This is a genomic window from Salicola sp. Rm-C-2C1-2 (assembly GCF_040196175.1).
Lineage (GTDB): Bacteria > Pseudomonadota > Gammaproteobacteria > Pseudomonadales > Oleiphilaceae > Halospina.
This window is the reverse complement of record NZ_JBEFNF010000003.1, coordinates 56,609-113,313: the sequence shown is the minus strand read 5'-3', so window position 1 is coordinate 113,313 and position 56,705 is coordinate 56,609. Positions and strand designations below refer to the sequence as shown.

Annotated in this window: 52 protein-coding genes (2 of these 52 running past the window's edge); 26 read left to right on the top strand and 26 right to left on the bottom strand. The window is 61.0% G+C overall.

Features of this window, described 5'->3' with window-relative positions; all coding sequences use genetic code 11:
• The 9 genes from atpE to glmS all read left to right on the top strand — a co-directional run.
• Positions 1-65: the final stretch of a F0F1 ATP synthase subunit C gene (atpE, locus tag AAF659_RS07665; protein WP_077529949.1), read on the top strand. The gene continues 160 nt to the left of window position 1, outside the view; 65 of the gene's 225 nt are visible here — the last part of the coding sequence; its start codon lies off the left edge, out of view; its stop codon occupies positions 63-65.
• A gap of 79 nt (positions 66-144) precedes the next feature.
• Positions 145-615: a F0F1 ATP synthase subunit B gene (locus tag AAF659_RS07660; protein ID WP_349751137.1), complete on the top strand. Its 471-nt coding sequence runs from the start codon at positions 145-147 to the stop codon at positions 613-615.
• A gap of 12 nt (positions 616-627) precedes the next feature.
• On the top strand, positions 628-1,164 hold the full coding sequence (locus tag AAF659_RS07655; RefSeq protein WP_349751136.1) for a F0F1 ATP synthase subunit delta: 537 nt from the start codon (positions 628-630) through the stop codon (positions 1,162-1,164).
• A gap of 69 nt (positions 1,165-1,233) precedes the next feature.
• Positions 1,234-2,778 carry a F0F1 ATP synthase subunit alpha gene (atpA, locus tag AAF659_RS07650; RefSeq protein WP_349751135.1) on the top strand — a complete coding sequence of 515 codons (1,545 nt, stop codon included), beginning with the start codon at positions 1,234-1,236 and terminating at the stop codon, positions 2,776-2,778.
• 68 nt (positions 2,779-2,846) lie between these two features.
• A complete protein-coding gene (gene atpG / locus AAF659_RS07645; protein ID WP_349751134.1) occupies positions 2,847-3,707 on the top strand; it encodes a F0F1 ATP synthase subunit gamma in 861 nt (286 codons plus the stop codon).
• A 36-nt stretch (positions 3,708-3,743) separates the two neighbouring features.
• Positions 3,744-5,135, top strand: a complete 1,392-nt coding sequence (atpD, locus tag AAF659_RS07640; RefSeq protein WP_349751133.1) for a F0F1 ATP synthase subunit beta — start codon at positions 3,744-3,746, stop codon at positions 5,133-5,135.
• A 29-nt stretch (positions 5,136-5,164) separates the two neighbouring features.
• Entirely contained in the window at positions 5,165-5,587 is a 423-nt protein-coding gene (locus AAF659_RS07635; RefSeq protein WP_349751132.1) for a F0F1 ATP synthase subunit epsilon, read from the top strand.
• A 109-nt stretch (positions 5,588-5,696) separates the two neighbouring features.
• Positions 5,697-7,094, top strand: a complete 1,398-nt coding sequence (glmU, locus tag AAF659_RS07630; protein WP_349751131.1) for a bifunctional UDP-N-acetylglucosamine diphosphorylase/glucosamine-1-phosphate N-acetyltransferase GlmU — start codon at positions 5,697-5,699, stop codon at positions 7,092-7,094.
• Positions 7,095-7,096: 2 nt separating this feature from the next.
• A complete protein-coding gene (gene glmS, locus AAF659_RS07625) occupies positions 7,097-8,929 on the top strand; it encodes a glutamine--fructose-6-phosphate transaminase (isomerizing) (RefSeq protein WP_349751130.1) in 1,833 nt (610 codons plus the stop codon).
• Positions 8,930-8,950: 21 nt separating this feature from the next.
• Here glmS and AAF659_RS07620 read toward each other — a convergent pair whose 3' ends face one another.
• Positions 8,951-10,135: a lytic murein transglycosylase gene (locus tag AAF659_RS07620; protein ID WP_349751129.1), complete on the bottom strand. Its 1,185-nt coding sequence runs from the start codon at positions 10,133-10,135 to the stop codon at positions 8,951-8,953.
• A 118-nt stretch (positions 10,136-10,253) separates the two neighbouring features.
• On the opposite strand from AAF659_RS07620, the gene AAF659_RS07615 reads away from it, so the two are divergent.
• Positions 10,254-11,543: an HD-GYP domain-containing protein gene (locus tag AAF659_RS07615; RefSeq protein WP_349751128.1), complete on the top strand. Its 1,290-nt coding sequence runs from the start codon at positions 10,254-10,256 to the stop codon at positions 11,541-11,543.
• On the opposite strand, the gene AAF659_RS07610 is transcribed toward AAF659_RS07615, so the two are convergent.
• Positions 11,544-12,968, bottom strand: a complete 1,425-nt coding sequence (locus AAF659_RS07610) for a phospholipase D-like domain-containing protein (protein WP_349751127.1) — start codon at positions 12,966-12,968, stop codon at positions 11,544-11,546. It lies immediately after the preceding gene.
• A gap of 117 nt (positions 12,969-13,085) precedes the next feature.
• Between AAF659_RS07610 and AAF659_RS07605 the strand changes: the two genes are divergently transcribed.
• Positions 13,086-13,958 carry a pirin family protein gene (locus AAF659_RS07605; protein WP_349751126.1) on the top strand — a complete coding sequence of 291 codons (873 nt, stop codon included), beginning with the start codon at positions 13,086-13,088 and terminating at the stop codon, positions 13,956-13,958.
• 124 nt (positions 13,959-14,082) lie between these two features.
• On the opposite strand, the gene AAF659_RS07600 is transcribed toward AAF659_RS07605, so the two are convergent.
• Positions 14,083-16,536, bottom strand: coding sequence for an acyl-CoA dehydrogenase (locus AAF659_RS07600; protein ID WP_349751125.1), 2,454 nt, complete (start codon positions 16,534-16,536; stop codon positions 14,083-14,085).
• Between the two features lie 238 nt (positions 16,537-16,774).
• Here AAF659_RS07600 and AAF659_RS07595 point away from each other — a divergent pair, with 238 nt between their 5' ends.
• Positions 16,775-17,167, top strand: coding sequence for a hypothetical protein (locus AAF659_RS07595; protein ID WP_349751124.1), 393 nt, complete (start codon positions 16,775-16,777; stop codon positions 17,165-17,167).
• A gap of 22 nt (positions 17,168-17,189) precedes the next feature.
• Here AAF659_RS07595 and AAF659_RS07590 read toward each other — a convergent pair whose 3' ends face one another.
• A complete protein-coding gene (locus AAF659_RS07590) occupies positions 17,190-18,302 on the bottom strand; it encodes an alkene reductase (RefSeq protein ID WP_349751123.1) in 1,113 nt (370 codons plus the stop codon).
• Between the two features lie 121 nt (positions 18,303-18,423).
• Positions 18,424-21,078 (bottom strand): RNA polymerase-associated protein RapA, encoded by a 2,655-nt coding sequence (rapA, locus tag AAF659_RS07585; protein WP_349751122.1) that lies wholly within the window; start codon positions 21,076-21,078, stop codon positions 18,424-18,426.
• Positions 21,079-21,237: 159 nt separating this feature from the next.
• On the opposite strand from rapA, the gene AAF659_RS07580 reads away from it, so the two are divergent.
• Both AAF659_RS07580 and AAF659_RS07575 read left to right on the top strand, forming a co-directional pair.
• Positions 21,238-22,680, top strand: a complete 1,443-nt coding sequence (locus tag AAF659_RS07580) for a phospholipase D-like domain-containing protein (RefSeq protein WP_349751121.1) — start codon at positions 21,238-21,240, stop codon at positions 22,678-22,680.
• A 54-nt stretch (positions 22,681-22,734) separates the two neighbouring features.
• Complete coding sequence (locus AAF659_RS07575) at positions 22,735-23,244, top strand: Spy/CpxP family protein refolding chaperone (RefSeq protein WP_349751120.1); 510 nt, start codon at positions 22,735-22,737, stop codon at positions 23,242-23,244.
• Positions 23,245-23,301: 57 nt separating this feature from the next.
• Here the strand turns inward: AAF659_RS07575 and AAF659_RS07570 are convergent, their stop codons facing one another.
• A complete protein-coding gene (locus AAF659_RS07570; RefSeq protein WP_349751119.1) occupies positions 23,302-23,769 on the bottom strand; it encodes a flavodoxin family protein in 468 nt (155 codons plus the stop codon).
• 89 nt (positions 23,770-23,858) lie between these two features.
• On the opposite strand from AAF659_RS07570, the gene hemH reads away from it, so the two are divergent.
• Positions 23,859-24,953, top strand: a complete 1,095-nt coding sequence (hemH, locus tag AAF659_RS07565; protein ID WP_349751118.1) for a ferrochelatase — start codon at positions 23,859-23,861, stop codon at positions 24,951-24,953.
• A gap of 12 nt (positions 24,954-24,965) precedes the next feature.
• Here hemH and AAF659_RS07560 read toward each other — a convergent pair whose 3' ends face one another.
• The 5 genes from AAF659_RS07560 to folE form a co-directional block, all read right to left on the bottom strand.
• Positions 24,966-26,915, bottom strand: a complete 1,950-nt coding sequence (locus tag AAF659_RS07560) for a VacB/RNase II family 3'-5' exoribonuclease (RefSeq protein WP_349751117.1) — start codon at positions 26,913-26,915, stop codon at positions 24,966-24,968.
• A 54-nt stretch (positions 26,916-26,969) separates the two neighbouring features.
• Positions 26,970-27,488, bottom strand: a complete 519-nt coding sequence (locus AAF659_RS07555; RefSeq protein ID WP_349751116.1) for a DUF411 domain-containing protein — start codon at positions 27,486-27,488, stop codon at positions 26,970-26,972.
• 5 nt (positions 27,489-27,493) lie between these two features.
• Positions 27,494-29,080 carry a putative bifunctional diguanylate cyclase/phosphodiesterase gene (locus AAF659_RS07550; protein WP_349751115.1) on the bottom strand — a complete coding sequence of 529 codons (1,587 nt, stop codon included), beginning with the start codon at positions 29,078-29,080 and terminating at the stop codon, positions 27,494-27,496.
• Between the two features lie 72 nt (positions 29,081-29,152).
• On the bottom strand, positions 29,153-29,527 hold the full coding sequence (gene folX / locus AAF659_RS07545) for a dihydroneopterin triphosphate 2'-epimerase (protein ID WP_349751114.1): 375 nt from the start codon (positions 29,525-29,527) through the stop codon (positions 29,153-29,155).
• Between the two features lie 16 nt (positions 29,528-29,543).
• Positions 29,544-30,110: a GTP cyclohydrolase I FolE gene (folE, locus tag AAF659_RS07540; protein WP_349751113.1), complete on the bottom strand. Its 567-nt coding sequence runs from the start codon at positions 30,108-30,110 to the stop codon at positions 29,544-29,546.
• 232 nt (positions 30,111-30,342) lie between these two features.
• Between folE and AAF659_RS07535 the strand changes: the two genes are divergently transcribed.
• Both AAF659_RS07535 and AAF659_RS07530 read left to right on the top strand, forming a co-directional pair.
• Positions 30,343-31,272, top strand: coding sequence for an alpha/beta fold hydrolase (locus tag AAF659_RS07535; protein WP_349751112.1), 930 nt, complete (start codon positions 30,343-30,345; stop codon positions 31,270-31,272).
• Positions 31,273-31,280: 8 nt separating this feature from the next.
• On the top strand, positions 31,281-32,363 hold the full coding sequence (locus AAF659_RS07530; protein WP_349751111.1) for a patatin-like phospholipase domain-containing protein: 1,083 nt from the start codon (positions 31,281-31,283) through the stop codon (positions 32,361-32,363).
• Between the two features lie 3 nt (positions 32,364-32,366).
• Here the strand turns inward: AAF659_RS07530 and AAF659_RS07525 are convergent, their stop codons facing one another.
• From AAF659_RS07525 to pilG, 14 genes are all read right to left on the bottom strand, one after another.
• Positions 32,367-32,690 carry a chaperone modulator CbpM gene (locus AAF659_RS07525; protein WP_349751110.1) on the bottom strand — a complete coding sequence of 108 codons (324 nt, stop codon included), beginning with the start codon at positions 32,688-32,690 and terminating at the stop codon, positions 32,367-32,369.
• Between the two features lie 2 nt (positions 32,691-32,692).
• Positions 32,693-33,643: a DnaJ C-terminal domain-containing protein gene (locus AAF659_RS07520; RefSeq protein WP_349751109.1), complete on the bottom strand. Its 951-nt coding sequence runs from the start codon at positions 33,641-33,643 to the stop codon at positions 32,693-32,695.
• Positions 33,644-33,716: 73 nt separating this feature from the next.
• Positions 33,717-34,421 carry a PAS domain S-box protein gene (locus AAF659_RS07515; protein WP_349751108.1) on the bottom strand — a complete coding sequence of 235 codons (705 nt, stop codon included), beginning with the start codon at positions 34,419-34,421 and terminating at the stop codon, positions 33,717-33,719.
• A gap of 70 nt (positions 34,422-34,491) precedes the next feature.
• Positions 34,492-35,298 (bottom strand): iron chelate uptake ABC transporter family permease subunit, encoded by an 807-nt coding sequence (locus tag AAF659_RS07510; RefSeq protein WP_349751107.1) that lies wholly within the window; start codon positions 35,296-35,298, stop codon positions 34,492-34,494.
• Complete coding sequence (znuC, locus tag AAF659_RS07505; protein ID WP_349751106.1) at positions 35,295-36,029, bottom strand: zinc ABC transporter ATP-binding protein ZnuC; 735 nt, start codon at positions 36,027-36,029, stop codon at positions 35,295-35,297. The genes AAF659_RS07510 and znuC overlap by 4 nt, the downstream gene beginning before the upstream one ends.
• Positions 36,022-36,513: a Fur family transcriptional regulator gene (locus AAF659_RS07500; RefSeq protein ID WP_349751105.1), complete on the bottom strand. Its 492-nt coding sequence runs from the start codon at positions 36,511-36,513 to the stop codon at positions 36,022-36,024. Before AAF659_RS07500 ends, znuC begins: the two co-directional genes overlap by 8 nt.
• Before the next feature lie 38 nt (positions 36,514-36,551).
• A complete protein-coding gene (locus AAF659_RS07495) occupies positions 36,552-37,010 on the bottom strand; it encodes a chemotaxis protein CheW (protein ID WP_349751104.1) in 459 nt (152 codons plus the stop codon).
• 22 nt (positions 37,011-37,032) lie between these two features.
• Entirely contained in the window at positions 37,033-38,073 is a 1,041-nt protein-coding gene (locus tag AAF659_RS07490) for a chemotaxis protein CheB (RefSeq protein WP_349751103.1), read from the bottom strand.
• The gene (locus AAF659_RS07485) at positions 38,070-45,119 is read right to left on the bottom strand and encodes an Hpt domain-containing protein (protein ID WP_349751102.1); all 7,050 of its coding nucleotides are present in this window, start codon (positions 45,117-45,119) and stop codon (positions 38,070-38,072) included. The genes AAF659_RS07490 and AAF659_RS07485 overlap by 4 nt, the downstream gene beginning before the upstream one ends.
• Positions 45,103-46,026, bottom strand: coding sequence for a CheR family methyltransferase (locus AAF659_RS07480; RefSeq protein ID WP_349751101.1), 924 nt, complete (start codon positions 46,024-46,026; stop codon positions 45,103-45,105). Before AAF659_RS07480 ends, AAF659_RS07485 begins: the two co-directional genes overlap by 17 nt.
• A gap of 30 nt (positions 46,027-46,056) precedes the next feature.
• The gene (locus AAF659_RS07475; RefSeq protein WP_349751100.1) at positions 46,057-48,177 is read right to left on the bottom strand and encodes a methyl-accepting chemotaxis protein; all 2,121 of its coding nucleotides are present in this window, start codon (positions 48,175-48,177) and stop codon (positions 46,057-46,059) included.
• Between the two features lie 68 nt (positions 48,178-48,245).
• A complete protein-coding gene (locus tag AAF659_RS07470) occupies positions 48,246-48,806 on the bottom strand; it encodes a chemotaxis protein CheW (protein WP_349751099.1) in 561 nt (186 codons plus the stop codon).
• Between the two features lie 13 nt (positions 48,807-48,819).
• The gene (pilH, locus tag AAF659_RS07465; protein WP_349751098.1) at positions 48,820-49,182 is read right to left on the bottom strand and encodes a twitching motility response regulator PilH; all 363 of its coding nucleotides are present in this window, start codon (positions 49,180-49,182) and stop codon (positions 48,820-48,822) included.
• Between the two features lie 47 nt (positions 49,183-49,229).
• Positions 49,230-49,622, bottom strand: a complete 393-nt coding sequence (gene pilG / locus AAF659_RS07460) for a twitching motility response regulator PilG (protein ID WP_349751308.1) — start codon at positions 49,620-49,622, stop codon at positions 49,230-49,232.
• A gap of 338 nt (positions 49,623-49,960) precedes the next feature.
• Here pilG and gshB point away from each other — a divergent pair, with 338 nt between their 5' ends.
• The 8 genes from gshB to AAF659_RS07420 are packed head-to-tail and all read left to right on the top strand — an operon-like array spanning position 49,961 to position 55,789.
• Positions 49,961-50,923, top strand: a complete 963-nt coding sequence (gene gshB, locus AAF659_RS07455; protein ID WP_349751097.1) for a glutathione synthase — start codon at positions 49,961-49,963, stop codon at positions 50,921-50,923.
• A 7-nt stretch (positions 50,924-50,930) separates the two neighbouring features.
• A complete protein-coding gene (locus AAF659_RS07450; protein WP_349751096.1) occupies positions 50,931-51,800 on the top strand; it encodes a TonB family protein in 870 nt (289 codons plus the stop codon).
• 41 nt (positions 51,801-51,841) lie between these two features.
• A complete protein-coding gene (locus AAF659_RS07445) occupies positions 51,842-52,399 on the top strand; it encodes a YqgE/AlgH family protein (RefSeq protein ID WP_349751095.1) in 558 nt (185 codons plus the stop codon).
• Complete coding sequence (gene ruvX / locus AAF659_RS07440) at positions 52,392-52,817, top strand: Holliday junction resolvase RuvX (RefSeq protein ID WP_349751094.1); 426 nt, start codon at positions 52,392-52,394, stop codon at positions 52,815-52,817. Before AAF659_RS07445 ends, ruvX begins: the two co-directional genes overlap by 8 nt.
• A 15-nt stretch (positions 52,818-52,832) precedes the next feature.
• Positions 52,833-53,336: a bifunctional pyr operon transcriptional regulator/uracil phosphoribosyltransferase PyrR gene (pyrR, locus tag AAF659_RS07435; protein WP_349751093.1), complete on the top strand. Its 504-nt coding sequence runs from the start codon at positions 52,833-52,835 to the stop codon at positions 53,334-53,336.
• Complete coding sequence (locus AAF659_RS07430; RefSeq protein WP_349751092.1) at positions 53,329-54,336, top strand: aspartate carbamoyltransferase catalytic subunit; 1,008 nt, start codon at positions 53,329-53,331, stop codon at positions 54,334-54,336. The genes pyrR and AAF659_RS07430 overlap by 8 nt, the downstream gene beginning before the upstream one ends.
• The gene (locus tag AAF659_RS07425; RefSeq protein WP_349751091.1) at positions 54,333-55,622 is read left to right on the top strand and encodes a dihydroorotase; all 1,290 of its coding nucleotides are present in this window, start codon (positions 54,333-54,335) and stop codon (positions 55,620-55,622) included. Before AAF659_RS07430 ends, AAF659_RS07425 begins: the two co-directional genes overlap by 4 nt.
• A complete protein-coding gene (locus AAF659_RS07420; protein ID WP_349751090.1) occupies positions 55,619-55,789 on the top strand; it encodes a hypothetical protein in 171 nt (56 codons plus the stop codon). The genes AAF659_RS07425 and AAF659_RS07420 overlap by 4 nt, the downstream gene beginning before the upstream one ends.
• A 16-nt stretch (positions 55,790-55,805) precedes the next feature.
• Here AAF659_RS07420 and AAF659_RS07415 read toward each other — a convergent pair whose 3' ends face one another.
• Positions 55,806-56,078 carry an HU family DNA-binding protein gene (locus AAF659_RS07415; protein ID WP_349751089.1) on the bottom strand — a complete coding sequence of 91 codons (273 nt, stop codon included), beginning with the start codon at positions 56,076-56,078 and terminating at the stop codon, positions 55,806-55,808.
• Positions 56,079-56,328: 250 nt separating this feature from the next.
• Here AAF659_RS07415 and AAF659_RS07410 point away from each other — a divergent pair, with 250 nt between their 5' ends.
• Positions 56,329-56,705, top strand: the start of a protein-coding gene (locus tag AAF659_RS07410) for a hypothetical protein (RefSeq protein ID WP_349751088.1). Its footprint extends 682 nt past the window's final position; 377 of the gene's 1,059 nt are visible here — the first part of the coding sequence; the start codon lies at positions 56,329-56,331; its stop codon lies beyond the right edge, outside the window.

Below are 56,705 nucleotides of genomic sequence, written 5' to 3'. Positions count from 1 at the left end.
TTCTGGACGCGGTTTCCATGATCGGTGTGGGTATCGGTCTTTACCTGATCTTTGTTGTTGCATAACACCGGATGGTTGAGGGGTGGTCATGCAGTGGCTGCCCCATCGTCCCGAACGCAACGAATCGGAAAGAGGTAGAACGCCGTGAATATCAACCTCACGATGATCGGGCAGACCATTGGCTTCTTCATCTTCATTGTGTTCTGTGTGAAATATGTATGGCCGCCGATTGTTCAGGCCATGCAGGAACGCCAGAAGAAGATCGCCGATGGCCTTGCTGCCTCCGACCGGGCGAACCAGGATCTTGAACTGGCCCAGCAACGGGCAACTCAGGAACTGCGTGAAGCTCGCGACGAAGCGGCTGCAATCGTGGAAAAGGCGAACAAGCGCGCCAACCAGATTGTGGAAGAGTCCAAAACCGAAGCCCGCGAACAGGGTGACCGGCTGCTGGCTCAGGCCCGCGACGAGATCGAACAGGAGCGCCAGCAGGCGCGCGATGCGTTGCGCGCTGAAGTAGCCAGCCTTGCCATTGCCGGTGCGGAAAAGATTCTCGAATCTTCCGTCGACGCCAAGGCCCATAGCGAGATGCTGGATAAGCTCTCCGCGGAACTGTAGACGAGGTCCAACATGGCAGAGTCAACGTCACTCGCCCGACCCTATGCGCGGGCGGCATTTGAGGCGGCACGCGATAGTGGTCAGTTCGATGACTGGAGTCAGTCGCTCAATCTGCTGGCGGCCATCACCAGCGATGGCCGCATGGCCTCGGTCCTGCGGCATCCGGGCCTCAGCGCCCAGGAAAAGATCCAGCTCATCCGGGACGTTTTTGAAAACCCGCTCCCGGAGCCGGTTGAAAACTTCATCCAGATCATGGCTGAAAACCGCCGGTTGCCTTTGTTTCCATCTGTGGCAGCGATTTTTGCAGCCTACCGCCATGAGCATGAGCGGATTGTGGACGTTACGCTAACCACCGCCTTTGAATTGACCGATGAGCACAAGCAACGGCTCACTCAGGCTCTGGAGAAGCGTCTGGATCGCACGGTTGAACTCAGTGTTCAGACCGATCAGTCCATCATCGGCGGCGTGGTTATCAGTGCGGGTGACGAGGTCATCGACGCTTCGCTGCGCGGGCGCCTGAACAGGCTGTCGAATGCCATGGGCGCCTGAGTCCGCCAGGCATGGCAGGCACCGAATTCCGACACGCGGTCATTTGCAGAATATTTTGAGGACACAGGCATGCAGCAACTGAATCCATCCGAAATCAGCGAGATCATCAAGAAGCGCATCGATAAGCTCGATGTGTCTTCTGAAGCTCGCAATGAAGGGACGATCGTTAGCGTTTCCGACGGCATCGTCCGCATCCACGGTCTCGCCGACGTTATGTACGGTGAGATGGTTGAGTTCCAGAACGGCAACTACGGCATGGCCCTGAACCTCGAGCGGGATTCGGTCGGCGCCGTTGTGCTTGGTGAGGACGAGGGCCTTGCGGAAGGTCAGACCGTGCGTTGCACCGGACGCATTCTCGAAGTACCGGTAGGCCGCGAGCTTCTCGGCCGGGTCGTGGATGCCCTGGGTAACCCTATCGACGGTAAGGGTGAGGCGGCAACCACCGAGACTACGCCAATCGAAAAGGTTGCGCCTGGTGTAATCGCCCGTGAAGAAGTGAATCAGCCGGTCCAGACTGGCCTCAAGCCGATTGATACCATGGTTCCCGTAGGCCGTGGCCAGCGTGAGCTGATCATCGGTGACCGCCAGATCGGTAAGACCGCTGTGGCCGTTGATACCATCATCAACCAGAAGAACAGCGGCATTAAGTGCATCTACGTGGCGATTGGTCAGAAGCAGTCCACCATTGCCAACGTTGTGCGTAAGCTTGAAGAGCATGGCGCCATGGATAACACCATTGTTGTTGCTGCAGGCGCCGCCGACCCGGCATCCATGCAGTTCCTGGCGCCCTATGCCGGCACCTCCATGGGTGAATTCTTCCGCGACCGCGGTGAAGACGCACTCATTGTTTACGATGACCTGACCAAGCAGGCGTGGGCCTATCGTCAGATCTCGCTGCTGCTGCGTCGCCCGCCGGGTCGTGAAGCTTACCCAGGGGATGTGTTCTATCTTCATTCCCGCCTTCTGGAACGCGCCTCCAAGGTCAACCCTGAATACGTTGAGAGGGCGACCAATGGTGAGGTAACTGGTAAGACGGGATCACTGACGGCGCTGCCGATCATTGAAACCCAGGCCGGGGACGTTTCCGCCTTCGTACCGACCAACGTGATCTCTATCACCGACGGTCAGATCTTCCTGGAAACCGATCTGTTCAACTCCGGCATCCGTCCGGCCATGAACGCCGGCATTTCAGTTTCCCGTGTGGGCGGCTCCGCGCAGACGAAGATCATGAAAAAGCTGGGTGGTGGCATCCGTCTGGCGCTGGCGCAGTATCGCGAGCTTCAGGCCTTCGCCCAGTTCGCTTCGGATCTTGACGAAGCCACGCGTAAGCAGCTGGAGCATGGTGCTCGGGTTACCGAGCTGATGAAGCAGCAACAATACGCGCCCATGTCCGTTGGTGAGATGGCCACGGTACTGTACGCCGCCAACGAGGGTTACCTTGAGGGCGTGGATGCCAAGCAGATCGTGGCATTTGAAAAGTCGCTCATGGACTATATGCGCACGGAACAGTCCGAGCTTCTGGCCAAGATCAATGAGTCCGGTGATCTGAACGACGAGGTTAAAAGCGGCCTCAAGTCAGCGCTGGAGAAGTTCAAGTCGACCCAGAGCTGGTAATACCGGCCGGGGCCCAACGGGCCCCGACACGGTTGCGAAGCGATTAACCGGAAAAAGGGCACTGAACTATGGCCAGCGGAAAAGAAATACGCACTCAGATCTCCAGCATCCAGAATACGCAGAAGATCACCAACGCCATGGAAATGGTGGCGGCGAGCAAGATGCGTAAAGCTCAGGAGCGCATGGAGCTGACCCGCCCCTATGCGAACAAGATCCGGGACGTCATCGGCTACCTTGCGGAAGCTGATTCTGATTACCGGCATCCGTTCATGGAAGCACGGAATGCGAATCGCGTGGGCTACATTGTCGTCTCCACGGATCGCGGTCTCTGTGGTGGACTGAACAACAATCTGTTCAAGACCACGCTCAAGGACAGCCGGGCCTGGAATGACAAGGGCGTGCCGTCGGATTTCTGCACGCTCGGTCAGAAAGCCAACGTCTTCCTGAACGTGGTGGGTGCCAATATAGTGGCGTCGGAAACCCAGCTCGGGGATCGGCCCAGCGCCGAGCAGGTCATCGGCAGCGTTAAGGTGATGCTGGACGCCTATCGGGACGGCACCATCGATCGCCTCTATGTGGCATATAACAAGTTTGTGAACACCATGACCCAGACACCAGAGATTGAGCAGCTGTTGCCGCTCCAGGCGGAAGCCGAGCCGGACGGCAAGTACCGTTGGGATTATCTCTATGAGCCGGATCCGCGGACTCTGCTTGACGGGCTTCTCACCCGCTATGTCGAATCCCAGGTGTATCAGGGTGTGGTTGAAAACATCGCCTGTGAGCAGGCCGCTCGGATGATTGCCATGAAGAGCGCGACCGACAACGCCGGCGAGATCATCGACGATCTCAAAACCGAGTACAACAAGGCCCGTCAGGCCAACATCACGCAGGAAATTTCCGAAATCGTCAGTGGTGCAGCGGCCGTTTAAGGCGATACCGAATACTGAGTTAGTGAGGAAGCAAGCATGAGTAGTGGACGTATCGTTCAGATCATCGGGGCGGTTATCGACGTGGAATTCCCGCGTGATTCCGTACCCAACATCTATGATGCCGTGCAGCTGGATGACGTGGGTACCATCCTGGAAGTCCAGCAGCAGCTTGGTGATGGCGTGGTGCGCACCATCGCCATGGGTACCACCGAGGGGCTCAAGCGTGGCATGAGTGTGACCGGTAGCGGTGAAGGCATCAAAGTACCGGTTGGCGAAGAGACTCTTGGTCGCATCATGAACGTACTCGGCGAGCCCACGGACGAGGTGGGTGAGATTGGTGAAAAGGAACGCTGGACCATTCACCGCAAGGCACCGGGATACGCGGACCAGTCGGCATCCGAGGAATTGCTGGAAACCGGGATCAAGGTCATCGACCTTATCTGCCCCTTTGCCAAGGGCGGTAAAGTAGGCCTCTTTGGCGGTGCTGGCGTGGGCAAGACTGTGAATATGATGGAGCTCATCAACAACATCGCGAAGGAACACTCCGGGCTTTCGGTGTTCGCTGGTGTCGGTGAGCGTACGCGAGAAGGTAATGACTTCTATTACGAGATGAAGGGATCGGGCGTTCTGGACAAGGTCTCGATGGTGTACGGCCAGATGAACGAGCCGCCGGGTAACCGTCTGCGCGTCGCTCTGACCGGCATGACCCTGGCCGAAAAGTTCCGCGATGAAGGCCGTGACGTCCTGCTGTTCATTGACAACATCTATCGTTACACCCTGGCGGGCCAGGAAGTGTCCGCGCTGCTGGGCCGTATGCCCTCCGCAGTGGGCTATCAGCCGACTCTGGCTGAGGAGATGGGCAAGCTTCAGGAGCGGATCACCTCCACCAAGACTGGCTCCATTACTTCTGTGCAGGCAGTCTATGTACCGGCTGACGACCTGACAGACCCATCACCCGCGACTACCTTTGCGCACCTTGACGCGACCGTCGTACTGGCGCGCGAGATCGCTGCCAAGGGCATCTACCCGGCGATTGACCCGCTGGACTCCACCAGTCGTCAGCTTGATCCGCTGATTCTGGGCCAAGAGCACTATGAAGTGGCTCGTGGCGTTCAGGGCGTTCTGCAGCGCTATAAAGAGCTGAAGGACATCATCGCCATCCTGGGTATGGATGAGCTCTCCGAGGAAGACAAGCAGACCGTTGATCGTGCGCGTAAGATCGAGCGCTTCTTGTCGCAGCCGTTCTTTGTGGCCGAGGTCTTCACCGGTTCTCCCGGGAAGTACGTGTCTCTGAAGGAGACCATCCGCAGCTTCAAGGGTATCCTTGACGGTGAATACGACTCCATGCCTGAGCAGGCGTTCTACATGGTCGGCAGCATCGACGAGGCGGTCGAAAAAGCGAAGGAAATGGAAAACAAAGCCGCGTAATCCATTTCCGACTGAGAGAGGCGTAACCAATGGCTAACACCGTACAGTGTGACATTGTGAGCGCGCAGGAAAGCATCTTCTCCGGCGAGGTGGAGATGCTGACCGCGACCGCAAGTAACGGCGAGCTGGGCGTCATGGCAGGCCACACGCCCATGCTGACCGGGCTGGCTCCGGGGCCGGTTAACATCCGGATGGAGGATGGCAAAGAAGAAGTTTTCTTTGTTTCCGGAGGCTACCTCGAGGTCCAGCCCAAAAAGATCTCAATCCTGGCTGACACCGCCGAGCGAGCCCATGATATGGATGAGGCCGCTGCTGAGAGGGCACGCCAGGAAGCTGAGCGTGAGCTGGCCAATCGCAGCAGCGAAATGGACTACTCCCGTGCTGCTGCGCGCCTGGCTGAGGCGTCTGCTCAGCTCCGGACCCTGGAAAAGCTGCGGCGCAAGAAGCGCTGACAAGCATCGGATCCGGACAATCGGGTTGTTCCTGAGAACCGCATTGCCGATTATGTCCCTTCTGGGGCACGATCCGATGCGGTTTTTCTGATCCAAGGAGTACGAACGGATGGCGACACCTTTGCATATCGTCGTCCTGGCCGCCGGCCAGGGCTCCCGGATGAAGTCTTCCCTGCCCAAAGTCATCCATGCCCTCGCGGGGCGGTCGCTTCTGAATCATGTTCTGACCACCGCGCGTGGCCTTCAACCGGATGGGTTGCACGTGGTGATTGGTCACGGCGCTGACCAGGTGCGGGAGCAAACGCCCGGTAGTGACATCCAGTGGGTGATCCAGAGGGAACAGTTGGGCACCGGCCATGCGGTCGCCCAGGCTCTCCCCGGAATTCCGGAAACTGCCAGGGTTCTTGTGCTCTACGGCGATGTGCCCCTGACCTCCCCTGAAACCCTGTCACGTCTGGCTGCTGTTATAGCCAGGGATTGTCTGGGTCTGCTGACGGTTAACCTCTCCGATCCCGCTGGCTATGGGCGTATTTTGCGTGATAGCCGCGGTGACGTTACGGGTATTGTGGAACAGAAGGATGCGACACCGGAGCAGCTGCAAATCAGCGAGGTGAATACGGGTCTTCTTGGTGCGCCCGCTGAAAAGCTGAAACGCTGGCTACCGGCACTGTCCTCAAACAATGCCCAGGCTGAGTACTATCTGACCGATGTGATCGCGCTGGCACGGACGGAAGGTCTCGGCATTCAGGTTTCACAGCCCGATGAACCGGAAGAAGTACAGGGTGTGAACAATCGCGCACAGCTTGCGCAGTTGGAGCGCTGGTTCCAGCATCAGCAGGCCCTGATGCTTATGGCTGGCGGCGCAAGCCTGGCGGATCCCGCCCGGATAGACATCCGGGGGCGGGTGGAAACCGGCCATGATGTGGTGATTGATGTAAACGCGGTTATGGAAGGCGAGGTGGTTCTGGGCGATCGCGTCCATATCGGCCCCGGAGTGGTTCTCCGCGATTGTCGTGTCGGTTCAGATGTACGAGTAGACGCTTATTCGTTGATTGAAGGCGCCAGGGTGGATCAAGGGGCGGTAATTGGCCCCTTCGCACGTCTGCGCCCGGATGCCCTGGTTGGGCGTAACGCTCGCGTGGGCAACTTTGTTGAAATCAAGAAAAGCAGCATTGGCGCGGAATCCAAGGTGAACCACCTGAGCTATGTCGGCGATACGACGATGGGCGAAGCCGTGAATATTGGCGCCGGTACAATCACCTGCAATTACGATGGTACAAGTAAGCACCATACAACCCTTGGCCATGGGGTCTTCATCGGCTCCAATACCTCCCTGGTGGCCCCGGTTACGCTGGGGGCGCGCAGCGTAACCGGAGCGGGATCCACCATTAATCGGAACGTGGCTGACCGGGAATTGGCCGTCGCCCGTAGCCGGCAGCGTAATATCCCGGATTGGGTGGCGGAAACGGATGACGACCAGGACAGCAAAAAGAAGGGAGAAGACTAGGCATGTGCGGAATCGTGGGAGCGGCAGCATGCCGTGACGTTCAGGGGATTCTGATTGAGGGTCTCAAACGGCTGGAGTACCGCGGCTATGACTCGGCCGGTCTTGCCGTTCTGGAGCCGGGAAGGGGCGTCCAGCGTCAGAGGGAAGTCGGCAAAGTGGCCGCTCTGGAAGAGGCTGTTGGTCAGAACCCGCCGGAGGGTCACCTGGGGATTGCCCATACCCGTTGGGCTACCCATGGTAAGCCCTCCGCCGCGAATGCCCACCCGCATATGTCTGGTGAGCAGCTTGCCGTCGTGCATAACGGCATCATCGAAAACTTCGAATCGCTCCGGGAGGATCTCCAGGCGAGTGGTTACACCTTCACGTCGGAGACTGACACCGAGGTTCTCGCCCACCTCATTGCACGCGAATACGATAAAGCGGCTGACCTGATCAAGGGCTTTCATAATGCGGTTGCTCAGGTTCAGGGCGCCTATGCTTTGGCGTTGCTGCACGCGGATGAACCAGAGACGCTGCTCGTGGCGCGACAGGGTAGCCCGTTGGTGATCGGTGTGGGTATTGGTGAGCATTTCGTGGCGTCGGACCAGCTCGCTCTGCTGCCGGTGACGGATCGGTTCATCTACCTCGCTGAGGGGGACACAGCCCTTGTCCGCGCTGGCACTGTCACGATCACCGATTCTGGCGGCGAAACGGTGGAGCGAGCCGTTAATCGCTTTGAGCATAACGCGGATGCGGCCGAAAAGGGTAACTACCGCCATTTCATGCTTAAGGAGATCCACGAACAACCGGATGTGATTGACGCCACGCTGCAGGGGCGAGTGACCGAGACCCGCGTCCTCGAGCAGGCTCTGGGCACCGAAGCGTCGAGATTGCTCGGTGACATACGCCATGTCCAGATTATCGCCTGCGGTACCAGTTTCCACGCCGGTATGGTGGCCCGTTACTGGATTGAGGAACTGGCGGGCATCCCTTGTAGCGTTGAGGTAGCTTCCGAATTCCGTTACCGCCAGCATGTAATCCAGGACGGTACCCTCTTCCTGAGCATTTCCCAGTCCGGTGAGACGGCTGACACGCTGGCTGCTCTGCGTCAGGCCCGGGACGCTGGATTCCGTGCTGCGCTCGCGATCTGCAATGTGCCGGGCAGCTCCCTTGTGCGTGAGTCGGACATGGTCATGATGACCCATGCCGGCCCCGAGATCGGGGTGGCCTCGACCAAGGCGTTCACCACACAGCTTACAGCGCTTCTGATGTTCACGCTGGCGCTGGCACGCCACCATGGCCTTAAGGCCGAGCGTGAGGCGGAACTGGTCCAGGCCCTACGCGCTATTCCGGAGCAGATGCGAACCATTCTGAATCTGGATGATGCCATCCAGACGCTGTCGCAGTGGTTCATGGACAAGCATCACAGCCTTTTTCTGGGGCGCGGTGCACTCTATCCCGTGGCCATGGAGGGCGCGCTCAAGCTCAAGGAGATCTCCTACATTCATGCCGAGGCGTATCCCGCGGGTGAGCTCAAGCACGGGCCACTGGCGCTGGTCGACAGCGAAATGCCGGTGGTGACCGTAGCGCCCTCGAACGATCTTCTGGAGAAGCTCAAATCCAATCTCCAGGAGGTACGTGCCCGTGGCGGCGAGCTGTTCGTGTTCGCTGATACCGAGACTGCCATGGCCGATGGGGAAGGCACTCACGTCATGACCATCCCTCACACTGATCCGGTTTTGGCGCCGCTGCTGTGTACCGTGCCGCTTCAGCTGCTGTCGTACCATGTGGCCGTTCTCAAGGGTACGGACGTGGATCAGCCGCGGAATCTGGCCAAGAGCGTAACGGTGGAATAACGGACAGCGGTGATGATGGCGTCAGTCGACGCCGAGCGCACTGAGTGACTCCGGGTCAGGATAGCCATCGGCTCTAAGACCTTTTTCCTTCTGGAAGCCTCTCAGTGCGGATCGCGTTCCTGAGCCCAGAATGCCATCGACAGGTCCGGGCTCATGGCCTGCCTCTGCAAGTGCTGCCTGAAGCGCTTTGACGGTTTCCCGGCTGAGCGGCTCGTGGTCTGGTGGGCGGGTCTGCAGCGGGCCAGCGCCCACGATCCGATCGGCCAGGTGGCCTACGGCCAGAGCGTAGAACTCGGATTGGTTCCAGCCCATGATGACGCGGAAGTTGTCATAAACCAGAAAAGCCGGTCCCTGGTGTCCCGAGGGAAGGAGTAAGGCCGCTTGCATATCGGCCTGTGGCAATTCACCCCCAAAGGCATTGCGTAATCCCAGTTTCCGCCATTGCGATAGAGTGCGTTTGCCACTGAGGCCCTGCGCAAGGCTGTAGTCGAAGTTGTCGGGCAGCTGGACTTCCCGTCCCCAACGCTCGCCATCATTCCACCCCAGACTTTTGAGTAAATGGCCTGCAGAGGTCAGCGCATCCGGCACACTGTTCCATAGATCCACTCGACCGGATCCGTCGGCGTCCACGGCATATTTGAGGTAGACCGAGGGCATGAACTGCATCTGCCCCATGGCGCCAGCCCAGGATCCCTTCATGGCGTCAGCCGGCACATCACCCCGCTCAATCAGGCGCAGTGCCGCGATGAGCTCATCGGTGAAGTAGCCACTGCGGCGCTGGTCGCAGGCAAGGGTCGTCAGCGCGCGCGGGATCGGCATCTTGCCGGTGTAGCTTCCGAAGTTGGTTTCCAGTCCCCAGAAAGCGATGAGATAACGCCCGGGAACGCCGGTCTCCCGGGTGATCCGGTCCAGCAGTTGTGAATGCTGCTGATACAGGATCCGGCCCTTTTCAATACGCTGCTCCGTTACGCGTTTCTCCAGGTAATCACGGAGGGAGCGAGTGAACTCGGGCTGGCTGCGGTCCAGCTCAATCACCCGCTGTAGTGGTTTGATACCAGCCAGTACCTGGCTTGCTACGGATTCGTCGATGCCCTGCTCAAGTGCCTGGTCACGCAGGTCCGCCACGCAGCGGTCAAAATCATTTGCAGCCATTGCCGGGACGATGCTCGCTGCGATCAGCAGCGCCATGAGCAGGTAGATACGCATTGGGGCAATCCTTTGTAAAAGCTGGGCTTGTTTACGCATTCTGCACGAAACCATCGGTGTGTCGAGGGATCAGGGTTGCTATCATGCAGTTAACCCGCGTCTGATGTTGTGTTGTTAAATGGGAAAGTTCGACCCGGTTGAAATACGCGTCTCCGTCACTGAGCTTCAGCTCGGTATGAGGGTAACCTGTCTTGATCGCCCATGGCTGGAGACCAATTTCCCGGTGCAGGGCTTTGTGATCCAGCATGCGGCGGACATTCAGGCTCTGCAGGAGCAGTGTCGTTATGTGTACGTTGAAGGTGACGAGGTTTCCGAAAACCAATCCCGTCGTTTCGGTATACGAAGCAGCCGCCGCAAACGCCAGGTACCCCGCCTGGCCACCGTTGATATCGAAACAGAGGTCCCCAGTGCGCGCGCGGCGTTTGAGCAGACCCGGGCGCTAGCCGAGGAGATCATGCAGAATGTTCGCCTCGGGCAGACGATCGACGCCCGTCGCGCCCATACAGTGGTCAGGACCTGTGTGGACAGCGTGATGCGCAATCAGGAAGCGATCCAGATGCTGCTTCAGGTCCGGAGCAAGGACGACTATACAGCCGAGCACGGCATGAATGTCTGTATTATGGCGGCGATCTTCGGACGCCGTCTCGGCCTGCTCAATGGCGAAATCGAAAAGCTGGCGCTCAGTGGTCTGCTGCATGATGTAGGGAAGATGCACACGCCCAAAGAAATCCTGCACAAGCCGGAAGGTCTGACAGAGGAAGAGCGCCGGATCATGCAACAGCATGTGGACCATGGTCGCCGGCTGCTCATGACCGTCAAGGGAGTGGATCCAGTAACGGTGGATGTGGCGCATGCCCACCACGAACGGATGAACGGGACCGGGTACCCGCGCGGTCTGCTGGCCCACCAGATCCCCTACTTCGCCAAGATCATAGCGATAGTGGACGCCTACGATGCCATGACAAGCCACCGCGTATTCGCGTCGCCACGCTCATCCAAGGAAGCCCTTGAAATCATCTATGAAGAGCGCGGCAACCAGTTTGATGAGGCACTGGCTCTGGATTTCATCCAGTGTATAGGGGTTTATCCTGCCGGCTCTATTGTCGAACTCAATACTGGCGAAGCTGGCATCGTGATCACGACCTATGCGCTTAATCGCCTGCGCCCGCGGGTTCTGGTGGTGCGTGATCGGGAGGGTGAACCCTGTCGTCAGCGCGTACTGGACCTGCGCCGCCGGGATGAATACCGTTCCGGCATGCCCTACCAGATCAGTCGTGAGCTGCCCCTGGGCAGCTACGGGATCGATCTGAAGGTCTTCACCGACGAAGGGTTGAACCTAAAAGACGAAGAGCCCGATCCGGATGTCCGGACACTGGTCAACGCGCTTCAAGGCCTGGATACCGGCTGATCAGTAGCTGCTCCAGCCGGTAAACTCTGTCACCCGGTAGAGCAGGTAGCGACGCCAGCGATGGTCCGCCCAGGCGCTATAGGGCACGCTGCACTGGAAACCCGGCGGGTTGCTCCAGCAGCGCTCGAACCAGTCCCCAGTTGCGCGCAGCGCGGGCAGCTTTTCGTTGCCCACCAGCTCACAGCCGGCTTCAAGGTTGAGATCATCCAGGTTGCGCCGGGTCAGATTGGCGGATCCGAGGATCAGGTCCACCCGTGCGTCCCATCGTTCCAGACGCACCAGCTTGCAGTGGAACTGTTCACCATGGGTGCGGTACCAGCGCACCGGGATTCCGTGGGCGTTCAATTCCAGCGCCACCTGCCGGTTGGGGAGACCACCCTTCACGCGCCCGAAGGCGTCCTTGTTCGGATCCAGCAGCACTCTGAGCCGGCAGCCTCGGGAATGTGCCCGCTTCAAGGCCTTTATGACACGTCTGTGGCTCAGGTAGAACAGGGCTAGGTCCAGTTTTTCCCCTGTTTCGGCACTGTTGATCAGCGCCACGCTGGCCTCGCGGATCCGGGATTCGGTCAGAAGCCGCAGCCGTGGTGTATCGGCTGCTGGGGGCGTTGACGGCCCGGACGGTGCTCTGAAATCGCAGCTGAAGCCGCGTGCCCAGGCCAGCAGGGTCTGCTCCTGGTCGAGCAGGGCAAGGGCTGCCTGGCCACTGACCAGAAGCCCCGCGTTGGAATGGGCGCTGCTGGCATCATGGGGGTTTCCGGAGCTGACCAGCCCGCGCCAGCCGTCGCCGCTGTCCGCCACCATGACCTTGCGATGGTTGGCGCGGAAGTTGATCAGGGTCAGCCAGCTGCGCAGGGTCACGGGCCAGGGGCCGATGGGGTTGGGCAGCCAGCCGTGCTGGGGCCAACGGGACCAGGGCTGGACCAGAAGTCGCCAGAAGACCGACCAGCCCGGGTTCGAATCCCTCAACTGTGCCAGGGGTGTTTCCAGAATTTCCACTCCGGCAGCTTCCAGGCGCTGAAGGTGTTCCGGCCAGTGGGCGCCGTAATAGCTGTTAATCGGGTCCACCAGGACCGTGGCACGCAGGCCGGGGCACTGGCGCCGGCGTTCAATCAGCGCCCTAGTCAGCGTCTCCGTGACCGGCAGGTGTTTGGCTGGATCAGAACCGTCCGGGTTGAACAGAAACATGTCCATCACCAACCGCTGCTGGGCGCCCCGGATCAGCTCAAGCATCGTCGCCACCAGTTCCCGGCGGCTGCGGGAGCGGCCGCGCGCGTCCACGTAACGGTGATCTACGAGGAAGCGGGCATCGCCCGGCTCGAACCAGCCGGACTCCATGGCGACCGCCGCCGGCAACGGCTTATAGCGGTGGTACAGACCCACGCCCAGCACGACCGCCAGGAGTATCAGGATCAGTCCTGTCACCATCACGGGGAATACCCCAGTCCTGTTGAACGAGTTGAACAGAATCCTTTGATTGTCTGGCAACCGGCGCTGGGAAATACTGGCCCTATCATTAACCGGTACCAACCTAGGGAGTCAGACATGACCGAACGCATTGTTGAACGCCTTATCCGGGGCGAGCACGCCTCTGATGGTGACGGAGTCCGGCTCAGGCGCAGCCTGGGTCAGGGCCCGTTTGCACGCCTGGACCCCTTCCTGATGCTGGATGAATTCCAGGCCGATGACAGCAGCGGCCAAATTGGCGGCTTTCCGCCCCACCCACACCGGGGCTTTGAGACCGTCACCTACATGCTCGCAGGTAGCATGCATCACCGGGACTCACTGGGCAACAGTGGCCTCATCGGTCCTGGCGGGGTGCAGTGGATGACTGCTGCCGGCGGCATTGTGCATTCGGAAATGCCGGAACTGCACGATGGTTATATGCGCGGCTTCCAGCTCTGGATCAACCTGCCGGCCGCGGACAAGATGAAGGCGCCGCGCTACCAGGACATCCAGGCGGATCGAGTACCGGAATACCCATTCGAGGGTGGCCGGATACGCGTGGTCGCCGGCGAGGTGGTGCTCGAAGGCAATACCCTGGTGGGCCCGGTCTCTGGCGTGGCCACGGCGCCGACCTACATGGACCTGGTGATCGAGCCGGGTCGGGAACTGACTCTGCCGATCGAGGCGGACCAAAATGCCATGATCTACGTGTACGATGGGGAAGTATCGGCCGGCGATGACGGCTTCTCACCCGTAGCCGCCACCAACGCCGGTCTCCTGTCAGGCGGAGACGAGGTCCGCCTGCGTGCCGGGGATGAAGGCGCCGGCCTGCTTCTGCTTGCGGCAAACCCGGTGAAGGAGTCCGTAGTCCAGCACGGGCCCTTCGTGATGAACACCCGGGATGAGATTGAGCAGGCGATCCGGGATTACCAGGAAGGCCGGTTTGAGCGGGAGGATGTTGCACTGTCCTGAGGCTTGACTGTCTAAAACCGCCGGGGCGGATCAACCTGAAATACCCCTGTTAACTGAGACAACCTGGATACAAAAAACCCCGGCAGGGCGAACCTGACCGGGGTTTTTAACGCTCTGGTACTGCTTACAGCACGTTGTGCTTCACCAGCTTGCGCTTGTTGTGGGCCAGCCCGTCGAACGGGAAGTCGTCCACGCTCAGCATCTCCAGCACTTCCGCCTCGTACTTGCGCATGAACTCGGCGTCGTCCTGGGAGATCAGGCCGGCTTCCAGCCCTGCCTCGAACTTCTGCTCGGGGTGCAGGGCCTCGGCGGGCAGCTCGCCCTTGGCGTGCGCCTTGTCCAGGGTCTTGTAGAGCTTGTCCGCACGAGGGTGATCCGCCAGCAGCTGGTTATAGTGCGCCAGCGGGTTGAAGACTTCGCCCTCTTGCTCAAGGCTATTCCAAGTATTGCTGGTGAGCTTGGCACGCAGTGACGAGTCCGCGCTGATAGCCCGGGCGATCGCTTGTGTGCGCTTATCGGACGGCGCCTTCCAGCGCCGGCCCAGTGGCATGGTGACCCAACGCAGAGCCACGGCAACCGAGCGGTCAGGGAGGTTATCCAGCAGCTCGTCCAGCGCCTTCTCAGCCCGGTTGAGAAGGAATTCACAGCTGTAGGCCATGAGCTCGCGCTCGCCCTCCACGGCCTGCCCTTCGTGCCAGTTCTTGAGCACCATGGAAGTCAGGTACAGGTTGGACAGCACATCGCCCAGCCGCGCTGAGAGCAGCTCACGCAGCTTGAGGTCCGACCCGAGGGTGGACATGGCAGCGTCCGAGGCCAGGCCGAAGGCCGCGCTGAAGCGGTTCACGGCACGGGCGTAGGGGGCCGCAGCGTTGTCGAAGGGCACATCGCCGCGGCCGATACCAATGGCTTGGGTGAAGGCGCGGGCGGCATTGCCGAAGACCAGGGATGCGTGGTTGAAGAACGCATCGTCGAACGCATCGATGTCATCGTTGTCCTTGGCCGCCAGTTCATCCAGCACATAGGGATGGCAGCGGATGGCGCCCTGGCCGAAGATCATCAGGCTGCGCGTCATGATGTTGGCGCCTTCCACCGTGATAGAGACGGCCGAGCCGGCGAAGGACAGCCCCATGTAATTGCGTGGCCCAAGGGTTACGGTCTTGCCGCCGTGCACATCCATCGCGTCGGCCATGATGTCGCGCTGGTACTCGGTCATCTGACTCTTGAGGATGGCCGAGGGCACCGCCGGCTTTTCGCCGTTGTCGATCATGTTGGCCGTCTGCATCACAGCGGACTGGGCGATATAGGCTTTGCTGGCGATGCGTGCCAGTGGCTCCTGCACGCCTTCCATGTCCGCCACCGGGGTATTGAACTGGCGGCGAATGCGGGTGAAGCCCCCGGCGAGGCCCGTTGCATAACGGCCAGCACCGCTCGCACCTGAGGGCAGGGTGATGCAACGGCCTACGGACAGGCATTCCACCAGCATGCGCCAGCCCTGGCCGACCATAGCCGGCCCGCCGATGATGTAATCGAGCGGGATGAACACATCCTTACCCTTGATCGGTCCGTTCATGAAGGGGGTACCGATGGGCGCGTGCCGGCGGCCGATGTCCATGCCGTCGGTGTCACGTGGGATCAAAGCACAGGTGATGCCCAGATCCTCCTGCTCACCCAGCAGGTTGTCCGGGTCGAACATACGGAAAGCCAGACCCACAACAGTGGCGATGGGCGCCAGGGTGATCCAGCGTTTCTCGAAGTTGAGGCGCAGCCCGACCACTTCCTTGCCGTCGATCTCCTGCTTGCACACCACACCGGTATCCGGCAGAGAGGTGGCATCAGAGCCGGCGCGCGGGCCGGTCAGGCCGAAGCAGGGGATCTCGCGGCCATCGGCGAGGCGCGGCAAGTAGTAGTTTTTCTGGTCATCGGTGCCATACTTGAGCAGCAGCTCACCCGGACCCAACGAGTTGGGCACGCCGACCGAGACCATCAGCGCCTCGTTCACGGACAGTTTCTGCAGTACTGCGGACTGGGCGCGGGCTGAAAGCCCAAGACCTCCATATTCCTTAGGGATGATCATGCCGAAGAAGCGTTCCTTCTTCAGATAGTCCCAGACCTCTTTGGGCAGGTCCGCGCGCTCGAAGGCGACGTCCCAGTCGTTGCACATGCTTGCCGCAACGCCGCACTGGTGGTCGACGAACGCCTGCTCATCCTGGGAAAGACCGGTGTCTCGGTTGGTCAGCAGGCGGTGCCAGTCCGGGCGGCCGGTGAAGAGTTCGCCATCCCAGCCCACGGTACCTGCTTCCAGGGCCTGTTTCTCGGTCTCGGAGACTTTGGGGGCGACCTTTTTGAACATTGCGAAAGCGCGTGGCGTCAACCACTGGCGACGTAGGCCGGGAAGGCCCGCGAGCGCGGTGACACCGGCGCCGATGAACAGCACAAGACTGAACCAGCCGGTGTGCATGAACAGCCCGATAATACCGACAACGACCATGACGGTGACGGCGGCCGCGGCGCCGGATTCGCGCCGCAGCACAAAAAGCAGGCCGGCTAACGCGAGCAGAACAACGATGAGGAGATTCATAGCGTATCCCTGTGTTGGTCTTGGAATTGGATTGTCTGGCTGCCTACGATACCAGTAATGGGCTAGATTGTATCGCCGTTGGGACCGCTAATGGCAAGCGCTTTGGTAGGGCGTGTCGGGTCAGAAAGGGTTTGATTGGTTACAAATCACAACCGGGGAGCCAGCAATCCGGGTTTACCTCTGATCAAAACTTGTTCAATATAGTCAGTAGTCAACCTGCCTGATTGAGGTGAATGACATGATTGAAGGTATGAATCCGCAGGCGGCGAACCTTGCACGGGATAGCGGCGCCCAACAGCTGCAGTCGCGCGGTGGCCAGGAGAGCGCTAATCAGGGGGCTCAGGCCCGTGAAAATGTTGCGGGTAACAGCAACGCCCGGCCCGCGCAGGATGTGAGCGTGCAGATTTCCCAGCAGGGTCTGGATTCTGCGGCGGCTAACAGTGGCGAAGCCGTACCCGATGCGTCCGCTGCGGACACCAACACAGCAGCGACGCTGTCCAGTGCTGACGCCGGCAACAGTGCCAACAGCCGTGCTGAGGCCACGAATAGTCCAGACGGTGGCTCCGTAACCGGTAACCAGTCTGTCAGCGCGGGCGAGCAGCTGGGCACCAACCTCGACGTGGAGGCGTAAACCGCCTCCCGTCGTCACTTCCTTACTGGGTCTCTTCCAGTGTTGGGTAGTCGGTGTAGCCGCGTTCATCACCACCATAGAAGGTGCTGTGGTCCCATTCGTTGAGCGCCGCATTGCGACTGAAGCGTTCGACCAGATCCGGATTGGCGATAATAGGCCGACCGAAGGAAGCCAGGTCACAGCGACCGCCGTTAATCCGCTCAATGGCCTCATCACGGCTGTAGGCTCCATTTCCAATGTAGCTGCCGCTGAACTCCTCGCGGATAGCCTCGATCACTGATTCTGGGCGACCGTTCTCATGGTTGCCCTGAAACGAATCCTCTACCACTTCGATGTAGGCGAGGCCTGCTTGTTGCACTTTGCGCGCCAGCGCTCGGAAGGTGCTGAGCGGGTCGTCGTCGTAAATGCTGCCGAAGCTGCCGGTGGGGCTGACCCGTATGCCAATGCGCGACGTAGGCCACACCTGCTTGACCGCTTCCACCACCATCATCAGGAACCGCAAGCGGTTCTCAACCGAGCCGCCGTATTCGTCGGTGCGGTGGTTCGTACCTGACTTTATGAACTGGTCGAGAAGGTAGCCGTTGGCCGCGTGGATTTGAATACCATCGAAGCCGGCTTCACGGGCGTTTTCAGCGCCTCGGCGGAACTGTTCCGCGATGTCAGGCAGTTCGTCAGCTTCCAGAGCGCGTGGTGTGGGAATGTCCACCATGCCGGATTCAGCACTGATGAACACCTGGGAGCCTTCCGGTTTGAGAGCGGACGGCGCCACTGGCAGGTCGCCATTGGGCTGCAGTTGCGGGTGGGAGATGCGCCCCACATGCCACAGCTGGGCGTGCATGCGTCCGCCCGCATCGTGTACCGCGTCTGTTACCTTGCGCCAGCCAGCTACCTGTTCTGGCGTATAGATGCCAGGGGTGTAGGCGTAGCCCTGCCCCTGCTGGGAGACCTGTGTCGCCTCGCTGATGATCAGCCCGGCGCTGGCGCGCTGGGCGTAATAGCGGGCGTTCATGTCACTGGGGATGTCGCCTGGCTGGCTGGCCCGGGCTCGGGTCAGCGGTGCCATGACGATGCGGTTGGGTAGTTCAAGATCACCCAGCGTGTAGGGTTCGAAAAGGGTGTTGTCCGTGTTGTTCATTACGGGTCTCCTCTGGTATTTGACTGGGCTATAAATGGAGATAAGCCACAGCGCCCGATACGATTCAGGCTACCTATCAATGTGAGGGTGGAAGGAGACCCCTTCAACCGCACGGGTCGTCTCAGGTGGTCAGTACCATCCGTAACCCTTCCAGCTCCACGCCAGCCCGCTCGATGGCGGCTGCGCCTTGTTCGCGCTGGTTTTCCAGCGCCTCAATTTCTTGGTTTTTCAGCCCATCGCTGGAGGCCTTCAATTCCCGTAGCGCCACAATCTCTGCGTTGTAATGGGCTTCCAGAGCTTTTTTGGCGTCGGCGATGGTCTCCGGCAGATCAGCTTCGGCCTTTTCGCGGATACCAGGCAGCAGGGCTTCAATATCGTCACGCAGGCGCGGCAGAATCTGCTGGGCGTCTTTACGCTTGATGCGGCCGCCGATCTGATTGAGCTTGTCGTGGGTGAGCATGGCGCTCAGGTCGCGGCCGTCACTGGTCAGCAGCAACCGGCCCGGGGCCAGCGGCAGGAAGCGGCCCACGGCCACGGATCGCGGCGCGGCAGTTGTAACGCGGTAGAGCGCCTCCAGCATCAGAGTGCCGGGCTGCACGCCCTTGAGCTCGAGGGTTATGAGGGCGGCGTTGCCAAGCTCGGAGTCGGTCACCATGCTCATCGCGTCACGCATCATGGGGTGTTCCCAGCTCATGAAAGCGAGGTCTTCCCGGGCCAGCGCCAGATCGCGTTCCAGAGTGAAGCTGAGACCGTCGTCCGGCAGGTGCGGGAAGTGTTCGGTCTTCATGTGGTCTGTGGGCCGGATGGTCCACTGTTCTTTGCCGGTTTCCTCATGCTCGATACCGTACTGGTCCAGCAGCTGGGTCAGATAGGCAGCAAGCTCGTCCGGTGCCTCGTCTTCCCGGATGGTGTCGATGCAGGCATTGGCGGCTGCCTGCTCATCACGAGTGAGCGAGGCGATCAGGCGGCGCTCCTCCTGTAGCTTTTGCTCCTGGGTTTCACGCGCACTGCGTGTTGCCGCCAGCAGTTCATCCAGGGGCCCTTCCGGGTTATGGAGCGCGCTTTCAAGCTGTGCTTCAACCTCGTGCTGCACTGCGACCCCAGTAGGGCAGTAGGTTTGAAGCGCGTTCAGGCCCTGCTGGTACCAATGGAACAGCACCTGCTGTGCTGAGCCGCCGATGTAGGGCACATGGATCCGGATCTGCTCGCCCTGACCGATGCGGTCCAGCCGGCCAATTCGTTGCTCCAGCAGGTCCGGGTTCCAGGGCAGGTCGAACAGAACCAGGTGCTGGGCGAACTGGAAATTGCGTCCCTCGCTGCCGATCTCGGAGCAGATCAGAGCCTGAGCGCCCTGTTCGTCGTCCGCGAACCAGGCGGCAGCGCGGTCGCGCTCGATGATGCTCAGCCGCTCGTGGAAGGCAGCGCTGCGGATACCGGCGCGCAGCTGCAGGAAGTGTTCGAGGGTTTCGGCCGTGTCAGCGTGGCCACAGATCACCAGGACCTTCTGGTTGCGGTTGGCTTTGAGCATCTGCTGCAGCCAGGCGACGCGGGGGTCATTTGAAAGCCAGGTCTCGCTTTCCATACCGGTCTCGGGGAACAGGCCCTCGGGGCCGGTCAGCTGTGCCTGTTTCGTATAGTCCGGTTCTGCCTCCAGGGGGGCGGGTTCCACGACCCGTTCCGGGAAGCCGCCAACGTCTTCGCGGGTGTGACGGAAAAGAACCCGGTGCTGCTCGGGCAGCCCCCCGTGTTCACGCACCGTCTGCTGGAAGGCGCCATAGTCTGTGAAGCGGGCAGGATCGATCAGGCGCAGGCGCGCGAAGTGGCTGTCCAGGCCCACTTGTTCAGGGGTGGCGGTCAATAGGAGTGCGCCTGGGATGCGCCCTGCGAGTCGTTCCACAGCCCGGTAGCCGGGGTCGGCCTTCTCTGGTGTCCAATGCAGGTGGTGCGCCTCGTCCACCACCAGCAGGTCCCAGCCAGCTTCTTCTGCGGCGGTCAGGTTGCTGTTGCTGTCACTGAGCAGGGAAAGAGGGCAGAGCACAAACTGTTCGCTTTCAAAGGGGTTACCTTCCTCGGCTTCCAGGCGCTCCTGGTTGAAGAGCGCGAAGTGCAGGTTGAAGCGTCGGCGCATCTCCACGAACCACTGGGTAAGGAGCGCATCCGGGACCACAATCAGCACTCGTTCGGCCTGGGCGGTGATGACCTGGCGATGAAGGATGAGGCCGGCCTCGATGGTTTTGCCCAGGCCCGCCTCGTCCGCCAGCAGCAGCCGCGGATGGGGGCGGCGCGCGGCCTGTTCGCCAATCGCGACCTGGTGCGGGAGCAGCTGGGTTCGGGGGCCGATGAGTCCGCGCGCCGGCGAAGCTTGAAGTCGCGCCTGGTGCTGCAGAGTGGCGTAGCGCAGCTGGAAGTCGCCGTTACGGTCAAACTGGCCGCAGAAAAGGCGCTGTTCCGGGTGTACGAAGCGTGCATGGGGGCTGAGCATAACCTCGGTCAGGGTGACCGGCTCGCCGGCCTCGTCTTCACACTCGTAGGTGAACAGGCCCTCGGAGTCCTCCACTTCACGCACGGTCAGTACGCGTTCGTGACGGTCTCTGAGGGTCTCTCCCACGCGGTAGCGCACCCTTGCAAGAGGGGCGTTGTCCATGGCGTAGGTGCGTTCTTCCTCGGCGGCGGGGAAGGCAATGGTGATGCGGCGGCCGCTGACGTCAGTGATCAGGCCAAGGCCGAGATCGGATTCGGTCTGGCTGACCCAGCGCTGGCCCACTGTGAAGGTCATGGAGACTCCGGACTGGCTGTTTTTCGGGAGCGCAAACGTAGCGGCTATGCCTTCTTATTGCAATGCGTGATTGGCCGGGGGTGGCGGGCGTGGCTAGAATGCCGGCAAAGAGGCCTTCACAGGAGCCGGACGTGGCGCCCATCAGTACGGAGACACTGCATGGTTGAAGCTGACAGCGGCATACTGGCTGCTCTGTTCGCGGTGTTTTACGTGGGCCTGGCCCTTGCGGCCTCCGGCCATGCCATACTCAGTAAAGAGGACAGTCGCGCTGCCGTAGCCTGGGTTGGTGTTATCTGGCTGGCACCGCTGATGGGCTCACTGCTTTATCTGATGTTCGGCATCAATCGCATCCGGCGCCGGGCCTCCGAGCTGCGCGGCGAAATGCCCAGGGTGGAGCAGGGGTCGGCGGTGCGTGCCTATGCCCCGGAACATAGGGAGCGAGCACTACCGCGGGAGATGCGGTCGCTGGCGCGCCTCGCCGATCACGTCTCGCGCCAGCCGCTGCTCACTGGCAATCGTCTCACGCCCCTGAGCAACGGCGACGAAGCTTATCCCCGCATGCTCGAAGCTATCGCCGGCGCCCGGCAGAGCATCACATTGAGCACCTATATTTTCAGCAATGATTCCGTAGGGCGGGACTTCGCTCGGAGTCTGGGGCAGGCCGTGCGCCGCGGAGTGAGTGTGCGGGTTTTGGTGGACGCTGTCGGGCTGCGCTATTCCATTCCCTCCATCATCCGGCATCTGCGCCGCGAGCGGGTACCCTATGCCCGCTTCATGCCCACGCGTACTCCTTTGGCCATGCCCTTCATGAACCTGCGTAACCACCGCAAGATGCTGGTGGTGGACGGCCTGTTGGGATTCAGCGGCGGCCTTAATATTGACGCCGGCAACTGCATCGAGGCCCAGCCACGGCACCCTATCCGGGATCTTCATTTTGCCATTGAGGGCCCGGTAGTAGCCGAGCTCCAAACAATCTTTGCCGAGGACTGGGCGTTCGCATGCCGAGAGCGGCTCAACGGGAAGCGTTGGTTCCCCCGGCCCTATGCGCCCGGAGCCACGCTTAGCCGCGTTATTCCCGATGGGCCGGACGAGAATCTGGATACGTTGCGCCAGATCATGGTGGGTGCGCTGTCTTTAGCCCGCTATCACGTGCGGATCATGACGCCCTATTTCCTGCCCGACGCCACTGTCCAGGATGCGCTCAAAACGGCGGCCCTGCGCGGCGTTACTGTGGATGTGGTGCTGCCGTTGAGGAACAATCTGCCCATAGTGGACTGGGCTTGCCGCGGCCAGCTTGAGGGGCTGCTCCAATGGGGCGTCAGGGTCTGGTACAGCCCTGGCGAGTTTGACCATAGCAAATTGTTCACGGTCGACGGCCGCTGGTGCATGGTCGGCTCCGCCAACTGGGACCCGCGCAGCTTGCGCCTGAACTTCGAGTGCAATCTGGAATGCTACGAACCACGCCTGACCCGCTCCCTGGAGCAGCTGGTTGATCAGGTGCGAGCCCGGGCGCACCCGATTGGGCTGGATGAGCTGCGCAGTGCCTGGCTTCCGGTGCGGCTGCGTAACGGCATCGCGCGGCTGATGTCGCCCTATCTGTAAAAGTGTTAATGAAATGATGGACTGAATGCGTGAAAGACCCCCTGGAGTCGCGTTATGCTCACGAACTCATACATCATTAACACCAAAACCGGAGTGTTCCCTATGAAAACCTTCCGACTCCTCGCCGCCGGCCTTGCCATGGCGATGGCCTTCACCGCCGGTGCCCAGCAGATGGGTCAGCAGGGTGGTGACCAGGTGGATCAGCTGGCAAAGATGGTTGATTTGAGCGATGATCAGCAGGAAGAAATCCGCGGCATCCTTGATGAAATGCAGGGTGACATCCAAGATACCCAGAAGGAGATCCAGCAGCTTCAGAAAAAGCTTGATGGCCGTGTTGGGCCGGACTATGACGAGCAGGCGATCCGCGAGGATGCCAAGAAGCTGGGTGAACTTACCGGTGAAATGACCGCTGAGAGTATTCTGCTGCAGTCGCGTGTGGAATCGGTATTCACCGAAAAGCAGCGCAAGGAACTTGAAAAGCAGATGAAGAAGCAGCGTCAACAGATGCAGCGTATGCAGCAGCAGATGCAGCAGCAGCGGAGTCAAGGCCAAGGTCAGAAGTAAGGCAGACCCGCTTAACGCGAACGGGCGCTTCACTGTCCCCAGGGATCGGGGCGCCCGTTAGAACATGCCCGCATCCAATCCTGCCGCCATGTATAATCCCAGCTCCTCACACTGGGTTATGAATTCCTCCTGAAACTCTCCGTGGCAGAGCAGAGGTTCCTGAATGGCCCGCCAGCGGAGCCCTGTGGTGATGCTGCTGATGGCTCTCAGGGTTCCGGTGCCGTCCTTCCCAGCCCGCACGAAACTGGCAAAAGGCAGAGCCTGTGTCTGTTCCAGGCAGGGGTAATAGATCCGGTCAAAAAAATCTTTTAGCGCACCGCTCATGGTTCCGAGATTCTCCGTGGTGCCGAGAATGATCGCGTCCGCTGCAAGGACATCATCCGGGCCTGCTTGCAGGGGAGGTAGGTGCTGGGCCTCGACGTTTTCGATATCCTTGTGGTGGGCACCCCTGACAACCGCCTCCGCCATGCGCGAGGTATTGGGTGAGGGCGTATGGGCAACGATCAGAAGTTGCTTGGCGGTCATCGAGTCGCCTCCTGCAGGAAACCAGCTTTCATGATGGTGCGTATGGGACTCAAGTCAATCCATTCCAGTACAACGGGGAATCCAACCGTATGAAATACCGCGGCATGAGTGAACACTTCACCCACGACCAACCGGCAAAGGTGGGGGTGCTTATCACCAATCTGGGCACGCCGGACGAACCAACCACGCCGGCGCTGCGTCGCTACCTGGACCAGTTCCTTTCGGATCCCCGTGTGATCGAGCTGCCGCGGCTTCTGTGGTGGCTGATTCTGCATGGTATTGTGCTGCGCACTCGGCCGAAAAAATCTGCTGAAGGTTATCGCAGTGTCTGGAGCGAGGAGGGGTCACCGCTGCTGGTGCATACAAAGGGCCAGAGCGAAGGCCTGAAGCAGCGCTTGCAGTTCCGCTATGGGCAGAACATCGAGGTGGCCTACGCCATGCGCTACGGCAACCCATCGATTGCCTCCGCCATTGATGACCTTCAACGCCGTGGCGTGCGCCAGCTGCTGGTGCTGCCGATGTACCCGCAGTATTCCGCTTCCACGACCGGCTCCACCTTTGACGCGCTGGCTCAGGACTTCCAGCAGCGGCGCTGGCTGCCGGATCTGCGCTTCATCAGCCATTATCATGATTTTGATCCATACATTGAGGCTGTAGCGCGCAAAATTGAGCGCTTCTGGGATGACAATGGCCGGCCGGACATGCTGGTGCTGTCCTACCATGGGGTTCCCAAGCGTTATCTGCTTAACGGCGACCCCTATCACTGTGAGTGTCATAAAACCACGCGCCTGCTGGCGAAGCGACTGGGGCTGCGCGAGGGTGAATACATGACCACTTTCCAGTCCCGCTTCGGCAATGAGGAGTGGCTGCAGCCCTATACCGACGAGACCATGAAGTCATTACCGGGCCAGGGCGTGAAGCGGGTCCATGTGGTCTGCCCTGGCTTTTCGTCAGACTGCCTGGAAACCATTGAGGAAATCGATGAGGAAAACCGGGAGTACTTTATGGAGGCCGGCGGTGAGGATTTTCATTACATTCCGGCGCTTAACTCAGATGAGGATCATCTGGACATGATTACCACACTGGTGGAAAAGCACCTCCAGGGGTGGACGCTTCCTGAAAACAATCCGGATGAGCTGACGGTCAGCCGCGAGCGCGCTGAGGCACTCGGGGCCGATCAGTAGGAGTGGAAGCGGTCAGGCGTCGACCAGGTTGAAGCGGATCTGGCGGCGCTCCTCATCGACTTCCTTGAAGCGCACCGTGACCGGCTGATCCAGCCGGAAGCGGCGCTGATCGCTGGTAATGGTGTGGGTGACCGGGTCGAAGCTGAACTTCTCCGGTAGATCGCGTGCTGCCACAAAGCCGACGAGGCCTGTATCGTCGAGCTTCACCTGGAAGCCTCCGGCGTTCACCTGAACGATGCTGCCCTCCAATGGTTCTTCCCCCAAGCTGGGTGCGAACTGGCACTTGAGGCTGTTCTCCATTTCGTTCACCGCTTGGCGCAGCTGCCACTGCGACTCCTGCAGCGCTTTGAGTACAGCGTCATCCCATTCGGGTTTACTGGCAAGGCCCAGGTGGTAGCGGATCAACCGATGCACAAAGTAGTCACTGTACTTGCGCAGCGGCGAGGTCATGGTGGTGTAGAGGGCCAGGCCCATTCCCTGATGGGGGGCCGCCTCGGTGGCCATTTCAGCCCGTTCCAGCTGACGCATCACAATGGCCTTGACCGGTAGGTCTGTCTCCAGAGCCGAGGCTCGGCGAACGAGGCTGGTGAAGCCTTCCGCTGTGGTGGGATCGAGGTCCAGCAATTCCGGGCAGTGCTGCTCCAGTAGCTGGCGGATATTATCCGCTTTCTCGTCCCGCACGCCTGCGTGGGTGATGAAGAGTCCATCGCCGCTGCGCTGTTGCAGGAAGTCCGCCGCGCAACGGTTGGCCGCGATCATGCATTCCTCGATCAGACGGTGGGCACTGGTCTGGTAGCGTTTTTCAATGCTTCGGATCTTGCGATTCTCATCCAGCCGGATGCGGTAATCCGGCCGTTCCTCGTTGACCAGGGCGTTGGTCTCGCGCCACTGGCGCAGGGTCTCGCCCACGGATTTGAGCTGGTTGAGGCTCTCCAGGGTGGTGTCGTTCAGCGCCTGGATCTCCTCGTCGGTCCGGCCCTCAAAAAGGGCGGCCACGCTTTCGTAGGCAAGTTTGGCGTGAGAGCGGATGGTGGCGGCCTGTAGTTGGTAATCGCCCATGTTGCCTTGGGCGTCCAGCCGCAGGTCACAGACAAGTGCCAACCGGTCTTTGCCCGCCATGAGTGAGCCCAGATCCTGGCTGATGGCCGATGGCAGCATGGCCCTGGGCTGGCCGGGAAAGTAGGCGGAGCTGGCGCGCAACCGCGCTTCCTGCTCGGTGGCGCCGTCTTCCGGCAGCAGTGCCGCTGGGTCCGCAATGGCGATACACAGGCGCCAGCCGCCCCCGGGTAGCGCCTGAGCCATCACGGCGTCGTCCATATCCTGGGTGCTGGGGGCATCAATGGTCACAAAGGGTAGGTCCGTCAGATCCTCACGCCCGGTGGTGGCCTGTTCAATGGCGGTTTCCGAGAGGGTTGCCACCTCCTCGTTCACGGTCTCGGGCCATTCGTCGCGCAGCTGGTACTTGGCCACGGCGTAGCCACGTTCGATGCCTGGGTCCGATTCGTTGCCAATGACGCTCAGCACCTCGGCCTGGGCATTGCCGCTACTGAAGGGGTGGCGTGTTACTCGGGCATGGACGAAATCGCCATGCTTCGCGTCGTTACGCTGTTTCGGGGGTACGAAGAACCATCGGCTCAGGCCGTTGATGTCTGGCGCCACAAAGTGGCCTTTGCCTCTGACGACGTATTGGCCGACGAAAGAATCCAGGACCCGCTCATCGACAGTTTCAAGCTCACCCGCTTGTTTACCGTCATTGCCCTCGGTGATCTGGATCTGGACGCGATCACCCAGCAATACCTTCTGGGCTTCGTCCTTAGGTAGATAGATGTCGCGGCCGTCATCAAGGGTAACGAAACCAAAGCGGCCGGTTACGCGCTTAATGGTGCCGGCAAACAGCGCCTTGTCGGACTGGATATCGGTGCGGAGCTGTTTGAGCTGGTTCAGTGCGTCGGGATTGAGCATTAAAACGGGTACCTGTTGCTGGGCTGGCGATTGCGATGATGCAGTATAATGGAATCAGAGGCTGCTCTGGGCTGGGTAATGCTGGAAAACTTCCTGGTTCCCGTTTTTGCGGAAGAGAATCACATCGAACGCATCCCGGCCACGGCCTTGTACTTTCATTCCGGGCGAGCCCATTGGCATACGCGGTACGCTCAGCCCGGCCGCCTCTGGTTGCTCGCGCAGAAGGCGCTTGACGTCGGAGGCGGGCACATGGCCCTCGATGATGTAACCGCCGATGAAGGCCGTATGGCAGCTGGCCAGTGCGCGTGGCAGGCCGGCTTCCTTTTTCACGCGATTGATGTTGCTCACCTCGCGTTTTTCGGCCTGGAAGCCTTTGTCCCGCATGTGCTCAATCCAATCGCTGCAGCAGCCGCAGGTTGGCGAGGCAAAGACAGTGAGGGTTTCCTCGGTCGGAGCGGATACCTCGTCTGTCGTGGCTGTTTCCTTGCCGTTGTTGGCGACCAGTTGTGTGGCTCCAAAGGTGACGATGGCGATAGCGGCAAAGCTGAGTGTGGTGATGATCAGACGGCGCATGATGGTCAGGGATACTCTGCTGTATTGGATTGCTTGCGACCGATGCGTTCCGCCAGCTCATCCGGGGCCAAGGCTGGGCTGATCCGTTCACCCTGGGCGAAGTCGCATCGGTGTGCGTTGATGAACGTCAGGTGGGCGTCGGTATCGACACCTGTAGCGGTCACCTGCATGCCCAGATTATGGGCCAGATGAATAATCGCTCTGACGATAACGCTGTCATTATGACGGCTGGTGACGCGGCGTACAAAGCCCGGCTCGATTTTTACCTGATGCACCGGGAAATCGCGTACCCAGGCCAGTGACGCCGTGCCTTGCCCGAAATGATCAATGCTGATGGGCAGACCCAACTCACTCAGTGCCCGCAGCCTCTGTTCACGCTGTTCCGTGTTATGAGCCAGGCTGTCTTCGGCCAGCTCTAGTTCCAGTGTTTCAGGGGCAACTTCATTGCGCTTCAGGATCCCGGCGATATGCGCCACCAGTCTGCTGTCGTCCAGCTCCGGCCCATAGAGATTGACGGCCACGGTCAGGTCAAGCGCGCCGCGGTGACGCCAGCGCCGCAACTGTTCGCTGACCAATGTGATGGTATGACTGGTAATGGCTGACGCCAGGCCCGTCTCCAGAGCCGCCTCCATGAACGATTCCGGCTCCAGCTCCCCACGTTCGGGATGGTCCCAGCTGAGCGTGGCTTCCACCGCGACCCACTCGCCGGTGGCCATATCCTGTTGCGGCTGATAGCGCAGATGGAAGCGGTTCTGTTCAAGCGCATCATGCAGTCCCCAGTGCAGCTCCATCCGCTCCCGGATCTGTTCGTGCAGACGTTCATTGTAGAATTGGTAGCGCGTGCCGGGCAGCTCCGCAGCTTGATTGAGCGCGGCCTCGGCGCTGGCGATGAGAGACTGCGCGTCTCTGACGTGATCCGGGAAGAGCACGACACCGATGGAGGCGGAGAGATAACGGTCCTCGTCCTCCATCCGGATGGGGAGTCGGAAAAGATCCCGTACACGGTCCATCAGATGGATCAGCGATTCCAGGTCCGACAGCGGGTAGCAGCGCAGGTAGAAATCGTCGCTGCTGGCACGGCAGAACAGGTGATTGCTGTCCTCCAGTGTCCGCAGGCGCTCGGCCACTGCAACAAGCAACTGATCGCCGTAGTCGTGCCCCATCGTGTTATTGAGGGTCTGGAAACCGTCCAGATCGAGTGCAATCACCGCGATCTGCTCCCCGGTCTGGTGGGCGCGCTTCACAGCGTAGTCCAGATCTTCCATGAAGAAATGGCGGTTGGCGAGGCCCGTCAGGGGGTCGTTGCTGGCGATGCGCTCGAGATCGGCTACGGCGCTCAGACGCCGGTCGGTTTCCTGGCGCAGGGCGCTTCGGGTCTGCTCCAGGAGCTGGCTTTGGCGGCGAAGTCCCTGGCATAGAGCCAGCAGCAGGATGATCAGAATGCCGGCGGTGACCAATAACGGCGTCCAGAATTGCCCTTGGTGCCATGCCAGTATGGTGCCGGCTGCAACCATCACTAGGGCGCTGAGCCAGGCCAGGATAAGCAAGAGGGAGGGGCGGTTGTCAGCGCTGAACAGCGAACGCAGGAACATTGCGATGGGGCCTCACGGCCGATAGAGGTGAGCCCCTCAGTGTAAGAAGGTGTGCACAAATGTCCATGGGCTTTAGGAGCTGTAGCGGTTGGCCCTCAGCGCCACGGATACTGAGTCCGAGAAGCGCAGTGCGTGGGGCTTATCGATTTCGGCCTCAGCTTCCAGTACGGCCTCGGGAGCCATCGCCAGGTCGAGTACCTCCCTGGTCATCCGCTCCAGTAAAGCAAAGCGATTGCCTTCGACATGGGCGATGATGTTTTTGGTGATGGTGCGATAGTTCAGGGCCGCCTCAATATCATTATTGCGGATGGCCAGATCAGCATCATACACCAGCCGTACATTGATCACGACATCCTGGCGGTTGTTGATTTCTTCCTCTTTGATGCCCACAAAGGTGCGCAGACGGAGATTCTTGATTCGGATGGTGGCGGTATTCGCGTCGCTCATGGCGGCCCCGTAATGGTCAGCTGTGGTTGAGCAGGGTCAGGAATTCCATACGTGTAGCCTGGGACTCGCGGAAAGTGCCCAGCATCACCGATGTCTTCATGGTGGAGTTTTGCTTTTCCACACCGCGCATCATCATGCACATGTGGTAAGCCTCGATCACCACGGCCACCCCTTTGGCTCCGGTTACCTCCTGTACGGCCTCGGCGATCTGGCGCGTGAGCGACTCCTGGATCTGAAGGCGGCGGGCGAACATGTCAGCAATGCGTGCGCACTTGGAAAGCCCCAGAACCCGGCCGTTAGGCAGGTAGGCGATGTGACACTTGCCCACGAATGGCAGCAGGTGATGTTCGCACAGGGAGTAGAGTTCAATATCCTGAACAACGACCATTTCATCGTTAGAGGATTCGAAAATTGCGCCGTTGACGATAGAATCCAGATCCTCGTGGTAACCGCGGGTCAGGAACTCCATGGCCTTGGCGGCGCGCTCCGGGGTGTTCGCCAGGCCCTCGCGCTCAGGATCCTCGCCCAGCCGGTGGATGATGTCCCGGTAATCCGCCGCCAGCCCCTCAGTGTTGTTTTCCATGGTGTACTCCCGGTTTAACCCATCGTTGATCAGCTAACTATTATGCCGCGCTCTTCCCTGTCATTCATAGAGAGGGACAATTGGAAACAGCGTGCAGATTATTCTGACCCTTTGGTTACGACTCAATAAAAACATTGGATGACCGCGCTATGGGTTCGTTGCAGATCGCACATTGCGATAGACTCGGTGGCGCCAGGCTGATCCGTTTCAGCGCCAACAGGGAGAGCACGCGATGCCATGGAATAGAGATGCCACTAACCCGCAGGGCCGTGTTGAGGGGGAATCCCACCGGCTGCAGCGCTGGCAGGAGACCGGGTGCTGGTTCATGTTCGGCGAGTACGCTGTCTTCAGCCGAATAGGCGGGCGCGGAGCGCCGTTGCTTCTGATCCATGGTTTTCCCACCGCTTCCTGGGACTGGCATCGACTCTGGCCCGCATTGAGTGAGCATTACCGGCTGCTGGCGCCGGATATGCTGGGATTCGGGTTCTCGGATAAGCCTCAGGACCACCCCTATTCACTGATCGAACAGGCGGATCTCATTCAGGGCTGGCTGGAACAGATGGGCGAGGAGCGGGTTCACGTTCTGGCCCATGACTATGGCGCAACAGTGGCCCAGGAACTTCTGGCCCGGAATCTTGAGGGCAGCCTTGGGTTCCGTATTGAGAGCGTGGCTTTGATGAACGCGGCTCTGTTTCCGGAGGTGCATCAGCCCATCCTGATTCAGAAGCTCCTGCTGGGGCCACTGGGTGGGCTTGTCAGTCGGGTTCTGACGCGGCGAGTGTTCGAGTCGAGCCTGGCGCGCCTATTCGGCGCGGCCACCCAGCCGACAGCAAGGGACATTGAAGACTTCTGGCAGCTGCTGATCCACAACAACGGCCGCGGTGTCATCCATCGGATCATGCACTACATGGAGGAGCGGCGCATCCATAGACACCGCTGGGTGGGCGCCCTTCAGTCCATGGACCAGCCAGCGCTTCTGATCTGGGGGGGCGCGGATCCGGTCTCTGGGCAGGCAATGCTCCAGCGCTATCGGGAACTAGTGAGCGATCGCGGGATTGCACTGCTGGACGACATTGGCCACTATCCCCATTTTGAGGCGCCTGCGGAAACACTCCAGCACTACCTGGCCTTCCGACGTCGTATTGCTTTGGGGAATGACTGACGGCACTGATGACTGATCCCAAACCACCGTTGAATATCCATGCTGGTGATCGTGCGCTGGACCGTATCCGTGAGCGCGGGCTCCGTCCTGAGGATGTGGGCATCATCCCCGGCGCGGCCGGAGGCCCCAAGGCTCTGGGTCTGCAGGGGCTGGATCGGGTGCTGTTCGGAGACTGGCTGGAGCGGGCGCCACGTGAGCGCGCGCTCATCGGCTCTTCCATCGGCAGCTGGCGTTTTGCCTGCGCCTGCACGCCGGAACCGGTCGCCGCACTGGAGCGCCTGGGCGAGCTCTACACCGCCCAGCGTTTCCCCAAGGATGTGACACCGCAGCAGGTCTCCAGGCAGTGCGAAGAGATGCTGGAGGCGCTGATCGGTGGGCAGGAAAGTGGCATCTTCGAGCAGCAGCGCTACCGGTTGAACGTGATGGTGGCGCGCTCCCGCGGGTTGGTGGCGTCAGATCACAAAGCGCTCCTGATGGCGGGGCTGGCGCCTGTGGTATTGGCGAATGCCATCCATCGGCCCTGGATTCAGCTCGGGTTTGAACGCATCGTGATGCACGACGAGCGTGCCGCGCCCCCGCTTGAAATCTTTGATGATTTTCCGGGGCGCCATGAGGTCCTTAATGCGGACAATCTCCAGGCTTCACTGCTGGCGTCCGGTTCTATTCCCATGGTGATGCGGGCTGTCGAGCGAATTCCCGGTGTGGCGGGGCGTTGTTTCCGGGACGGTGGTCTTACGGATTATCATCTGGATATGCCCTATGCTGGCGATGATCTGGTGCTGTATCCGCATTTTACACCACGGGTGGTGCCCGGGTGGTTCGACAAGACGCTGCCGTGGCGACACGGCGACCCCGAGCGCCTGCGCAACATGGTCATGATTACGCCTACGCCTTCCTATCTGGAGACACTACCCGATGGCCGCCTGCCAGACAGGCGCGACTTCCCTGCCTATCAGGGCAATGACGCCACGCGCGAAGCCCATTGGCGGCGGGCCATGGCCGAGAGCGAGCGCCTGGGAGACTACTTTCTGGAGCTTGTGGACAACGACCGTGTCGCGCAGGTTGCGCGGCCGTTATCCGAGCTGGGTTAAGCCTCAGTCACGCATCAAGTCCCGCTCCAGATCATCCACTCGCCGGCGCAGTTCACGGAGCTCCTCCAGCAGGTCCAGGGAAAGCGCCACCCCGGGGAGGTTGACCTCAAGATCCCGTCGTAACCGTTCCGCCTTCTTCACCCGGACCAGATCCTCACCCGCAAAGATCCACTCACGCGGGTTGCGGCCTTCGCGCGGCTGCACAACACCGAATTCAACCAGCTCGATGACGTATTCGGCGTTGACCTGGCAGTCGTGGCAGACATCACGCAGGGTCAGCCGCACCAGGTTGTCCATCATTTCGGCTTGGGGCGTTCTGCTGCTCATGGTCAGACTCCCAGGTGTTCGCGTGGGTTGAACGGCACTTCGTCGCTCAGCTCACGGAAGAGCTCGCGACTGCGTTCCGTCTGTTTCGGTGGCATGGCAACCTGCAGGACCACGTACTGGTCACCCGGCTTCTTGCCGGGCATGCCCTTGCCGCGCAGGCGCAGTTTTTTGCCTTCGCGCGAGCCTTCGGGGATGGTGAGCGTGGCCCTGCCACCCATGGTAGGCACTGTAATGCGACCTCCCAGAGCGGCTTCCCAGGGCGTTACCGGAACGGTCACATACAGATCCCCTCCTTCCAACCGGAAGTGTGGATGGGGGGCTATCTGGATGTCCAGATAGAGGTCGCCATTCGGGCCGTTGCCGATGCCGGGGCCGCCCTGACCGCGCAACCGGATGGTTTGGCCGTCGCGAACGCCGGCAGGTACCTTCACGTTCAGTGTGCGTTCGCGGCGCTGGACCCGACCGTCCTGCCCGGGTTCGGGCTGCTGCATACGTAGGGACTTCTCACAGCCGTTGTAGGCTTCCTCCAGAAACAGCGACAGCTGATGGTGAAGATCCTCGCCACGCATGGCGAAACCCTGCCCGCGCTGCTGGCGGAAGCCACCGCCAGCACCACCGAATATGGACTCAAAGAAATCACTGAAGTCCATGCTGTCGGCGCCGGTGAAACCACCCCGGGAGAAGCTTGCATCGGACTCCCAGCCGGGCGGCGGATCAAAACCGCCGTCACTCGTCTGACCGTGCTTGCGGAGCTGGTCATACTCGGCGCGTTTCTCGTCGTCCTTCAGCACCTCATAGGCTTCACTGACGTCCTTGAAGTGATCCTCCGCGTCCGCCTCCTTGCTCACATCTGGATGGTACTTGCGTGCAAGCTTACGATAGGTGGACTTGATCTCGGATTTGGAGGCGTCTTCGTCGACACCCAGAATCTTATAGTAATCCTTGAATTCCATCGGTGATCCTCTGTTCAGCGTCTGGCGCTATGTTCAGGCTATCTCTGTTAGCAGAGATGGAGGCGCAATGCCGCTATTCAATGGGACCGCGTGGCGACGCGACCACACGGAAGCCCTGACAGTGGGACAGCGCATCCACCACCGTACACACGCGCAGGTTTACCGCCAGGGTGTGCCCCTCAGGATCCCTGAGCCAGGTATCCAGGCTGGTATGGCGAGCCTCGCGGCGACTGGTATTGAGGGCCTCTTCAAGGCGTTGGTATTCGGCCTCCGGCAGGAGGAGATCAACGCGCTCCCCTGCCAGGGTCGAGGGCGTGTGCCCCAGCAAGGCTTCCACCTGGGGTGAAACATAGCCGATGGCGCACGCATCATCCAGTTCCAGGGCGATGGCGGTTCCCAGTTGGATGAAATCCCGGGTACGCTGCTCACTGTCAGATAGTGCCCGGCTCATTACCTCTTTTTCCAGGCGTTTGTTCTCCAGGGCACGGCTGTCGCGTTCGCGAAGGCGCTCCAGTCTGACCTGACGGCGGATGGTCAGGCGGTGGGCACGTACAACTCGCCAGGTGATGAAGGCCAGCCCAATGCTCAGCACAATACCGCACACGAGCAGGAGGTCGGGGAATACCGGATCGTTGCCGGTGGTTGCGGCGCGGGTCAGGGCCTGGCGTGTCTCAGCCCACAGCAGCAGGCTCAGCGCCAGACCCACGCCCAGCACGAGCGGGGCAAGCACACGGTACCATCGCGGCTGATCGGTATCGGGTATGCTTTCCGGTTCCATCGTCCTGGCTCCCGCGCTATCTGCTTAAGGTCACTGTAGCTCAGTGGCGTGTGCAGACCAAGCGGCAAGCCTAGGCGGGTGAGCGCGCTCGTATCACCCAGAGCACCAGGAAGAAGCCGAAAGCGGCAACGACTACCGAGGGGCCGGCAGGGGTGTCCATGTGCCAGGACAGAGTCATGCCCGCCACTACCGATCCCATGCCCAGTACAGAGGCGATCATTGCCATGCGCTCGGGCGTGGCGGCCAGCGGGCGGGCGGCGGCGGCGGGGATAATGAGCAGGGCGGTGATCAGCAGAACGCCCACGATCTTCATGGCGGTGGCGATCACCAGCGATAGCATCAGCATCAGAGCCAGCCGCAGAAGGCCAGTGCGGTGACCCTCCACCGCCGCCAGTTCCTCGTGGATGGTGATCATCAACAGGCCGCGCCAGAGCCAGATTGTGAGCATCAGGATGAAGGCGCCGCCCAGAGCGATCCAGAGCAGATCCTTCTGGTTGATGGCAAGCAGATCGCCGAACAGGTAACCGGTCAGGTCGATGCTGAAATCCTGCATCATGCCCAGAACGACTAAGCCGATGGCTAGTGAGCTGTGGGATAGGATGCCCAGAAGGGTGTCGCTGGCGAGCGACTGCTGGCGTGAAAGCAGCATCAGGATCACTGCCAGCAGTACGCACACCAGTACAATGCTCAGGTTGAGGTTGGTCTGGAAGGCGGTGCCCAGAGCAATGCCCAGCAGGGCGGAATGCGCCAGGGTGTCTCCGAAGTAGGCCATGCGCCGCCAGACAACGAAACAACCCAGAGGCCCGGCCACCAGAGCCACCATCAGGCCACCGGCCATGGCCCGCCAGAAGAAGTCGTTCAGGATCAGGTCGATCATGGCACGGTATCTCCGTGCACATCGTGGCTGTGATTATGGTGGTGATGGTAAACTGCCAAAGTATTGGCGAGGTGTTCGCCGAAAAGCTGGGTAAAGGCTGGATCCTGTGAGATCTGTTCCGGTTGGCCACGGCAGCAGATGTGGCCATTGAGACACAGCACAGTGTCCGTTGAAGCCATGACCACGTGCAGGTCGTGGGAAACGGTCAGTACCGCGCAGTCCAGTTCATCTCGCAGGGACTGAATCAGTTCGTAGAGCGCGGACTGGCCGTTGACGTCGAGCCCCTGGGCGGGTTCATCCAGAATCAGCAGCTGCGGGCGGCGCAGTATAGCCCGAGCCAGCAGGACGCGCTGGAACTCGCCGCCGGACAGATGGTGCACGGATTCGTCTGCCAACTGAGCTACGCCGGTACGCGCTAACGCTCCCTCGATAGCCCTGCCATCGCCGCCAGCTAGCCCGAGAAAGCGCCGCACTGTGAGGGGCAGGGTAGGCTGTAGCGTCATGCGTTGCGGCACGTAACCCACACGGGTCCCGGCGCGCTGGCGTACAGAGCCGGAGCTGGGCTTTTCGATACCTAGGATTAGTTTGATCAGGCTGGTCTTGCCCGCGCCGTTGGGGCCGATGACGGTGACGATATCGCCTTCGCTCATGCTGAAGGTCAGGTCGTGCAGGACATGGGTTTCGCCATAACGCAGGCCGGCATCCTCGAGCGATACCACGGGCTCAGTCATAATTGCTGGCCTTCTCCCGGCAGGCTGGACACAGGCCGGTTACCTCAGCCACCGTCTCCTCGTTACGGAAGCCATACACTTGGGCTTCATCGTCTATGGCCTTCTGGATACCGGCCGCTTCCAGCTCCAACACGTTATGGCACTGGCGGCAGATCAGGAAGCAGCCGGTATGGCGGTGGTCAGGCTGGTTGCATCCGACGAAGGCATTGAGTGAAGCGATCCGGTGAACGAGACCCATCTGCAGCAGAAAGTCCAGAGTGCGATAGACGGTGGGGGGCGCCGAGCGCCGGCCTTCGCCGTTGAGGATATCGAGGATGTCATACGCACCCAGTGGCCGGTGCGACTGCCAGACCAGCGCCAGAACCTGTTCCCGAAGCCGGGTAAGGCGTGCGCCTTTCTCGGCGCAGATACGCCGGGCATCATTCAGGGCCTGACTGACGCAGGCCTCGTGATCGTGGGAGCGGTAGGGCAGTGGATGCATCATATGTTATACGGTAACATTCGCATGAGAACAACGGAACCTCAGCCGCCAGCGCGCTGGGCCAGGTCCTCGAGGACTGACATATCCGGAATCACACAGTGCTCACCCTCAAAAACCACGGCCATCAGGGTGGCGTCGCCGCTGGCCTCGGGTTCTTTCCGCAGATCCTCGGGATTGACCTTGGCCTGACGGGGAATGCCCCGCGTTGCCATGGCCATGAATGGCATTGCGGCATGGCGTTCGGTAATGGTGTTGAGTACCAGTATCCGGCCACGCCGACCCTCGGGTGGGAAAGGGTCACCTCCGTTGGCGCCCTCCCAGGACAGGACAGGAAGGCTGACGCCCCGCCACTGGAGCCTGCCGAGTATCCATTCCTCATCCCCGTCCGCAGGGTCGGGTTCGTAATCCACGATCTCGGCAACGGAGACGTTGGGTAGAAGCAGGGTGGTGTCCTGAACCGGGATCAGAACGCAGGCTAGTTGTTCGGGGTTCTCCGCCATGATGGTTTCCTCGCAGATCGAGTCAGGCTGAATGGCACTGAGAGCGGCCGGACAGGAGGGTCCGCTGCGAAAGTACTCGCAGCAGGCGTTCTGCCAGTTCGCGCGGGTCGCCCTCGAACTCTGTCGTACCGGTTGCCAAGATGGATTCGGGCATGGCCGGACTGGCGCAGGTATCCGGGCGCTGCACCCAGATGTCGCCGCCCGCCTGCTGGAGCGCCGGTGCGCCAAGAGCGCCGTCATTGCCCATGCCGCTGAAGAGGATACTGTGGCAATAACCACCGTGAACCCGCGCAAGATTGGCCATGAGCTGGTCAATCGACGGACCATAGGGGCCAGTCCAGGGGCTATCGCGGAGCTGGACGCGCGCTTCTTCGTCCAGCCATAGTTCCTGATCCACTGGCACCTGTAGAACGTCACCGCACCTCAGCCTGCGGCCGGGTTCGGCGGTGACCACCGACCACTCCGAGTCACGGGTCAGCACGCGGCTGAGCACACCACTGAAATGAGCATCAATGTGCTGTGCGTAGACGAAGGCGATTGGCAAGCGACCGGGCAGGGCGTCGAGAAACGCCTTGACCGCCGCCGGGCCACCCAGGGATGCGCCCAGAACCCAGAGCTCCCGCGCTGTCTCGTCTTCCCCGGCAGGTGCCACCCAGGTTGGCATAGGCAGGCGATCGCGTGTTTCCAGTTCTGAAGCCAGTGCATCGAGGCTGTTCTGGTTTTCCAGGGGCTCCAGGCTGCCCAGCTGATCCTCCAGCTTGGCGAACAGGCGCCGTTCCCAGCGCACGTACTCCTGGTGGCCGGGCTCCGGCGCCGCACCCGGGCCGAACAGAAGGGGGCGATCATCCGCCGCCAGTAGCGTCTCGATGAGTTCCGGGTATTCCTGCTCATCAGCGAGTGCGATCAAGCAGAGGGCTGCTTCAGGGCTTTTATCAAGAGCCGCGAAACGCTGTGGATCTCCCATAAAAGCGACGGGTACCCCGTGCTTGTCCAGCGTTTGTTGCAGCCGATGACGCTGCAGTACGTCATCGGCGATGACGATCACAGCGCTGTCTGTACTCATTGTTCAGCCCCGATACTGACATGCTCCATGATAGTGTCCAGTAGCTCCTGCTCCTGGAACGGCTTGCCGAGGTAGTGGTTGACGCCAATGGCCTCGGCCCGCTCCCGATGCTTATCGCCGGTGCGGGAAGTGACCATGATGATGGGCACGTCACTGAGCTTGCTGTCATGCCGGATGAAGCTGGCCACCTCGAAGCCGTCCATGCGCGGCATCTCAATATCCAGCAGCACCACATCCGGGCGACGATCCTGGAGCTGGCCGACGGCGTCGAGCCCATCCTTGGCCAAAAGCACTTCCATGCCGTGACGTTCCAGAAGGCGCGACGTGACCTTACGCACCGTCACCGAGTCGTCCACGACCATGACCTGGGTCGGGCGCTGTTCGCGTGGTGTCTCGCGGGTCTCGACCTGGGCCAGCATGCGTTGGCGCTGGGCCAGAATGTCGCCACGGATCATGGCCGGCAGGTCAAGTATCACCACCACGTTGCCGTCACCCAGGATGGTGGCGCCGGAGACACCGCGCACACTGCCGAATTGCGGCCCCAGGGATTTGACCACGATCTCGCGGCTTCCCATGAGGCTGTCCACCTGCAGAGCCATGGGCTGGTCCGCGCCGCGCACGAGCATCACCGGCAGTGGCAGGGCCTGGCCCTGAAGCTTGGGTTGGCTTTCGGAATTGAGCAGTGCCCCCAGGTACTGCAAACGGTACTGCTGCCCTGCGTATTCGTACAGCGGGGCGTCGGGCTGATAGTACTCCTCCAGTTCATAGGTGGAGACCCGCACGATGCCCTCGATGGTGTTCAGCGGGATGGCGTAGTAGTCATCGCCGATGGTGACCATCAGCGCGCGGTTCACCGAGACGGTGAACGGCAGCCGGACCGTGAATACACTGCCGCGGCCCAGGGTGGAGTCGATGTCCAGACTGCCGCCGAGCTGCTTGATCTCGCTGGCGACCACATCCATGCCGACGCCACGCCCGGAGATCTGAGTCACGGAGGCGGCGGTGGAGAAGCCGGGCTGCAGGATGAATTGCAGGATCTCATGATCGGTGAGGTCCTCGCCGCTTTCAAGAAGCCCCTGTTTGATGGCCTTCTGGCGGACTTTTTCCGTGTCGACCCCGCCGCCGTCATCTTCCAGGCGCAGAACCACCTCGCCGCCTTCGCGGCTGAGATCCAGGCGAACATTGCCGGTGGTGGGTTTACCCGCTTGCTCGCGTTCGGTGGCGTCCTCAATGCCATGGTCGATGGCGTTGCGCAGCATGTGTTCAAGCGGTGCCACCATGCGGTCCAGCACGGTGCGGTCGAGCTCGCCCTCGGCGTTGCTGACCTCGAAGTGAGCCTTCTTGCCGGTCTCACCGGAGATCTGGCGCACAATCCGTCTCAGGCGCGGCACCATGGAGGAGAAGGGGACCATGCGCGTCTTCATGAGCCCTTCCTGAAGCTCAGTGTTGGTGCGTTGCTGCTGCAGGAGCAGGGTCTCGGCGTCACGCACCTTTTCACTCATGGTCTCGCGCAGATCAGCCAGGTCCGAAGCGGATTCCGACAGAGCCCGGGAAAGCTGCTGGATGGAGGAGTAGCGGTCCATCTCCAATGGATCGAAGTCCTGCTCATAGTCCGGGCCGTATTCCTGCTCAGCGCGGTGTAGGATCTGGGCTTCGGTTTCGCTCTCCATCCGGCGCAACTGCTCGCGCAGACGATCAGTAGTGGCTGCCATCTCGTCCAGTGTGTGGCTGAAGTCACTGATCTGCTGCTCCAGGCGGCCACGCGTGATACTGGTTTCGCCGGCCAGGTTGACCATCTCGTCCATCAGCTGCGCGTTGACGCGCAGGGTCTCCTGGGCGCTGCGGGCCAGTTCCGCCTTGCGCTGGTCGTGCGCCTGCTGCTGTGGTTGCGTCTGCTGCCCCGGCGTTTCGCTCTCGCTTTTCGCGGCCGTTGTTTCCGGGGCAGGTTGTGCCTCGTATTCCGCGGCCTGTTCCGGCGTCTCAGCGGTTTGCGCTTGCTCTGCTTGCGTTGTTGGCGCTGCTGCCGGTGGCCCAGGCTGTTCACCGCCGACTCCCGCCTGCCAGGCGCTGCGGACCTGCTCAATGCGGTTGATGATTTCGTCGTGGAAGCTGTTGATTGTCTCCCATTGCTGCTCACTGGGCCTGGTGCTCTCGGTTTCGAGACGTGAGAGCAGGCTCTCGAAGTGGTGGGCCTTTTCCCCCAGCGTGGTCAGTTCGGCCAGTCGGGCACCGCCTTTAATGGTATGCAGGGTCCGTTGTGCCTGTTGACTGTGGGTGGCTTCGTCGCCTTCTTCAGTCTTATGCCAGGCGGCCAGGGTGTGGTCCAGGGTATCCACCAGTTCGCCGGCTTCCTCGAGAAAGATTTCAAGGACTTCCGGATCCACATTGCGGGGGTCATCCTCCGCTTCCTCTGCGGTGGCCGCTTCTGTGGCTTCGGTCTCTGTCTCTGTCTCAGTGGTGTCCAGTGGTTCGCCTGCTTCGACACGATCCAGCATCGTGCGCAGTTGTTTCAGGCTCTGCTGGCTGTAGTTCAGAGCCTGGAGGCTGTCGCCGGCTCCCTCGATGACGCTGTCCAGGGTGCTTTCCCAGGTGTCCGCGAGCTCCGCAATGGGGGTGAGCTCTGACAGGCGAGCGCCACCCTTGAGGGTGTGGAGTTCCTCGCGCATCCGGGCCATCGCCTCACCCTGATCGGGGTTGCCTTCCCAGTCCCGGACAGCCTGGTCTAGAGCACCCTCGATCTCTTTGGCTTCGTCCAGAAAGAGCACGCTGAGTTCGCTGTCGGGTGCACTTGTGGGCTCTGCCTCTGATTCGGCGGTGGTTTCCGACGGCGTGTCCGGTTCTGATGGCTCCGGCTCCGGTGCTGGTTCAGCAGATTCGCCCCGCATCAGGGTGCGCACCCTTTCAATCAGGTTGTCCGCTGGCTCACAGGGTTGAAAGGCGGCGACCTGCTCCACCATGCGCGCCAGCGCGTCATGACAGGCGAGCAGTGTTTCGCCGGTGGCCTCGCCCAGTGCCAGTCGGCCTTCAGCCACGAGCTCGAACAGATCTTCCAGCGAGTGTGAAAGATCAGCGATCGGTGCGACTTCGGCCATCCGAGCGCCGCCTTTGAGGGTGTGCAGGTCACGCTGGAGTGTTTTGGCCAGCCCGGTGTTGTCCGGCTCCGAAAGATATTGGTGCAGTGCCTCACCGGTGCTGTCGATCAGCTCGTGGGCTTCCTCCAGAAAGATCTCAGCAAGTTCGGGATCGATATCCGCGCTGGCTTCATCGCCATGTTCAGCCTCATCCTGTTTTTCAGGTTCAGGTTCAGGTTCAGGTTCAGGTTCAGGTTCAGGTTCAGGTTCAGGTTCAGGCTCAGGTGCTGCTTCCGCCTCGACGTCTTCGTTCAGAGCTTCGTCCATGAACGCGAGATCCTCGCCAAAACGCGCCTCGAAGGCCTGTTGCTCGGCGTCGCTGCGTGCCTGGCGCAGGTCAGCCGCCTGCTCGTTCAGACGGGTTACGAGATTGGCGGGGGCTTCAGTGGCGAGTCCGGCCGCCAGCTGGTCCATAAGGTTGATCAGAGCCTCGTGGGCTTCCCGCAGCAGCGGTGTCAGACTGGCCACGGGCAGATCCGGCGTTTCGACAACTTCTTCATAGAGGTGTTGCAGGGCACCGGCAAGCTCGCTGACATGATGGACATGGGCCCGGTCTGCGCTGGCGCTGAGTGTTGCCAGGCTGTTGATCAGTGCCTGCAGCGGCGCTTCGCCCGTGTTGCCTTCCAGCCACTGTTCGAGGGTCTGGTCAGCATCCAGAAGCTGTTCAATACCCTCGTTGAGGAAGATGCTGATCAGACCACTGTCCCCAGCCTCCTCCGTGGGCGGTGTGGTGGTGCCGGTGGGGGTTGGTTCGTCCGGGTAACGGGACTGGTGCAGCGCCCGGAGATCCTCAAGAAATGCCTCCATTCCATCAAGAGGGCTCAGAGGGTCGCTGTCCAGGCGTCCCAGCCCTGCGCGCACAAAATCGCGCACCCGCCGAACCATTGCAATGACGTCGCTGTCCGCCTGATCGCCAGCCGCCCGGGCTCGTTTGACGAATTTTTCCATGGGCGCGGTGATCTGTGCGATGGGCTCGATGCCGGCGGTGTGCGCGCTGCCCTTGAGGGTGTGCAGCGCCCGGGAAAGGTCATCAGTATAGTCCACTGCCGCCTGCCCTTCGGCTTCCACAAGGAAGCCATCGAGCGCGTCCAGATGACTGTCGGCCTCCGAACGGAATATATCCATGAGCATCGGATCGAGCTCAGCGTCCTCGGTATCCTCTGCTTCCGAGTGGGCAGCTTCCGGTGGCCGCGCCTCGGGCGCCGCCTCAGCCTCAGGCATGGGTTCCGTGTCCAGAACATCACCGCGGGCCAGGGCATTGGCGCGTGCTTCGAGTCTTGCGGTGTCAACTGAAGGCGGCCGCTGCTTCCGGAAGTCCTCGACCAGAGTGGGAATGGCTTCGGTCACTTCCCGCAGTACCGACGCCATGTCATCGCTCATGAAAAGGGTGCCATCGAGAACCCGATTAAGTGCGTTTTCCACCGCCCAGGCCAGTTCGCCAATACGTTCCGCCTCGACCATTCGGCCGCTGCCTTTGAGGGTGTGGAAGGCTCTGCGGACTTCGGTCAGGGCATCTGTGTTCTCGTATCTTTCCAGCAGCCTGGGCAGGTATTCATGGATGGTTTCCAGGACTTCTTCCGCTTCCTCAATGAAGATATCGAGGATTTCCTGGTCAATCAGGGGGTCGCTTTCAGGGCCGGCGTTGTTCTCAGCTTCTGGCGCTGCCTCTGGCTCTGGCTCAGGCTCAGGTTCCGGGTAGACACCGTGATCGGCATCCGTGTCCGGGGGCTCCTCTGCATTGCGGGCGTCCGTGAGGCTGTGTGCCTCGCCCATCAGGTCATCCACATCGCCGGTGGCCTGACCGTCCCGGAACGCCTGGATCAAATCGGGAATGCGCTCAATGACACGGTCGAGAAGGCTTATGATGCTTTCGCCCGGCTGAATTGAACGATCCAAGACCCGGTTAAGAAGATTTTCGACCGACCAGGCCAGCTCGCCAATACTTGTCGCTCCCACCAGGCGACCGCTGCCCTTGAGGGTATGGAAAGCGCGGCGCACCTCGCTGAGGGCGTCATGATTATCGTGGTCCGTCCGGAACGTTGGGTAGTGCTGCTGGATGGCCTCAAGAACTTCGTCGGCTTCCTCTACGAAGATCTCAAGGATGTCGTCATCCAACAGTTCGGAATCCCGCTCCTTGGGAGCTTCTGCCGGAGCAGTGGAAGCGCTGTCGGTGGCCGCATCTGTCGCCGGTTCGGAGGCCTGCCAGGTGGGGTCGCGACCGGGTGGGAACCCGAGGCTTTCCAGTCGTTCCTCGGCCATGGCCAGGATGGCATCGTCGCCGTCGACGCCGTCCATTAGCCGCTCCAGGTGGTACTCGATGCTGGTGATGGCGTCTGCCAGGGTGTCGAGCTGCTCCCAGTTGGGTGTCCAGGCGCCGTCGAGCAGAACCTCCTGGATGAAGTTCTCGCAGGCGCCAAGAGCGGTCGCAGTGCGCTCCAATGGAATCAGATGCAGGCTGCCGCGGATGCTGTAGAGCAGTTCCGGAACCGCGCTGATTTCGTCGGTGTTCCATCGCGACGCGATGAAGTTGACCACACCTGTCTTCACCTGTTCCAGCGCATTACGGGATTCGCGCAGTACGGCGCTACCCGCCTCAGTGGCCTGCAGGCCGGTGATCTGATGGTTGTGCTCCTGGCCCGCCGGGGGGTGCTCCCCGTCCTGCTCGCCATTGTTCTCCGAGAGCCCGGAGATGGTGGCTTCCACGTAGAGCAGTGCGCCGGCAATGTCCATCAGGGTGCCATCGTCCAGCGTGTCCGAGCTGGCTGCCAGTCGGTCGATGCGTTCGACCTGGTCATTGATGACCTGCTGGCTCGTACTCTGGCGCAGCATGGCTAATGTGTTGGCAATCTGACGCAGGCCTGGAAGCAGTTCCGCAAGATCGCCATTGCTGCGATCGTGAGCGCGCACGAACAGATCCAGGCGATCCTTGATGCCGGTAAGTTCCTCGGTGAGCACATCCACCACGGAGGCCATGGCGGCCCGCGCCGGCGCTTGGCTCTGACCGTGGTCACCCGTGTCGCCCGGCAGGGCCTCGAGCAGGCCATAGCGTTGCACCATGGTGCCTACCCGCTCGCTCTCGCACTCGCCACCCCGGGCTATGTAATAGAGCAGGTTCTTGAGGGTATCCTCAGGTACGGATTGGCTGAGAATGGTATCACTCTCACTGATCAGCCGTTCCAGCTCGCCGTCGAGCTCGTTGATCAGGGCGAGTGTGGCCGCACCCATGCCATTGTGGCCGGATTTGAGGGTGTCGATGAGGGCGCCTGCGGCCTGCCAGATCTCACCCTGGGGTGTCTTCTGGCAGAGCTTGATCAGACGAGTGATGACCTTGTCGAGGTAATCAAGATGCGTGTCCAAGTCCACGCCCCGTTCGAGACCGGAGCGGGCGAATTGGAACATCTGCTGGAGCTTGTGGACCTTGTCAAGAACGCCGGTTCCGGCGAGTCGTTGATTGACTTTCGCCGGTGCCTCAAACTGTGCCGGCCCCAGGTCCGGTTTGAAGAGCACGCTGGCGGAGAGAAAGGTCTCGCCGCGGGCAGCGCGCAGATCATTAAGCAGCGGCAGCAGCCGCAGCGGCACATCTTCACTGCGTGATTCAAGGGTATTGAGGTAATCCGGCAGCTGCAGAATGCTCTGCATCAGGCTGCCGATGGCGGTATCGCTGTCGGCAGGCTCTTGGTTGAGAAGTGCCTCGGCCAGTGCTTCCATCTCCGCTGCGACCAGGCCAGCACCCTCAAGCTGCACCATCCGGAGTGTACCATGGACCTGGTGTAGGTGGTTCAGACAGAACCGCAGCTGCGCAAGGTCCTCGCGGTTTTCCGCAAAGGCTTCCAGCGCCTTCTGGCTCTGTCTGAGCGTGTCCTGGATTTCACCCCTCACCCAGTGGAGGGAGAGGCTGTCATCGTGCTGGGCCATGATCACTCCGGTTGCCATTCTGGGATTCCGACCGCTGCCAAGCGAGTACCTTTGAAGCTGCCACGGGGGTCAACTCCGGGTGCTCCCAGCCCGTCAGCTCGCCCTGCCCGAGGATCAACAGTCCACCCGGGGCAAGCCGGTCGGCCAGACGGTTGGCGATGTCCCGCCGCCGCCACCGCCGGAAATAGATGAGAACATTCTGGCAGAAAATGATGCCCATGCCGTACATGGGCGCGTGTCGCAGTTCAAGAATATTGAGCTGCGAAAAGCTGGTGCGTTTCCTGAGTTCCGGGATCACGGAAACACTGTCATCCGCCAGAGTCTGGAAATAGTGTGACTGCCAGTATGGGTCCATACCCGCGAGCCGGCGTGGGCCATAGACCGCGCGGCGTGCCTTCTCCAGTGCCACCAGACTGATGTCGGTGCCGGTTACGCCATAGTAACGTCGGCCTGGCGCTTCATTGGCGGCCCAGTGCAGCAGCATGGACAGGGAGAAAGCCTCCTCACCGGTGGCGCAGCCTACGCTCCAGGCCTCCAGCGTGCCGTGTCCGCATTCGCGGTAGCGGTTGCGGGCATGCTCGGCCACTAGATCAAATGCGTCAGCGTCGCGGAAAAAGCGGGTTTCCTGGACAGTGAGTCGGTCCACCAGGGTCGCCCACTCGGCAATGGCCCCAGGGCCATACAGGATTTTTTCGTAGTAGGCTTGATAGCTGGGAAAACCGAGCTCCCGGAGCCGGGTGCCGACATTGGCTTCCAGGAAAGAGCGCCGCTCGGGAGTCAGCGTCATGCCGGTCCGTGACTCCAGAAGATCCCGCCACTGCTCAAACTGGGCGTCATCCATGGCCATTCCCGGCGCTAGATCGCGCCGGAGCTGTGTGGATGCATTGTTGCTTTCAGCATTGACCATGATACGCCTGCCGCTGACCGGTGATTCTGATTAGCGAACCGTCGGCACATCCTGATCACTGTCATCCCCGTCATCCATGGGCGCATTGTCCTCAGGAGCCTGCTCTATTTCCTCAGGCTGCGCCTGCTCGGTTGTCTCCGGGAGCTTGAAGCCGGCTACGGACTCACGCAGTTCGGCGGCCATCGCTGCCAGATTGCCGATGGACTCGGCGGTCTGGTTGGTGCCTGAGGAGGTCTGCGATGTGATCTCCTGGATGACATTCATGGTGTTCGAAATGTGCGCCGCCGAGGAGGATTGCTGGCGTGCGGCATTGGAGATGTTCTGGATCAGCTCCGCCAGGTTGGTGGATACGTTCTCGATCTCTTCCAGGGCAACACCCGCATCCTGGGCCAGACGAGCACCACGGACCACCTCGCTGGTGGTGTGCTCCATGGAAATGACGGCCTCGTTGGTGTCTGACTGGATCGTCTTGACCAGAGCCTCGATCTGCTTGGTTGCCGCGGAGGAGCGCTCGGCGAGGCGCTGAACCTCGTCCGCGACCACCGCGAAACCGCGGCCCGCATCCCCGGCCATGGAGGCCTGGATAGCGGCGTTGAGCGACAGGATGTTGGTCTGGTCGGCGATGTCGTTGATCAGCGATACGATATCGCCGATCTCCTGGGAGGATTCGCCCAGGCGCTTGATCCGTTTCGAGGTTTCCTGGATCTGCTCGCGGATATCGTCCATGCCCTTGATGGTGTTCTGTACCACCTCGGCGCCTTTCTTGGCGATGGATACGGAGCGTTCCGCCACCTGGGAGGACTCGGAAGCATTGGACGACACCTGGTCGATGGATACGGCCATTTCGTTCACGGCTGCCGAAGCACCGGCAATCTCCTGGGCCTGATGCTCCGAGGCCTCGGCCAGCTGCTTCGCTGTGGCCTGGGTCTGCTCGGCGGAGGAGGCCACGTTCACGGCCGTGTCGCGGATCGACTGCACCAGTGTGCGCATCTGGTCGATGGCGTAGTTGATGGAGTCGGCGATGGCGCCGGTGAAGTCCTCGGTGACTGTGGCCTCGGTGGTCAGGTCACCGTCGGCCAGGTCGGCGAGTTCGTCCAGCAGCCGCAGGATGGCGTTCTGGTTCTGCTCGTTCTGTTCCTGGGTTTCGCGCAGCCGGCGCTGGGATGCCTGGTAAAGGGCAACACCGATAGCGATGATATTGGCGAGTACAGCGAGCAGGATCACATAGGCCCAGATCGGTGTAACGATGTGGCTGCGGTTCTGGATCAGCGATACCAGCTCCGAAGTCTCGTTCAACAGCTCAGGGCTCTGGGTGAAGATGGTGTTGGCGGACTCCCGTGCCTGGAACAGGTCAGGTGAAAAGTTGAGGATGCGGTCGACGTTTTCGTCCACCACGCTGAAGAGCTCGTTTTCGACGTATTCCAGAATGAACTGCGCGTCCGGGTCTTGCAGTGGGCTTACGTCCATGGATTCGTCGCCGCGCAGCTGGGCGTTGAGCACCCGGCCGAAGCGCTGTGCGTCCTGGCCGAACTGGTTGGCGGCGACAACCGCGTCTTCGTCACCACTGAGGATGTTGTTCACGCTCCGGGCAATGCGCTCAGCCAGCAGCGACTGACGCTGGGCCAGCGAAATCTGCTGGGGCGCGGCCTCGGTGTTGATGAGGATGTCCACCACGTCCTCGTATTCCACCTGCAGATCCGGAATAATGCTGTTGAGTTCACCGGCCACCTGATGCAGTTCAATTACGCTACCGCGGGTGGCCAGGATCTCGTCCGCATTGGAGCGCACATCGGTCCAAAGTGGCTGCACGCTGGTTTCACTGGTGAGCTCGAGCGGCGGCAGGCCGGTTTCCGGGTTGCCCTTGCGGAGGTAGCCCCATAGTTCGTTGAATCGGTCCCGCGAGCTCTGGAGCTGGTCGAAGGCCGCCTCTGTGCCGCCGGCCGCCTCGGTGGCGTTCTTGGCAATTTCCTGGGACAGCACCCGCAGATCGCCAGCGTAGTCGATATACTGGGCGTCATGGCTGCTGTTGCGGTTGATCAGGAACAGCACCACCACCAAGGCGATGGTCAGCATCCCGAGCAGACCGATCAGCCCCACAATGGGCCGGTTGGCGCTCTGCGCTGAGATGAATTTTCCGGCACGGTTCTGCATTTTCGGCTCCTGGCCTGTCACTCTGATGTTGTTTTTGATCGATGAATCCGGTGGTTACAGCACACGCACTACCAGTGCGCGACATCCAGAAACTGTTCGTTCTCCGCCAGCGCCTGAGTGGAAAAAACGTTCCATACCTCATCGCTGCGCAGGTAAGCCCCCCGCAGAAACGGTTTTACCGTGGCGGTGGATTCTTCCGGTTCCGACATATGGCTGTCGACGCTGAAATACTGCATACCCAGGACATCGTCCACGATCAGGCCGCTGAACAGGCTGCCCTGCTCGATCACCAGCACGCGGCGCTCGCGCAGATTGCCGGCGGGCCTGGGAAGGCCGAAGAACAGGGCGAGATCAATGATCGGCAGCAGGCGGCCACGGACATTGGCGACCCCGAGCATAAACGTACGCACGCCAGGGACCGGAGTGAATCGGGGGACATCCAGAATCTCGACTACCTCACCCATGGGTGCCACATACCGCTGGCCCGCCAGAGAAAAGCCGATACCGCTGAACAGTTCGACCGCTTCTTCCTGCTTGGGCAGCCCGGCAGCCATTTCGTGGCTGCGCTGGGCAATATCCGTCAGGACGCTGAACGGGTCGGAGCCAGGAGAGGTGGCCTGCGCGGACATCCGGCGCTCCCGTTCAGGTCAGCAGGTCATCGATGGTCTTGAGGAGCTCGTCCTCAGGCACTGGCTTCACCAGGTACCCGCGGGCCCCCTGGCGTGTGCCCCAGACACGGTCGGTTTCCTGGTCTTTGGTAGTCACGATGACTACCGGAATGTGCTGGGTTTCCGAACTGCGGGTCAGCTGTCGTGTTGCCTGGAAGCCATTCAGCCCCGGCATGACCACGTCCATCAGGACCAGATCCGGCTGTTCCGAACGAGCGATGGCAACACCGTCGGAGCCGTTGTCAGCACTCAGTGCTTCGTGGCCGTTCTTGGTCAGCAGTCCGGAGATCTTTTTCACCTCCGTGGGTGAGTCGTCAACGATCAGGATACGAGCCATGGGTTCCTCTGTGCTGGGTCGTCAAATAATGGGGCATGCCTATACGGTCATTCCTGGCGCGTGGGCATGTGATCACGGATGGTGCCAAGCAGTTCATCCTTGCTGAAAGGCTTCGTCAGGTACTGATCCGAACCCACGATGCGGCCCTTGGCCTTGTCGAATAGGCCATCCTTACTCGACAGCATGATCACGGGCGTCTGCTTGAAAGCATCGTTGTTCTTGATCAGGGCGCAGGTCTGGTAGCCGTCGAGCCGTGGCATCATTATATCAACAAAGATGATGTCTGGCTGGGAATCCGCGATTTTGGCGAGGGCATCAAAACCATCGGTGGCCGTGATGACTTCGCAGCCCACTTTCTTGAGAAGCGTTTCAGCGGTGCGACGAATCGTCTTGCTGTCGTCGATCACCATGACTTTGAGGTTTTCGAAGTTATCGTCCATTGTCCAAAAGCCCTGCGCTAGAGAAAGAGATCGTTGTTGTTGTCGGCGGCCCAGCAGGCGTTCCATGCCCTGAGTTCGGCCTCAATGCGTGCGAGGCGCCGTTTTAACACAGATCTCCCGCGTGTTCTATACGACCCCATTGTTATAGCGCACCGAGGCTCGGGCCTCCACCGGTGCCGTGTCACTGATTGTGATCTGTCTCACTATAGCGGCGGTAGGCAAGAGCCTGTAAAGCCAGCTTGCACAACTACTGCCCTTTTTCCAGCATAGCAGGTATTCTCTGGCACGCATTTCCGGCACATTGCCGGTTCTTTAATATGGCTCCGGGAGGCCCTCTGATGAATGTGACCCTGGGTGTGGTCATGGATCCGATTGAACGGATCAGCTTCAAAAAGGACACCACGCTGGCGCTGCTGCTGGCAGCCAGGCGTCGAGGCTGGTACCTGCGCTATATGGAGACGGACGATCTCTACGTGCGCGATGGTGAGGCCCGAGCCCGGACACGCGCCCTGGAGGTGTTCGATGACCCTCAGCAGTGGCATGAATTCGGCGAAAGCCGGGATCAGAACCTGGGGGAGCTTGACGTCATCCTGATGCGCCAGGATCCACCGGTGGACGACGCCTTCATTATGGCCACCTGGATCCTGGAGATGGCGCAAGGCCAGGGCGCGCTGGTGCTCAATCCGCCACACGCCCTGCGCGACTGCAACGAAAAGCTGTTCGCCACGCGCTTTCCCCAGTGCATCCCGCCGTTGTTGGTCAGCCGGGATCCGCAGAAGCTGCGGGAGTTCCACAGCGAACACGGTGACGTCATCATGAAACCCATGGACGGTATGGGAGGCAAGTCCATCTTCCGGGTGCGCCCGCAGGATGAGAACCTGAGTGTTATTCTTGAGACCCTCACCGAGGACGGCACGCGTTCTGCCATGGCTCAGCGCTACCTGCCTGAGATCCGCGACGGCGACAAGCGCATTCTTATGATCGATGGTGAACCGCTGCCGTATTCACTGGCGCGCATTCCCGGAGCGGGTGAGAGCCGGGGCAACCTGGCTGCCGGCGGTCAGGGGGTCGGGCGTGAACTGACCGACCGCGATCGCTGGATCTGCGAGCAGGTGGGTCCGGCACTAAAGGCGCGGGGGCTGTTGTTTGTAGGTATTGATGTGATTGGCGATTATCTCACCGAGGTCAACGTCACCAGCCCCACCTGCGTGCGCGAGCTCGACCGGGCCTTTGGTGACGACATCGGCGGGCGCCTCATGGCGGCCATTGCCGTCCGCCTGGACAACCGGTCCGGGCGCTGAGGCTGCCGTGGCGGAAGTAACGCATGCCGATCGCCTGGGGCTGACCCTCTTTGCAGCCCTGGTTTTCCATGGGGTCTTGATTCTGGGGGTGGGTTTTGCCCCCGAGGATCCCTCAACCACCGACCCCAGTATGGATGTGACAGTAGCTACCCGTCCGAGTGCGGAGGCACCGGAGGACGCAGACTTTCTGGCTGAAGCCGCTCAGCAGGGCAGTGGTGACGCCGAATCGGTTCAGGAGATGACCACTACTGAGCCAGCGCCGCTATCTGATTCTGAAACCCGCCAGGCTACACCCCCTCAGCCCAAACCCCGGCCAGAGAGTGGTGGTGCCTCCAGCCGTGTCACGACGGAAGCCGAGTCCCGCCGACGGGTGCCGGAGCAAAGCAGGGAAGACCCTGAGGCGCCGGAACGGGACACCCCCCATGAAACGCTCATGGAGCGCAGCCGGGATATTGCCAGCCTGGAGGCCCGTCTCAGCCAGCAACAGAACGAGTACGCCCAGCGTCCCAGGATTAACCGGGTAACCTCCGTTTCCACCATGGAGGACGCCGGTGCTGCCTATGTCCGCAAATGGCAGCAGTCGATCGAACGGACCGGTAATCTCAATTATCCCAAGGAAGCGCGTCAGCGGGGGCTGCACGGTCAGGTCCGGATGCTGGTCGCCATTAACAACGACGGCAGCCTGCGCGAGATGAAGATCCTGCAGTCCTCCGGCTATGCCGTTCTGGATGATGCGGCGCGGCGCATTGTCCGGCAGGCGAGCCCCTTCCAGGCCTTCAGTGGGCGCATGGCGGAGGAGCAGGACGTGCTTGAGATCATCCGCACCTGGTCATTCCAGCCGCGTGGTCTCAGCGGTAGCGCCCCGGATAGGGGGTAATCCCTCTTGTACGCAAGCCGCAGTCAAGGAATACTGCGGTCATGAGTACGCAGCCGCAATTCCTGACCAACCAGTTCCTTATCGCGACCCCTTATCTGGCGGACCCACGCTTTGAGGGGTCACTGACCTACATCTATGAACACAGCGATGAAGGCGCCATGGGTCTGACCATCAACCACCCGATGGATCTCGAGCTTGGCGACCTGCTCTCGCAGCTGTCGATGGATGGCGACGCCCCCCAGGCTCCCGTCTATCAGGGTGGGCCGGTGCAACCCGAGCGCGGTTTTGTGCTGCATCGGCCCGTGGGCCATTGGCAAAGTTCCATCGCGCTTACGGATAGCCTGGCCGTGTCCACATCGCGCGACATTCTCAGTGCCATTGCGGCAGGCGAGGGGCCTGACGACTTTCTGATGCTCCTGGGTTACGCCGGCTGGGGGCCGGGGCAGCTGGAGGAGGAGCTAGCCGGGGACGCCTGGCTCACCTGCCCGGTGGATGAGTCCATTGTCTTCGAGCGCGAATCGGAGCAGCGCCTTAATGCAGCCCTGGAGAAACTGGGCGTCAGCCCCGGCCATCTCACGGGAGGCGTGGGACATGCCTGAGAGCCGTAGCCTGATGGCTTTCGACTTTGGCGAGAAGTGGATCGGCGTGGCGGTAGGGCAGCAAATGCTGGGGTATGGCGCCGGCAAGGCGCGGCTGAAGGCCCGGGACGGGGTTCCGGACTGGAACCAGGTGGGCGAGCTGGTCGAGACCTGGCAGCCGGATCTGTTCCTGGTGGGCCTGCCACTGGACATGGATGGTACCGAAACCTGGCTGTGTCACCTGGCACGCAAGTTCGCACGACGGCTTGAAGGACGCTATCATCGCTCCGCAACCATGGTGGATGAACGCCTGACCACCCATGAGGCCAAGCAGGAATCGCTGGCACAGGGCCGGGTTCCGGACCACGCGGACGAGGGCGTGGACCGGCGCGCGGCGGAGTTGATCCTCGAAACCTGGTGCGCCTCGGCCAGTGACTGACAGATAGGAGCCTCCGTGCAGGACATTGAACAGCTTCTGAACCGCATGACCGACGACCTGCGCGCCCACATCAGTGCGCAGGGTCTTAGTAGTCTGTGCCCGGTGGGGATCCGCACCGGTGGTGTCTGGGTTGCTCAGGCGCTGCGTCGCCGCCTCGGCATTGAGACCGAATGCGGCGAGCTGGACATCACGTTCTACCGGGATGACTTCAGCCGCATCGGGCTCCATCCCCGAATCAGTCCGTCGCGGCTGCCATACGAGACTGAGGGGCAGAACCTGCTGCTGGTGGATGATGTGATCATGAGCGGGCGCACCATCCGTGCCGCCATGAATGAACTCTTCGACTATGGCCGGCCGGAATCGATCACCCTGGCCACGCTGGTGGATCTTGGCCGGCGTGAACTGCCTATCCAGCCGGATGTGACCGGCATCCATCGGAGCCTGGGCGCGTGCCAGCGCATCAAACTTCAGGGCCCGGAGCCGCTGGAACTCACGGTGGAGGAAGTGCCTGATGCCTGACAACAGCCGCCGACTGCAGCTGACCGCCGACGGAGAGCTGCGCCACTTCCTCGCCATTGAGGGACTGGACAAACCTCTGCTTACCCGCATACTGGATACTGCCGACTCGTTCATCGAAGTGGGCGAGCGCACCATCAAGAAGGTGCCACTGCTGCGTGGGCGAACCCTGGTCAATCTGTTCTTCGAGCCCAGCACCCGCACGCGCAGCACCTTTGAGCTGGCGGCCAAGCGGCTTTCGGCAGACGTGCTCAACCTTGATATTGGCACCTCCGCGACCTCCAAGGGCGAATCTCTCTCGGATACTCTGCTCAACCTGCGCGCCATGGCCAGTGATATGTTCGTAATCCGCCATTCGCAGAGCGGGGCGCCGCATTTCATCGCCCAGTCCGTGACGCCCGATGTCGCCATCATCAACGCCGGCGACGGACGCCATGAACATCCTACTCAGGCCATGCTCGACGTTCTGACCATCCGCCAGCATATGACAACCTTCAGCGGTCTTCGTGTGGCGATTGTGGGTGATATCCAGCATTCGCGGGTGGCCCGATCCCAGATCCGGGCGCTCAACGCCCTGGGTGTGGACGAGGTCCGGCTGATTGCACCGGATACCCTTTTGCCCCATGACCCCGAGGCTCTGGGCGCGCGGGTTTTCCACCGCATGGAAGAAGGCCTGCGCAACGTTGATGTGATCATCATGCTGCGGCTCCAGCGCGAACGCATGGAAGGGGCGCTGCTGCCGAGTGAGAGTGAGTTCTATCGCATGTACGGCCTCAACCGCGAGAAGCTGGCTTATGCCAATCCCGGTGCGCTGGTCATGCACCCAGGCCCCATTAACCGGGGGGTGGAGATTGAATCCGCCGTGGCGGACGGCCCACAGTCGGTGATCCTGGGGCAGGTGACCAATGGCATTGCAGTGCGTATGGCTGTTATGTCCATGGCGATGGGCGGCCAGCTCAATGAACGCCAGTCTGCAACCGGAGAGGGAGTGGCTTCACCGTGAAGTGGCGCGTCGATAACATTCACCCTGTCACCAATGGTGAGCCGGCGGCGGAATGCACCTCGGTGCTCGTAGCCGATGGTCGTATTGCTGCGCTGGGCAGCGATCTTTCCGGTTACCGGGTGGAGCGTGTGGTAGACGGCTGCGGCCAGTGGTTGTTGCCGGGGCTGATTGATCTTAACTGCCACCTGCCTGAACCGGGCAGTGACCGTGGTGGCAGCATCGAAAGTGAAACCCGCGCCGCGTCGCGCGGTGGCTTCACAACCGTCTGTACCACCCCGAATACCAGCCCGGTCAACGACTCCGGCGCCGTGACTCACCTGATTCTGGACATGGCCGCACGCAACGGCCACACCCGGGTTCTGCCAGTAGGCGCAGTGACGCGGGGGCTGCAGGGTGAGCGCCTTAGTGACATGGTGGCGCTGACCCGGGGCGGCTGTGTCGCCCTTGGCAACGGCGGCCATGCCACCACCAGCTCGCGGGTGCTGCGCCGGTGCATGGCGTATGCTCACACTTTCGGTCTCCGGCTTTTCCTGCAGCCCGAGAATGCCTCTCTGGCCTCCGATGGCTGTGCCCACGATGGGCTGGTCGCCGCCGGCCTGGGCTTGCCGGGAATTCCGCAAGTAGCTGAGACAACGGCCGTGAGTGAACTCCTGATGCTGGCCGAGGAAACCGGCGCGAACCTGCATCTTGGACCGCTGAGCTGTGCCCGCTCGGTGGCACTGGTCCAGGCCGCCAAGGAGGCCGGGCACAACGTGACCGCTGAAGTGGGCATCAGCCATCTGGTGGCTACTGAGCAGGCCATTGAGGGCTACAACGGGACCTTCCACTGCCGTCCGCCGCTGCGCACGGAAGCCGATCGACGGGCGTTGCTCGAGGGCGTGGAAAGCGGCGTGATTGATGCCATCGTCAGCCAGCACCGCCCCTCGGATGAAGCCGCCAAGCTTGCGCCTTTCCCGGAGACCCAGCCCGGGCTTTCCACCGTGGAATCAACCCTGTCGCTGGGGCTGGAACGGGTGGCCGCCGGGGAACTTTCGCGCGAGGGGCTGCTGCAGGCATTGATCACGGGGCCCGCGCGGGTGCTGGACCTGGAGGCACCGGTGATCGCCGAGGGCGCGCCGGCGGATCTGACGCTTATAGCACCGGAGCAGCGCTGGATGCCCGCAGCTGGGTCCCTGTTTTCCGCCGGGGCCCACCTGCCGGTGAGAGATCGGGAATTGCCCGGCATTGTTACGCTGACCGCGGTGGACGGTCGTATCCGGCATGAGCATGGGGGAAACGGGTCATGAGCTGGATTGCAACACTGCTGCTTGCCGTCATCGCCTGGCTGTTGTGGCGGATTGCCCGCAACACCGGCGATGCTCTGGATCGCCAGGCGGCCATGCAGACGGAACTGACTTCTATCGAGCGACGGCTGGCACGGCTTGAGGCAGGTAAGGATGACAATCCCGGGTAAGGCCGGTGCCCGGATCTTACTCGATGGCCTCGCGCAGAGGTTTGCCCGCTTTAAAGCCCACTGATTTGCTCGCCGGAATCTGGATGGAGGCACCCGTCTGTGGATTCCGACCGGTGCGCGCGCTGCGTTCACGCACGGTGAAACTGCCAAAGCCCGGCAGGGTAACGCCCTCGTCCTTTGCGAGAGCCGCGGTGATCTGATCCGTGACGGCGTTCAGCACTTCTTGAGCCTTGCCTTTGGATAGCCCTGCTTCCTCGGCGATGGCCGATGCCAGTTCCGGTTTACGCATGGTTTGGTTCTCCTCTTGATCGTTGCGGTCAATACCGTCCAGGTATAGCCCACCTTCGTCTGCTGTCAAACCCTTTTTGGAAGCCTTTCCCAGCGTGGGAACAGTCTCATACCAGGCTTTGTGGTATTGGTCTCACAAATTGATCCAAGGGTTACGCATAATGCCGCCTTGGATATGACGGGCTATGACGGTGCTGCGGGTATTCGCTGCACACGCGCAACAACAATCAAAAAAAAGTTGAGGACCAACCATGACCGCAATCCTCTCTGGTGTGGCCAGGCCCCGATTCTGGGCGCGAACCATCGTGCTGCTTGTGCTCGCGGCCATGCTGGGCGGTTGTTCGATGATCCGCCATCACATGTACGCCACGAGTGGCAACGTGATGCAGGGGCTGTCAAAGGAACATACCACGCCCTATGTGCTGCAACAGGCTGACGTCGGCATGTCCTGCGCCATGAGTGAGGCGACGACCCCATTGATGATGTCTTTTGGACGGGTGACAGATGACCCCAACCAGCTTGGCATCATGATGCACCTCTCCGCTGCCGGTTGCTCCGAAACCCGGGCGCGTGAGCAGGACCTGCAGTACGAGCGCCTGATGCGTGATCGCGACCCGGATGCTGCACA

What these genes read in the sequence shown, in the direction of transcription:
- AAF659_RS07655 (WP_349751136.1), top strand. Translation starts at nt 628, where the DNA reads ATGGCAGAGTCAACGTCACTCGCCCGACCCTATGCGCGGGCGGCATTT.
- atpA (WP_349751135.1), top strand. Translation starts at nt 1,234, where the DNA reads ATGCAGCAACTGAATCCATCCGAAATCAGCGAGATCATCAAGAAGCGC.
- atpG (WP_349751134.1), top strand. Translation starts at nt 2,847, where the DNA reads ATGGCCAGCGGAAAAGAAATACGCACTCAGATCTCCAGCATCCAGAAT.
- atpD (WP_349751133.1), top strand. Translation starts at nt 3,744, where the DNA reads ATGAGTAGTGGACGTATCGTTCAGATCATCGGGGCGGTTATCGACGTG.
- AAF659_RS07635 (WP_349751132.1), top strand. Translation starts at nt 5,165, where the DNA reads ATGGCTAACACCGTACAGTGTGACATTGTGAGCGCGCAGGAAAGCATC.
- glmU (WP_349751131.1), top strand. Translation starts at nt 5,697, where the DNA reads ATGGCGACACCTTTGCATATCGTCGTCCTGGCCGCCGGCCAGGGCTCC.
- glmS (WP_349751130.1), top strand. Translation starts at nt 7,097, where the DNA reads ATGTGCGGAATCGTGGGAGCGGCAGCATGCCGTGACGTTCAGGGGATT.
- AAF659_RS07620 (WP_349751129.1), bottom strand. Translation starts at nt 10,135, where the DNA reads ATGCGTATCTACCTGCTCATGGCGCTGCTGATCGCAGCGAGCATCGTC.
- AAF659_RS07615 (WP_349751128.1), top strand. Translation starts at nt 10,254, where the DNA reads ATGGGAAAGTTCGACCCGGTTGAAATACGCGTCTCCGTCACTGAGCTT.
- AAF659_RS07610 (WP_349751127.1), bottom strand. Translation starts at nt 12,968, where the DNA reads ATGGTGACAGGACTGATCCTGATACTCCTGGCGGTCGTGCTGGGCGTG.
- AAF659_RS07605 (WP_349751126.1), top strand. Translation starts at nt 13,086, where the DNA reads ATGACCGAACGCATTGTTGAACGCCTTATCCGGGGCGAGCACGCCTCT.
- AAF659_RS07600 (WP_349751125.1), bottom strand. Translation starts at nt 16,536, where the DNA reads ATGAATCTCCTCATCGTTGTTCTGCTCGCGTTAGCCGGCCTGCTTTTT.
- AAF659_RS07595 (WP_349751124.1), top strand. Translation starts at nt 16,775, where the DNA reads ATGATTGAAGGTATGAATCCGCAGGCGGCGAACCTTGCACGGGATAGC.
- AAF659_RS07590 (WP_349751123.1), bottom strand. Translation starts at nt 18,302, where the DNA reads ATGAACAACACGGACAACACCCTTTTCGAACCCTACACGCTGGGTGAT.
- rapA (WP_349751122.1), bottom strand. Translation starts at nt 21,078, where the DNA reads ATGACCTTCACAGTGGGCCAGCGCTGGGTCAGCCAGACCGAATCCGAT.
- AAF659_RS07580 (WP_349751121.1), top strand. Translation starts at nt 21,238, where the DNA reads ATGGTTGAAGCTGACAGCGGCATACTGGCTGCTCTGTTCGCGGTGTTT.
- AAF659_RS07575 (WP_349751120.1), top strand. Translation starts at nt 22,735, where the DNA reads ATGCTCACGAACTCATACATCATTAACACCAAAACCGGAGTGTTCCCT.
- AAF659_RS07570 (WP_349751119.1), bottom strand. Translation starts at nt 23,769, where the DNA reads ATGACCGCCAAGCAACTTCTGATCGTTGCCCATACGCCCTCACCCAAT.
- hemH (WP_349751118.1), top strand. Translation starts at nt 23,859, where the DNA reads ATGAAATACCGCGGCATGAGTGAACACTTCACCCACGACCAACCGGCA.
- AAF659_RS07560 (WP_349751117.1), bottom strand. Translation starts at nt 26,915, where the DNA reads ATGCTCAATCCCGACGCACTGAACCAGCTCAAACAGCTCCGCACCGAT.
- AAF659_RS07555 (WP_349751116.1), bottom strand. Translation starts at nt 27,488, where the DNA reads ATGCGCCGTCTGATCATCACCACACTCAGCTTTGCCGCTATCGCCATC.
- AAF659_RS07550 (WP_349751115.1), bottom strand. Translation starts at nt 29,080, where the DNA reads ATGTTCCTGCGTTCGCTGTTCAGCGCTGACAACCGCCCCTCCCTCTTG.
- folX (WP_349751114.1), bottom strand. Translation starts at nt 29,527, where the DNA reads ATGAGCGACGCGAATACCGCCACCATCCGAATCAAGAATCTCCGTCTG.
- folE (WP_349751113.1), bottom strand. Translation starts at nt 30,110, where the DNA reads ATGGAAAACAACACTGAGGGGCTGGCGGCGGATTACCGGGACATCATC.
- AAF659_RS07535 (WP_349751112.1), top strand. Translation starts at nt 30,343, where the DNA reads ATGCCATGGAATAGAGATGCCACTAACCCGCAGGGCCGTGTTGAGGGG.
- AAF659_RS07530 (WP_349751111.1), top strand. Translation starts at nt 31,281, where the DNA reads ATGACTGATCCCAAACCACCGTTGAATATCCATGCTGGTGATCGTGCG.
- AAF659_RS07525 (WP_349751110.1), bottom strand. Translation starts at nt 32,690, where the DNA reads ATGAGCAGCAGAACGCCCCAAGCCGAAATGATGGACAACCTGGTGCGG.
- AAF659_RS07520 (WP_349751109.1), bottom strand. Translation starts at nt 33,643, where the DNA reads ATGGAATTCAAGGATTACTATAAGATTCTGGGTGTCGACGAAGACGCC.
- AAF659_RS07515 (WP_349751108.1), bottom strand. Translation starts at nt 34,421, where the DNA reads ATGGAACCGGAAAGCATACCCGATACCGATCAGCCGCGATGGTACCGT.
- AAF659_RS07510 (WP_349751107.1), bottom strand. Translation starts at nt 35,298, where the DNA reads ATGATCGACCTGATCCTGAACGACTTCTTCTGGCGGGCCATGGCCGGT.
- znuC (WP_349751106.1), bottom strand. Translation starts at nt 36,029, where the DNA reads ATGACTGAGCCCGTGGTATCGCTCGAGGATGCCGGCCTGCGTTATGGC.
- AAF659_RS07500 (WP_349751105.1), bottom strand. Translation starts at nt 36,513, where the DNA reads ATGATGCATCCACTGCCCTACCGCTCCCACGATCACGAGGCCTGCGTC.
- AAF659_RS07495 (WP_349751104.1), bottom strand. Translation starts at nt 37,010, where the DNA reads ATGGCGGAGAACCCCGAACAACTAGCCTGCGTTCTGATCCCGGTTCAG.
- AAF659_RS07490 (WP_349751103.1), bottom strand. Translation starts at nt 38,073, where the DNA reads ATGAGTACAGACAGCGCTGTGATCGTCATCGCCGATGACGTACTGCAG.
- AAF659_RS07485 (WP_349751102.1), bottom strand. Translation starts at nt 45,119, where the DNA reads ATGGCCCAGCACGATGACAGCCTCTCCCTCCACTGGGTGAGGGGTGAA.
- AAF659_RS07480 (WP_349751101.1), bottom strand. Translation starts at nt 46,026, where the DNA reads ATGGTCAATGCTGAAAGCAACAATGCATCCACACAGCTCCGGCGCGAT.
- AAF659_RS07475 (WP_349751100.1), bottom strand. Translation starts at nt 48,177, where the DNA reads ATGCAGAACCGTGCCGGAAAATTCATCTCAGCGCAGAGCGCCAACCGG.
- AAF659_RS07470 (WP_349751099.1), bottom strand. Translation starts at nt 48,806, where the DNA reads ATGTCCGCGCAGGCCACCTCTCCTGGCTCCGACCCGTTCAGCGTCCTG.
- pilH (WP_349751098.1), bottom strand. Translation starts at nt 49,182, where the DNA reads ATGGCTCGTATCCTGATCGTTGACGACTCACCCACGGAGGTGAAAAAG.
- pilG (WP_349751308.1), bottom strand. Translation starts at nt 49,622, where the DNA reads ATGGACGATAACTTCGAAAACCTCAAAGTCATGGTGATCGACGACAGC.
- gshB (WP_349751097.1), top strand. Translation starts at nt 49,961, where the DNA reads ATGAATGTGACCCTGGGTGTGGTCATGGATCCGATTGAACGGATCAGC.
- AAF659_RS07445 (WP_349751095.1), top strand. Translation starts at nt 51,842, where the DNA reads ATGAGTACGCAGCCGCAATTCCTGACCAACCAGTTCCTTATCGCGACC.
- ruvX (WP_349751094.1), top strand. Translation starts at nt 52,392, where the DNA reads ATGCCTGAGAGCCGTAGCCTGATGGCTTTCGACTTTGGCGAGAAGTGG.
- AAF659_RS07430 (WP_349751092.1), top strand. Translation starts at nt 53,329, where the DNA reads ATGCCTGACAACAGCCGCCGACTGCAGCTGACCGCCGACGGAGAGCTG.
- AAF659_RS07420 (WP_349751090.1), top strand. Translation starts at nt 55,619, where the DNA reads ATGAGCTGGATTGCAACACTGCTGCTTGCCGTCATCGCCTGGCTGTTG.
- AAF659_RS07415 (WP_349751089.1), bottom strand. Translation starts at nt 56,078, where the DNA reads ATGCGTAAACCGGAACTGGCATCGGCCATCGCCGAGGAAGCAGGGCTA.